The organism is Ruegeria sp. AB6 (assembly GCF_056542685.1).
Window position 1 is genome coordinate 169,564 of the sequence record NZ_JBQGAD010000007.1, and the last position, 57,671, is coordinate 227,234.

51 protein-coding genes and 3 tRNA genes (2 of these 54 only partly in view) are annotated in these 57,671 nt (G+C 58.4%); 21 read left to right on the forward strand and 33 right to left on the reverse strand.

What is annotated here, in order from left to right; translation table 11 throughout:
* Positions 1–258: the 5' portion of a LysR family transcriptional regulator gene (locus tag ACR0DB_RS15450; protein WP_480505091.1), read on the reverse strand. Its footprint begins 627 nt before the window's first position; the window shows 258 of its 885 coding nt (coding positions 1–258); its start codon is at positions 256–258; its stop codon lies off the left edge, out of view.
* A 235-nt stretch (positions 259–493) separates the two neighbouring features.
* Here ACR0DB_RS15450 and ACR0DB_RS15455 point away from each other — a divergent pair, with 235 nt between their 5' ends.
* The 3 genes from ACR0DB_RS15455 to ACR0DB_RS15465 are packed head-to-tail and all read left to right on the forward strand — an operon-like array spanning position 494 to position 5,028.
* A complete protein-coding gene (locus ACR0DB_RS15455) occupies positions 494–2,686 on the forward strand; it encodes a dehydrogenase E1 component subunit alpha/beta (protein WP_480552018.1) in 2,193 nt (730 codons plus the stop codon).
* A complete protein-coding gene (locus tag ACR0DB_RS15460; protein ID WP_480552019.1) occupies positions 2,683–3,717 on the forward strand; it encodes an ACP S-malonyltransferase in 1,035 nt (344 codons plus the stop codon). The genes ACR0DB_RS15455 and ACR0DB_RS15460 overlap by 4 nt, the downstream gene beginning before the upstream one ends.
* A gap of 39 nt (positions 3,718–3,756) precedes the next feature.
* Positions 3,757–5,028 carry an NAD(P)/FAD-dependent oxidoreductase gene (locus ACR0DB_RS15465; RefSeq protein WP_480552020.1) on the forward strand — a complete coding sequence of 424 codons (1,272 nt, stop codon included), beginning with the start codon at positions 3,757–3,759 and terminating at the stop codon, positions 5,026–5,028.
* A 10-nt stretch (positions 5,029–5,038) separates the two neighbouring features.
* Here ACR0DB_RS15465 and ACR0DB_RS15470 read toward each other — a convergent pair whose 3' ends face one another.
* Positions 5,039–5,935: a LysR family transcriptional regulator gene (locus ACR0DB_RS15470; protein WP_480552021.1), complete on the reverse strand. Its 897-nt coding sequence runs from the start codon at positions 5,933–5,935 to the stop codon at positions 5,039–5,041.
* A gap of 77 nt (positions 5,936–6,012) precedes the next feature.
* On the opposite strand from ACR0DB_RS15470, the gene ACR0DB_RS15475 reads away from it, so the two are divergent.
* The 5 genes from ACR0DB_RS15475 (at position 6,013) to ACR0DB_RS15495 (ending at position 13,190) form a co-directional block, all read left to right on the forward strand.
* The gene (locus ACR0DB_RS15475) at positions 6,013–9,225 is read left to right on the forward strand and encodes a reductive dehalogenase (protein ID WP_480552022.1); all 3,213 of its coding nucleotides are present in this window, start codon (positions 6,013–6,015) and stop codon (positions 9,223–9,225) included.
* Between the two features lie 129 nt (positions 9,226–9,354).
* Complete coding sequence (locus ACR0DB_RS15480; protein ID WP_480552023.1) at positions 9,355–10,221, forward strand: FAD binding domain-containing protein; 867 nt, start codon at positions 9,355–9,357, stop codon at positions 10,219–10,221.
* Complete coding sequence (locus ACR0DB_RS15485) at positions 10,218–10,697, forward strand: (2Fe-2S)-binding protein (protein WP_480552024.1); 480 nt, start codon at positions 10,218–10,220, stop codon at positions 10,695–10,697. The genes ACR0DB_RS15480 and ACR0DB_RS15485 overlap by 4 nt, the downstream gene beginning before the upstream one ends.
* Positions 10,697–12,952: a xanthine dehydrogenase family protein molybdopterin-binding subunit gene (locus ACR0DB_RS15490; RefSeq protein WP_480552025.1), complete on the forward strand. Its 2,256-nt coding sequence runs from the start codon at positions 10,697–10,699 to the stop codon at positions 12,950–12,952. The genes ACR0DB_RS15485 and ACR0DB_RS15490 overlap by 1 nt, the downstream gene beginning before the upstream one ends.
* Entirely contained in the window at positions 12,945–13,190 is a 246-nt protein-coding gene (locus tag ACR0DB_RS15495) for a MoaD/ThiS family protein (protein WP_170786891.1), read from the forward strand. Before ACR0DB_RS15490 ends, ACR0DB_RS15495 begins: the two co-directional genes overlap by 8 nt.
* On the opposite strand, the gene ACR0DB_RS15500 is transcribed toward ACR0DB_RS15495, so the two are convergent.
* Positions 13,187–13,891: a lysophospholipid acyltransferase family protein gene (locus ACR0DB_RS15500; RefSeq protein ID WP_480505104.1), complete on the reverse strand. Its 705-nt coding sequence runs from the start codon at positions 13,889–13,891 to the stop codon at positions 13,187–13,189. The genes ACR0DB_RS15495 and ACR0DB_RS15500 overlap by 4 nt on opposite strands.
* 143 nt (positions 13,892–14,034) lie before the next feature.
* Between ACR0DB_RS15500 and ACR0DB_RS15505 the strand changes: the two genes are divergently transcribed.
* A tRNA-Trp gene (locus ACR0DB_RS15505) sits at positions 14,035–14,110 on the forward strand.
* Between the two features lie 118 nt (positions 14,111–14,228).
* Positions 14,229–15,368 carry an LPS export ABC transporter permease LptF gene (gene lptF, locus ACR0DB_RS15510; protein WP_480552026.1) on the forward strand — a complete coding sequence of 380 codons (1,140 nt, stop codon included), beginning with the start codon at positions 14,229–14,231 and terminating at the stop codon, positions 15,366–15,368.
* On the opposite strand, the gene ACR0DB_RS15515 is transcribed toward lptF, so the two are convergent.
* Positions 15,365–16,192: a LysR family transcriptional regulator gene (locus ACR0DB_RS15515; RefSeq protein WP_480552027.1), complete on the reverse strand. Its 828-nt coding sequence runs from the start codon at positions 16,190–16,192 to the stop codon at positions 15,365–15,367. The genes lptF and ACR0DB_RS15515 overlap by 4 nt on opposite strands.
* A 102-nt stretch (positions 16,193–16,294) precedes the next feature.
* Here ACR0DB_RS15515 and ACR0DB_RS15520 point away from each other — a divergent pair, with 102 nt between their 5' ends.
* Positions 16,295–16,885 carry an HD domain-containing protein gene (locus ACR0DB_RS15520; protein ID WP_480552028.1) on the forward strand — a complete coding sequence of 197 codons (591 nt, stop codon included), beginning with the start codon at positions 16,295–16,297 and terminating at the stop codon, positions 16,883–16,885.
* Here ACR0DB_RS15520 and speB read toward each other — a convergent pair.
* The 19 genes from speB to ACR0DB_RS15615 all read right to left on the reverse strand — a co-directional run bounded on the left by speB (position 16,882) and on the right by ACR0DB_RS15615 (position 35,309).
* Complete coding sequence (speB, locus tag ACR0DB_RS15525) at positions 16,882–17,724, reverse strand: agmatinase (RefSeq protein ID WP_480552029.1); 843 nt, start codon at positions 17,722–17,724, stop codon at positions 16,882–16,884. The two genes, ACR0DB_RS15520 and speB, sit on opposite strands and share 4 nt — an antisense overlap.
* A complete protein-coding gene (nspC, locus tag ACR0DB_RS15530; protein ID WP_480552030.1) occupies positions 17,721–18,890 on the reverse strand; it encodes a carboxynorspermidine decarboxylase in 1,170 nt (389 codons plus the stop codon). The genes speB and nspC overlap by 4 nt, the downstream gene beginning before the upstream one ends.
* 118 nt (positions 18,891–19,008) lie before the next feature.
* Positions 19,009–20,220, reverse strand: coding sequence for a saccharopine dehydrogenase family protein (locus ACR0DB_RS15535; protein ID WP_480552031.1), 1,212 nt, complete (start codon positions 20,218–20,220; stop codon positions 19,009–19,011).
* 14 nt (positions 20,221–20,234) lie between these two features.
* Positions 20,235–22,124, reverse strand: coding sequence for a biosynthetic arginine decarboxylase (speA, locus tag ACR0DB_RS15540; RefSeq protein WP_480552032.1), 1,890 nt, complete (start codon positions 22,122–22,124; stop codon positions 20,235–20,237).
* A 100-nt stretch (positions 22,125–22,224) separates the two neighbouring features.
* On the reverse strand, positions 22,225–23,307 hold the full coding sequence (locus ACR0DB_RS15545; RefSeq protein ID WP_480552033.1) for a DUF1513 domain-containing protein: 1,083 nt from the start codon (positions 23,305–23,307) through the stop codon (positions 22,225–22,227).
* A 2-nt stretch (positions 23,308–23,309) separates the two neighbouring features.
* The gene (locus ACR0DB_RS15550) at positions 23,310–24,320 is read right to left on the reverse strand and encodes an imelysin family protein (protein WP_480552034.1); all 1,011 of its coding nucleotides are present in this window, start codon (positions 24,318–24,320) and stop codon (positions 23,310–23,312) included.
* Positions 24,320–25,804, reverse strand: coding sequence for a di-heme oxidoreductase family protein (locus ACR0DB_RS15555; protein WP_480552063.1), 1,485 nt, complete (start codon positions 25,802–25,804; stop codon positions 24,320–24,322). The genes ACR0DB_RS15550 and ACR0DB_RS15555 overlap by 1 nt, the downstream gene beginning before the upstream one ends.
* A gap of 16 nt (positions 25,805–25,820) precedes the next feature.
* On the reverse strand, positions 25,821–26,306 hold the full coding sequence (gene bfr / locus ACR0DB_RS15560) for a bacterioferritin (protein WP_170773884.1): 486 nt from the start codon (positions 26,304–26,306) through the stop codon (positions 25,821–25,823).
* Positions 26,254–26,547 carry a (2Fe-2S)-binding protein gene (locus ACR0DB_RS15565; protein ID WP_170773887.1) on the reverse strand — a complete coding sequence of 98 codons (294 nt, stop codon included), beginning with the start codon at positions 26,545–26,547 and terminating at the stop codon, positions 26,254–26,256. The genes bfr and ACR0DB_RS15565 overlap by 53 nt, the downstream gene beginning before the upstream one ends.
* 130 nt (positions 26,548–26,677) lie before the next feature.
* Positions 26,678–27,949, reverse strand: a complete 1,272-nt coding sequence (locus ACR0DB_RS15570) for an imelysin family protein (RefSeq protein ID WP_480552035.1) — start codon at positions 27,947–27,949, stop codon at positions 26,678–26,680.
* 487 nt (positions 27,950–28,436) lie between these two features.
* Complete coding sequence (locus tag ACR0DB_RS15575; RefSeq protein WP_170790747.1) at positions 28,437–28,892, reverse strand: acyl-CoA thioesterase; 456 nt, start codon at positions 28,890–28,892, stop codon at positions 28,437–28,439.
* A 123-nt stretch (positions 28,893–29,015) separates the two neighbouring features.
* Positions 29,016–29,597, reverse strand: coding sequence for an antibiotic biosynthesis monooxygenase (locus ACR0DB_RS15580; protein ID WP_170786873.1), 582 nt, complete (start codon positions 29,595–29,597; stop codon positions 29,016–29,018).
* Positions 29,598–29,756: 159 nt separating this feature from the next.
* Positions 29,757–30,371: a DsbA family protein gene (locus tag ACR0DB_RS15585; protein ID WP_480552036.1), complete on the reverse strand. Its 615-nt coding sequence runs from the start codon at positions 30,369–30,371 to the stop codon at positions 29,757–29,759.
* 12 nt (positions 30,372–30,383) lie between these two features.
* On the reverse strand, positions 30,384–31,121 hold the full coding sequence (locus ACR0DB_RS15590) for an SDR family oxidoreductase (RefSeq protein WP_170786869.1): 738 nt from the start codon (positions 31,119–31,121) through the stop codon (positions 30,384–30,386).
* A gap of 29 nt (positions 31,122–31,150) precedes the next feature.
* Positions 31,151–31,615 carry a GFA family protein gene (locus tag ACR0DB_RS15595; protein WP_170786867.1) on the reverse strand — a complete coding sequence of 155 codons (465 nt, stop codon included), beginning with the start codon at positions 31,613–31,615 and terminating at the stop codon, positions 31,151–31,153.
* Between the two features lie 36 nt (positions 31,616–31,651).
* Positions 31,652–32,881 (reverse strand): NADH:flavin oxidoreductase/NADH oxidase family protein, encoded by a 1,230-nt coding sequence (locus ACR0DB_RS15600; RefSeq protein WP_480552037.1) that lies wholly within the window; start codon positions 32,879–32,881, stop codon positions 31,652–31,654.
* A 54-nt stretch (positions 32,882–32,935) separates the two neighbouring features.
* The gene (locus tag ACR0DB_RS15605) at positions 32,936–34,399 is read right to left on the reverse strand and encodes a coniferyl aldehyde dehydrogenase (protein ID WP_480552038.1); all 1,464 of its coding nucleotides are present in this window, start codon (positions 34,397–34,399) and stop codon (positions 32,936–32,938) included.
* Between the two features lie 18 nt (positions 34,400–34,417).
* Positions 34,418–34,846 (reverse strand): 4-oxalocrotonate tautomerase, encoded by a 429-nt coding sequence (locus ACR0DB_RS15610; protein WP_170790754.1) that lies wholly within the window; start codon positions 34,844–34,846, stop codon positions 34,418–34,420.
* A gap of 13 nt (positions 34,847–34,859) precedes the next feature.
* A complete protein-coding gene (locus ACR0DB_RS15615; RefSeq protein ID WP_170786859.1) occupies positions 34,860–35,309 on the reverse strand; it encodes a hypothetical protein in 450 nt (149 codons plus the stop codon).
* A gap of 102 nt (positions 35,310–35,411) precedes the next feature.
* On the opposite strand from ACR0DB_RS15615, the gene ACR0DB_RS15620 reads away from it, so the two are divergent.
* Positions 35,412–36,455 carry an AraC family transcriptional regulator gene (locus ACR0DB_RS15620; protein ID WP_480552039.1) on the forward strand — a complete coding sequence of 348 codons (1,044 nt, stop codon included), beginning with the start codon at positions 35,412–35,414 and terminating at the stop codon, positions 36,453–36,455.
* Between the two features lie 11 nt (positions 36,456–36,466).
* Here ACR0DB_RS15620 and ACR0DB_RS15625 read toward each other — a convergent pair whose 3' ends face one another.
* A complete protein-coding gene (locus ACR0DB_RS15625) occupies positions 36,467–37,405 on the reverse strand; it encodes a LysR substrate-binding domain-containing protein (protein ID WP_480552040.1) in 939 nt (312 codons plus the stop codon).
* A 108-nt stretch (positions 37,406–37,513) separates the two neighbouring features.
* Here ACR0DB_RS15625 and ACR0DB_RS15630 point away from each other — a divergent pair, with 108 nt between their 5' ends.
* From ACR0DB_RS15630 to ACR0DB_RS15650, 5 genes are all read left to right on the forward strand, one after another.
* Positions 37,514–38,230: a sterol desaturase family protein gene (locus ACR0DB_RS15630; RefSeq protein ID WP_170786853.1), complete on the forward strand. Its 717-nt coding sequence runs from the start codon at positions 37,514–37,516 to the stop codon at positions 38,228–38,230.
* Between the two features lie 80 nt (positions 38,231–38,310).
* Entirely contained in the window at positions 38,311–39,255 is a 945-nt protein-coding gene (locus tag ACR0DB_RS15635; protein WP_480552041.1) for an alpha/beta hydrolase, read from the forward strand.
* Between the two features lie 124 nt (positions 39,256–39,379).
* Entirely contained in the window at positions 39,380–41,002 is a 1,623-nt protein-coding gene (locus ACR0DB_RS15640; RefSeq protein ID WP_480552042.1) for a GMC family oxidoreductase, read from the forward strand.
* 48 nt (positions 41,003–41,050) lie between these two features.
* On the forward strand, positions 41,051–42,973 hold the full coding sequence (locus ACR0DB_RS15645; RefSeq protein ID WP_480552043.1) for an acyl-CoA synthetase: 1,923 nt from the start codon (positions 41,051–41,053) through the stop codon (positions 42,971–42,973).
* An 80-nt stretch (positions 42,974–43,053) separates the two neighbouring features.
* A complete protein-coding gene (locus ACR0DB_RS15650; RefSeq protein ID WP_170786845.1) occupies positions 43,054–43,953 on the forward strand; it encodes a bile acid:sodium symporter family protein in 900 nt (299 codons plus the stop codon).
* Positions 43,954–44,502: 549 nt separating this feature from the next.
* On the opposite strand, the gene ACR0DB_RS15655 is transcribed toward ACR0DB_RS15650, so the two are convergent.
* The 7 genes from ACR0DB_RS15655 to ACR0DB_RS15685 all read right to left on the reverse strand — a co-directional run bounded on the left by ACR0DB_RS15655 (position 44,503) and on the right by ACR0DB_RS15685 (position 52,183).
* Positions 44,503–44,579: transfer RNA gene (locus ACR0DB_RS15655), tRNA-Met, on the reverse strand.
* Positions 44,580–44,663: 84 nt separating this feature from the next.
* Entirely contained in the window at positions 44,664–45,635 is a 972-nt protein-coding gene (locus tag ACR0DB_RS15660; RefSeq protein ID WP_480552044.1) for an alpha/beta fold hydrolase, read from the reverse strand.
* Between the two features lies 1 nt (position 45,636).
* Complete coding sequence (locus ACR0DB_RS15665) at positions 45,637–47,109, reverse strand: flavin-containing monooxygenase (RefSeq protein WP_480552045.1); 1,473 nt, start codon at positions 47,107–47,109, stop codon at positions 45,637–45,639.
* 104 nt (positions 47,110–47,213) lie between these two features.
* Positions 47,214–49,634: a GcvT family protein gene (locus tag ACR0DB_RS15670; protein ID WP_480552046.1), complete on the reverse strand. Its 2,421-nt coding sequence runs from the start codon at positions 49,632–49,634 to the stop codon at positions 47,214–47,216.
* 106 nt (positions 49,635–49,740) lie between these two features.
* Positions 49,741–49,986 (reverse strand): hypothetical protein, encoded by a 246-nt coding sequence (locus ACR0DB_RS15675; protein ID WP_480552047.1) that lies wholly within the window; start codon positions 49,984–49,986, stop codon positions 49,741–49,743.
* A gap of 47 nt (positions 49,987–50,033) precedes the next feature.
* Positions 50,034–51,188 (reverse strand): aromatic ring-hydroxylating oxygenase subunit alpha, encoded by a 1,155-nt coding sequence (locus tag ACR0DB_RS15680; protein ID WP_480552048.1) that lies wholly within the window; start codon positions 51,186–51,188, stop codon positions 50,034–50,036.
* A gap of 89 nt (positions 51,189–51,277) precedes the next feature.
* A complete protein-coding gene (locus tag ACR0DB_RS15685; protein WP_480552049.1) occupies positions 51,278–52,183 on the reverse strand; it encodes a LysR substrate-binding domain-containing protein in 906 nt (301 codons plus the stop codon).
* 545 nt (positions 52,184–52,728) lie between these two features.
* Here ACR0DB_RS15685 and ACR0DB_RS15690 point away from each other — a divergent pair.
* A complete protein-coding gene (locus tag ACR0DB_RS15690; protein ID WP_170773980.1) occupies positions 52,729–54,549 on the forward strand; it encodes a BCCT family transporter in 1,821 nt (606 codons plus the stop codon).
* Between the two features lie 595 nt (positions 54,550–55,144).
* Positions 55,145–55,651 carry a hypothetical protein gene (locus tag ACR0DB_RS15695; protein WP_480552050.1) on the forward strand — a complete coding sequence of 169 codons (507 nt, stop codon included), beginning with the start codon at positions 55,145–55,147 and terminating at the stop codon, positions 55,649–55,651.
* Between the two features lie 9 nt (positions 55,652–55,660).
* Here ACR0DB_RS15695 and ACR0DB_RS15700 read toward each other — a convergent pair whose 3' ends face one another.
* Both ACR0DB_RS15700 and ACR0DB_RS15705 read right to left on the reverse strand, forming a co-directional pair.
* Entirely contained in the window at positions 55,661–56,734 is a 1,074-nt protein-coding gene (locus ACR0DB_RS15700; RefSeq protein WP_480552051.1) for an acyltransferase family protein, read from the reverse strand.
* Between the two features lie 183 nt (positions 56,735–56,917).
* Positions 56,918–56,992: transfer RNA gene (locus ACR0DB_RS15705), tRNA-Thr, on the reverse strand.
* A gap of 83 nt (positions 56,993–57,075) precedes the next feature.
* On the opposite strand from ACR0DB_RS15705, the gene ACR0DB_RS15710 reads away from it, so the two are divergent.
* Positions 57,076–57,231 (forward strand): hypothetical protein, encoded by a 156-nt coding sequence (locus ACR0DB_RS15710; RefSeq protein WP_480552052.1) that lies wholly within the window; start codon positions 57,076–57,078, stop codon positions 57,229–57,231.
* Positions 57,232–57,237: 6 nt separating this feature from the next.
* On the forward strand, positions 57,238–57,671 hold the start of the coding sequence (murA, locus tag ACR0DB_RS15715; protein ID WP_480552053.1) for a UDP-N-acetylglucosamine 1-carboxyvinyltransferase. It continues 835 nt past the right edge of the window; only the first 434 of its 1,269 coding nucleotides appear in the window; its start codon is at positions 57,238–57,240; the stop codon falls past the right edge of the window.

Consider the following 57,671-nt stretch of genomic DNA (forward strand, 5'->3'; position numbering starts at 1 on the left):
AGCCTGTGCCAGTTGATGCAGCACAGTACGCGCGACCTGAACATATTCTTTGGCTGCCGGGGTCAGGTGGAGGCGCATCTGGCTGCGCTGGATCAGATCGACGCCCAGTTGTTCCTCCATTGTTTTGAGTTGGCGACTGATTGCGCTTTGTGTCAGCGAGAGTTCTTCGGCCGCCGCAGAGGCGCTGCCAAGGCGGTCCACAGCTTCGAGCGCCAGCAGGGACGGGATGGAGGGCAGGAAACGTCGGGGGGCGATCATATGATTATTCCTCATACCTTTCGGATGGATTATCACTGGCATTTCGATTGCACCAGCCTGATAGATTGATGCGTTTCAATGCGGTCTTCGGCGGCGATGATCCGGCAGAGGTCTTGCCCGCCAATCGTGGGCGCGATTATTGCTGTAACGGAAGGCCAGGCCGTTCATAGGCCACAACGGGGATCACAGCGCTCGGCAGCGCCCATGATCCGACAACAAAAGGACGGAGGCGCAGATGGATCGCGCTCAGATCGTGCATGAGAACTTCCTCAAACGCGTCACTGCGCGCGATTTTCCCGCAGGCAATGCGCCCCGGCCCGGTCTGAGCAATGCGGATGCCGTGTCGTTGTTTCGCTCGCAAGTGCTGAGCCGGGCGCTGGACCGCACCAGCCGCGCGATGCAGAAGGCGGGGCAGGGGTTCTATACCATCGGCTCATCCGGGCATGAGGGGATGGCGGCCGTGGCCCACGCGCTGCGCCCAACGGATATTGCGTTTCTGCACTATCGCGACGCCGCCTTTCAGATCGCCCGCGCAGAGCAGGTACCGGGCCAGCAGATCGCCTGGGACATGCTGCTGAGTTTTGCCTGTTCTTCCGAAGACCCCACCTCGGGCGGACGGCACAAGGTGCTGGGGTCCAAGGCGCTGACCATCCCACCGCAGACCTCGACCATTGCCAGCCAACTGCCCAAGGCGGTCGGCGCAGCTTATTCTCTGGGCGCGGCGCGGCGGCACGCACCTGAGCACCGTGAGCTGCCCGAGGACGGGATTGCCATGTGTTCTTTCGGGGATGCCTCAGCCAACCACTCGACTGCGCAGGGGGCGATCAACACGGCGGGCTGGACCAGCGTGCAAGCAACGCCGCTGCCCTTATTGTTTGTGTGTGAGGACAATGGAATCGGCATCTCGGTCAAAACGCCAAAGGGCTGGATACAGACGTCGATGGAGCATCGCCCCGGTGTTCGATATTTTCAGGCCAACGGGCTGGATATCTACGAGACCTATGCCGTCGCGCAAGAGGCCGCCGGCTATGTGCGCACCTTCCGCAAACCCGCATTCCTGCACCTGAAAACCGTACGTCTTTACGGTCATGCCGGTGCTGACGTACCGACCACCTATATGCCCAAATCCGAGGTCGAAGCGGATGAGGCCAATGACCCTTTGCTGCATTCTGTGCGCCTATTGGATCAGGCCGGGGCACTGTCTGCGGATCAGGCGCTGAAGATATACCAGGACACCTGCGCCCGCACCGATCGCATCGCAGCCGAGGCTGCCTCGCGCCCGCATCTGAGCAGCGCCGCCGAGGTGATGGCCAGCCTGATCCCGCCCAAGCGCGACTGCAAACCCACCAACGGTCCCAGCGCCGAGGCGCGCGCAGATGCGTTTGGCGGGGATATGCGAGCAATGAATGACCCTCAGCCCATGAGCCGCCTGATCAACTGGGCGCTGACCGATCTGATGCTGGAACATGGCGAAATCGTCTGCATGGGCGAGGATGTGGGCCGTAAAGGGGGCGTCTATGGCGTCACGCAAAAGCTGCAACAAAGGTTCGGGCCGGACCGGGTGATCGACACGCTGCTGGATGAGCAGTCGATTTTTGGGTTGGCAATCGGCATGGGGCACAACGGATTTGTGCCGATCCCTGAGATCCAGTTTCTCGCCTATCTGCATAATGCCGAGGATCAGATCAGGGGCGAGGCCGCAACGCTGCCGTTTTTCTCGAACGGTCAGTTTACCAACCCTATGGTCGTGCGGATTGCTGGCTTGGGCTATCAGAAGGGGTTCGGCGGGCATTTCCACAATGACAACTCGCTGGCCGTGCTGCGCGATATTCCGGGGGTGATCATCGCCTGCCCTTCGACTGGGGAAGATGCCGCGCAGATGCTGCGCGAATGCGTGCGGTTGGCGCGCGAAGAACAGCGGGTGGTGGTGTTTTTGGAACCCATTGCGCTCTATCCCATGCGAGATCTGCATGGGGCGCAGGATGGGGGCTGGATGACGACCTATCCCGCGCCGGATCGGCGGATTGCGCTAGGTGAGGTAGGTGTGCATGGCGACGGTACCGATCTGGCCATCGTGACTTATGGCAACGGGCATTACTTGTCGAAACAGGCGCTGCCCGAGTTGGAAGCGGCGGGGCTGAAGGTGCGGATTGTGGATATGCGCTGGTTGGCCCCGATGCCGATGGATGCACTGCGCGCGGCTACCAAAACATGCGCGCATGTTTTGATCGTCGACGAATGCCGCCGCACCGGCAGTCAGTCCGAGGCGTTGATGACTTTCTTCGTCGAAGAAAGTCCCGCCACCCCAATCGCCCGCGTTGTGGCCGAGGATAGTTTCATCGCCACCGGCCCCGCTTATGCCGCGCCCTTGCCGTCGAAAGACAGGATCGTTGCTGCGGCGTTGAATATGACCGGAGGCCGCGCATGACTCGGACTGCCGTCATCATCTGTCCCGGTCGGGGGACATACAACAAACCCGAATTGGGCTATCTGCATCGCCATCATGCTGACCGGATGCAGTTGTTCGCCCAATTTGATGCAATCCGCGAGGAAGCCAGGCAAGAGGCGGTCACGGCCTTGGATGGTGTAGATCGGTATACGGTCCGCACGTATTCCCGTGGCGATATCGCGTCGCCTTTGATTTACGCAGCCTCGCTGGCAGATGCGCAGGCGCTGGCGGAGGATATCGAGGTCGTTGCCGTCACCGGGAATTCGATGGGGTGGTACATCGCTTTGGCTGTGGGCGGCGCGGTCACGCCAGAAAACGGGTTCCGCGTGGTGAATACCATGGGCACGCTGATGCAGGACCACTTGATCGGTGGGCAGCTAGTGTACCCGTTCGCCCAAGAGGATTGGTCGAACGACGCCGCGCGCAAAGTCGAACTGCTGGCGGATGTCGCGCGGATTGACGCTCTGGACGGGCACGAATTGGCGCTGTCGATTGATCTGGGTGGTATGCTGGTTCTGGCGGGCAATGAGGCCGGTCTAAGCGCGTTTGAAGGCGCGCAGCCAACTGTGCAGGATCGCTTTCCCATGCGTTTAGCGAACCACGCCGCGTTTCACACTGCGCTACAAGCGCCGGTGGCTGCCGAAGGGCGGGCGCGTTTGTCTACGGACATGTTTGACCAGCCTGAACGCCCTCTGATCGATGGGCGTGGAAAAATCTGGTGGCCAGGGGCGACGGACACCCAAGCGCTGTGGGACTACACGCTGGGACATCAAGTCACCGAGACCTTTGATTTCACCCGCGCCATCCAGACAGCCGCGCGCGAGTTTGCGCCTGATCTGTTCATTGTTACCGGACCGGGGGCAACCCTGGGTGGGGCGGTGGCGCAGTCGCTGGTTCTGGCTGATTGGCGCGGGATAGGGGATAAATCCGCGTTTCAGGACAAGCAGGACGCACAGCCCTTTCTGATCGCCATGGGGCGAGAAGATCAGCGCCCGCTTGCAACCGGCTGACGCAGCCCTGATGATCCGCGCATGCGCAAGGAGCCCGATGTGAGCGACCATGACCAGTCCCTCTGGCTGAACACCTGCCGCGAGCATGTGGTCAGCACCCCTCTGACCGACGATATGACGGTTGATCTGGCCGTGGTCGGCGGCGGCTATACGGGCTGCTCTGCGGCTTTGACAGCGGTACAATCGGGGGCGTCGGTGGCTTTGCTAGAGGCGCATGAGATCGGGCATGGTGGATCGGGCCGCAATGTGGGCTTTGCCAATGCGGGGCTGTGGCTGCCACCGGACGATATCCGGGCGCATCTCGGGGCCGAGTCGGGCAACCGATTGATCGACCTTTTGGGCGCCGCGCCGGGGGATGTGTTCGACCTGATCGCGCGGCACGGGATCGATTGCGAGCCTGTCCGCAACGGCACCCTGCATTGCGCGCATTCGCGGGCGGGGTTCAAGGACTTGGAAAACCGCCATGCGCAGCTCAAGGCGGCAGGCGCGCCGGTGGAACTGTTGAGCACCGATCAGGCCGGGCAACGCACCGGCAGCGCAGCATTTCACGGGGCGCTTTTCGATCCGCGGGCGGGAACGATTCAGCCTCTGGCCTATGTGCGCGGGTTGGCCCGCGCCGCGAGTCAGGCCGGGGCGCAGGTTTTTACGGAAAGCCCGGTTTTCTCTCTGTCCCATGATGGCGATGTCTGGACCCTGACAACAGCCCAAGGCTCTGTCCGGGCGAAGGCGTTGATACAGGCCACGAATGCCTATCACCGGGGCATGCCGGATACCGCGCCCACCTATGTGCCGGTTTATTACTTTCAGTTTGCCACGGCCCCTTTGTCGGACAACCTGCGCGCCAGTATTCTGCGCGGGGGCGAAGGGGCGTGGGATACCGGGCTGATCATGACGTCTTTCCGGCTGGATCAGGACGGGCGGTTCATCATCGGCGCGATGGGGGATCTTGGTCATGCTGGAAGCAGTGCCCACACCGCGTGGGCGAAACGCAAGATAGCTGCGCTTTATCCGCAACTGGCTGATCAGCCGTTGGAGCAGGGTTGGCACGGGCGGATCGCAATGACCTCGGACCACATCCCGAAAATCGTGCGGATCGGCCCGAACGCGCTGGCGGCGCACGGGTTTTCAGGGCGCGGGATCGGGCCGGGGACTGTTTTTGGTCGCCAGATGGCCGACAGTTTGCTACGCGATGATCCCGCCCTCCTGCCCGTTCCGCCAGTTGAGGGATACCGCGAAAGCTGGACCGGGCTGCGGCGCGCATATTTTGAGACCGGTGCGGCGCTGACGCATCTCATCAAAGCCCGGTTCTAAACCGCCCCCTTCATAGTGCGGCGGCAATCCGTTCGATCCGGCCGCGCAGCCAGCGATGGGCCGGGTCATTCGCCGATCTCTGGTGCCAGACCATGTAGATCGAGACCTCCTCACACGTGAAAGGCAACGGCGCGCAATCCAGCGCCGCCAACGGCCCGCGTTTCATCAAGGCGGTGTCGGTCGAGATCAGGTCGCTGCCTTTCACAAAGGACGGGATGGCGTTGAAATGGGGCAGGGTGACGGTGGGCGGTCTGATCTGGTTTTGATCCACGCCGCGCATCACCGCGCGCGAGCTTCGACCATCGGCGAACCGCACCTCGACATGTTCGGTGCTGCAATAGACGTCCCAACTGTCCGGCGGTTTGCGCTGTGCGGCGTCATAGAAGATCATCAGCGGGCTGATGAGGATGCGTTTTTGAAAAATGTCCGGCCCGTCGGGCGGAAGCGGTGTCAACATCAACTGGCATCGGTCGCTGCGCAGAAGGTCCGGGTCCGGCACGCCCGATGGGATGAACCCCAGATGCAGGCCAATGCCTTCAGATCGCGCGGCCCGAAGCAGAGTGGGAAAGATCAACTCGCGCGGCATATCGTTGGTGGCGATCTGGATCTGCATCTGTTCGGCTTGCGGATCAAAGGGGCGGTCTTCGGTCAGGGCGCGCATCCCGTCCAGAACATGCTGAACCGGGTCTTTCAGCGCCAAGGCGCGCTCGGTCGGGGTCAGGCCCTGGCCCGAGCGCACGAATAGCGGATCGCCCAGCACCTGCCGCAGCTTAGCCAGCGTATGGCTGATGGCCGATTGCGTGACACCCAACCGGTCGGCCGCTTTCGAGACCGAGCTTTCCTCGAGTATCGTCAGAAAGACACGCAGGACCTTGCCGTCCAGATCGGTAAAATCAATATTGCTCATACTATCTATGATTATTCATGAATGGTTTTGCGGTCCATGGCGGATTAGGGAAAACTGAACCCAACAGGAGGCGCAGGATGACAATCCGCTTTTTCTCGGACAAGAACAGGCCCGTTCACATGGGCGGCTATCCGTCAGAGCGGCTGGCGCGGCAACCGAGGATGCCTGATTTGTCGGCGGTGCCGCCGATGCAGCCGCTCAGCTTTCATCGCCCTGAGCGCCCTGAGAGCATTGTCAATGCGATGGGTGAGTTTCAAGCGATGCTGGATACGATCCGGGATGGGTTCGTGAACCCGGTGGAGTCCGAGGTGCCTGCTGACTTGACCGAGCGCGCGAACCATCTGAAAGCGTTTGGCTATTTCAACGATGCTTCGATGATGGGGTGCGGGCCTCTGCCGCCCGAAGCATTGCTGGCTGAACCGCGTCGCAACCCCGATATCGACCGTCTGGCCCATGCGCTGAAGACACGGCAGACCAAGACGCTGGCCTCAGGCATCGACCTGATCATGGCCGATCTGAAGGAAAGCATGGAGGCCACGCCGCGCCCCATGGACACCCATCGCCACGCGATTGTCTTTCTGTACGAACACAACCGCGACCCGGACCCCAACGAGCCCGGCGCGGTGTGGATCATGGATGCGCAGGATCACCGCGCCTGTCTGCTAGCGACCGAGAATGCGGTGGTCGTGGCCAACTACCTGCGCGTTCTGGGCTTTGATGCGCGGGCGCATACGGTAACCTCCTCTGAGGTTGATCTGGGTAAGCTGGCCGTCGCGGCAGGGTTGTGTTCGGTCGAAGACGGAGAGCTGGTCGCTCCGTGGCTGGGTAAACGGTTCGGACTGGCTGCCGTCACAACCGAGATGGAGATCGCCCACGATCAGCCCTTGCGGTCCATGAAAGATCAGCCATGGTTCCGCACTCAGGGCCCTTCATGGTGGCTGGGCACGGGGTTCGCCAAGAACGCACTGAACCGCGATCCTTACGCCAAGCGGCGCTATGTGGACGGGGCGCATCCGTTCGAAAACCTCAAGCGGGTTGATGCGCCCACCACCTATATTGATGAGGAAAACGTGGCCCGCGTCCCCAAGCGCGCTGACATGTTTGCCCGCGCGCAGTTCGGGGATATGGGCAAGCATCTGCAAGACGGGGCCAAGGGCGGGTATTATGTACGTAAGGCCGCGCCCAGTACCGCGCAACGCCGCGCGCTGGGCGCGTTTGTGCTGTTGCAGGATGGGGAAAGCGCCGATACCGCGCCACCAACCGATGCCGCGCGCAATGCGGCGAATATCAAGGCGGCCACGTATTTTCTGGGGGTCGATGCGGTGGGTCTCAGCCCGTGTCCGGACTGGGTGTGGTATTCCCACGATGCAACGGGCGAAGAGATCACACCGCCGCACGATCAGGCCATCAGCATGATCATCGACCAGGGTTATGAGACGATGGAGGGTGCCAGCGGCGATGACTGGATCAGTGTCGCGCAGTCGATGCGCGCTTATCTGCGGTTTTCGTTACTGGGTGGAGTGATCGCGCAACAGATCCGCAATCTGGGCTATAAGGCCCGCGCGCATACGGTGATGGATGGCGAGGTGTTACAGCCGCCACTGCTGTTGTTGTCTGGGCTGGGTGAGGTCAGCCGGATCGGAGAGGTGATCCTGAACCCCTACCTCGGCCCGCGTCTGAAATCCGGCGCAGTGACGACCGATATGCCGATGGCGCATGACAAGCCGATCGATTTCGGCCTGCAGACCTTCTGCGAAAGCTGCAACAAATGCGCGCGCGAATGCCCCTCGGGTGCGATCACGGCCGGGCCGAAGCTGATGTTCAACGGCTATGAGATCTGGAAATCCGACAGCCAGAAATGCGCCACCTACCGCGTGACCACGCCGGGCGGCGCGATGTGCGGGCGCTGCATGAAAACCTGCCCGTGGAATTTGGAGGGCATCTTTAAAGAACGCCCCTTCCGCTGGGCCGCGATGAATATTCCCAAGGCCGCGCCCGCGCTGGCGCGGTTGGATGATGCCGTGGGCAATGGCGGGCTGAACGACGTCAAGAAATGGTGGTGGGATCTGGAACTGCAACCGGACGGCGCCTATCGCCCGACCGACCACCCGCTGAACCGGCGGGGCCTGCAAACCGATCTGGACCTGAAATACGAAGATCAGACTCTGGCCGTTTACCCCGCCTATCTGGCCCCGCACCCGTGGCCCTATCCGTTCGCCATGGACCGCGAGGCTGGGATCGCAGCCTATCAGGCTATGGTGACGGCCGAGGAATACAAGGCGCGCAAAGCGGCGGGTGATCTGTCGGTGATCCACCGCTATACCATCGCGGGCGATGCCCCGGTTATGCGCGTCGCACTGACCAAGGTCGACAAGATGACTGCGGATGTGACCAAGTACGAATTCTCGACGCTGAACGGTTCACCACTGCCCGAATGGACGGCGGGCGCGCATCTGGACGTGCTGGTCGCGCCGGAATTCCTGCGGCAGTACTCTATGTCCGGCGATCCAGCAGACCGCGCCACCTATCAGATCGGCGTGCTGCGTGAGGATGAGGGACGCGGTGGCTCAGCTCTGCTGCACCGCATTTTCAACGAGGGGCGCAAGGTCTTCATCTCAAAACCCATCAACCATTTCGAACTGGACGAGGGCGCAACGAAGACCTTCCTGATGGGCGGCGGGATCGGCATCACTCCGATGATCGCTTTTGCCCACCGTCTGCATGCCTTGGGCAAACCGTTCGAGTTGCACTATTCGGCCAGTACCCGTGCCGGGGCCGGGTATCTGAAGGATCTGGCAGCGATGCCTTGGGCGGATCGCGTGCACTATCATTTCTCGGACGAAGGCACGCGAGCCGATCTGGAAGCCGTCCTGTCGGGATATCAAGACGGTTGGCTCGTCTATACCTGCGGCCCCGATCGCTTCATGGACAGAGTTATGCAAGCGGCTGAGCGTCAGGGATTTCCCGACGAGGCGCGGCATCTGGAGTATTTCTCGGTCCCCGAACAGCCGGACTATGAGAATCACGCCTTCACCCTGCGGCTGGCAAAATCGGGCCGCGATCTGACTGTACCCGCCGACAAAGACGCCGCGCAGGTGATGAACGAGGCTGGCATTCACGTCGATGTGAAATGCGCCGATGGCATCTGTGGAGTTTGTAAATGCGGCGTGATTTCGGGTGAGGTGGAACACCGCGATTTCGTTTTGTCCAAAAAACAACGTGAGAGCGCTATCATCCTATGTCAAAGCCGGGCGGCACAGCCGGATGGTGTGATCGAGATCGACCTCTGAGCCAAGGTTGGGAAACGAAATTCTGAAACGCAAAAATTGGTCGCTCTGGCCATGGACGTTACGGCACGGCTGCACTAACGTCCCCAGCGAACCCTAGTGAATCCTGATCAACAGGTGCGAGGTATTTTCATGGATTATCACAGCCCCGCCAGTTTTGCCGAGGCGTCGGCTCTGGCTGCAAACGCAACGGGGGTCACCCGCTTTTTGGCCGGAGGCACGGACGTTCTGGTGCAGTTGCGCTCGGAACTGGTCACGCCCGATACGCTGATCGACATCAAAAAGATCGACGGCGTCAGCGATATAACCCGCAACGCGGACGGCAGTTGGACACTGGGTGTTGCTGCCACAGGTGCCGAGATGAGCGAGCACCCTGAGCTGGGCAGCGACTGGCCTGGCGTGGTCGAAGCGATGGACCTGATCGGATCGACCCAGGTTCAGGGTCGCGCAACGCTGACCGGAAACCTGTGCAATGGCTCTCCGGCGGCGGATTCGGTGCCTGCGATGGTTGCCGCTGGTGTGACCGTTTCTGTCACTGGCCCAGATGGAACGCGTGATGTGGCTGTCGAGGAAATCCCAACCGGACCCGGCAAGACCTCGCTGTCCAAGGGTGAGGTGATCTCGGCCGTAAACATCCCTGCGCGCGGGGACAATGCGGGTGACGCGTATCTGCGGTTCATCCCGCGCACCGAGATGGACATCGCCGTTGTTGGCGTGGGTGTCAGCCTGCGTCTGGACGGTGATACCGTGACTGAGGCCCGCGTCTCGCTGGGGGCTGTTGCTCCAACTGTCCTGCTGGTTGAAGACTGTGCCAAGGCCATCATCGGCAGCACTCTGGACGATGCTGCGCTGGACGCGCTGGCCGCTGCGGCATCGGCCGCCTGTAACCCAATCGACGACAAACGCGGCACGATCGCATTCCGCACCGAGGTCGCTGGTGTTCTGGCCAAGCGCGCCGCGAAAATCGCCTATGCCCGCGCTAAGGGAGAGAAAGCATGAGCAAGCTCCACGTAACGACCACCGTGAACGGCGATAAGGTCGATTTTCTGTGCGACCCGCGCGAAACCCTGCTGGATTGTCTGCGCGACAAGCTGAACCTGACCGGCGCGAAAGAGGGCTGCGGTACTGGCGATTGCGGCGCGTGCTCGGTCACGGTTGATGGCCGTCTGGTCTGTTCCTGCCTGATGCTGGGCGCTGAGGCCGAGGGTAAGGCCATCGAAACCGTCGAAGGTATCGCGGATGGCGACGTGCTGCATCCGCTGCAGCAGAAATTCATCGAACATGCAGCCCTGCAATGCGGCATCTGCACGCCGGGCATTCTGGTGGCGGCCAAATCGCTGCTGGAGAAAAACCCCAACCCGACCGAGGAAGAAACCCGGTACTGGCTGGCGGGTAATCTGTGCCGCTGCACCGGCTATGACAAGATCATTCGCGCCGTCATGGAAACGGCAGAAGAATTGCGGGAGGCTTCGTAATGGCTCTGGACGATCGTAAAACGGAATTCACTTTTGTTGGCACCCGTCCGAACCGCCCTGACGGGTTGGACAAGGTGACGGGCCGCGCCAAGTTCGGCGCGGATATGTCTGCGCCCGGCATGCTGCATGGCGCGATCCTGCGCTCACCTCACGCCCATGCGCGGATCGTGAAAATCGACACATCGAAGGCCGAGGCGCTGAAAGACGTCAAAGCCGTGGTGACACGCGCTGATTTCGCCGATGTGCCGTTCAAACCCGGTTTGGCGGGCGAATTCTGGAACGTGCTGGAAAACGTCATGGCGGGCGAGAAAGCTCTCTATGATGGTCATGCGGTGGCTGCGGTGGCGGCGACTTCGGCACTGGCCGCGCGGGATGCGCTGAAGCTGATCGAGGTCGAGTATGAGGTATTGCCTCATGTAACCGACGTGGACAAAGCGATGGCCGCGGATGCGCCGGTCATCCGTGAAGGTGCGGCAGATTATTCCGTGCCCGAAGGGATGCACCCCAACGTCGTGCGGTATCACGAAAGCGGTCATGGCGATGTCGACGCAGGCTTTGCCGAGGCCGATCTGGTCCTCGAAGACAGCTTTGTCACCGAAGCGACCCATCAGGGCTATATTGAGCCGCACGCCTGTCTTGGCCTGCTGGGCAATGACGGCAAAGGTGAACTTTGGTGCACCACCCAAGGCCATTGGATTGCGCAAAAGACATGTGCGGCATTGCTGGGCATCGAAACCTCGCAGCTGCGCGTTACCGCGTCCGAGATTGGCGGCGGTTTTGGCGGCAAGACCACGGTCTTCATCGAACCGGTCGCGCTGGCGCTGAGCCGCAAGGCGAACCGCCCGGTCAAGCTGGTCATGACCCGATCCGAAGTGTTCCGGGCGACGGGGCCGACGGCCTCGGCTTCGATGGACATCAAGATCGGCATGAAGAAGGACGGCACGATCACCGCCGCGCGGGGTGAGTTCCGTTTGCAAGGCGGCGCGTTCCCCGGTGCGCCGGGCGACATGACCGCCATGTGTGCCTTTGCGGCCTATAATCTGACCAACGTCAAACAGATCGGCTATGACGTGATGGCCAACCGTCCCAAGCAAGCCGCTTATCGCGCGCCGGGCGCGCCGATGGGGGCTTTTGCGGTCGAGTCGGTCATTGATGAGATGTGCAACAAGCTGGGTCTCGACCCTATCGAGGTGCGTCTGAAGAACGCCGCGCATGAGGGCACCAAGGCCAGCTATGGCCCGCGCTATGAACGCATCGGTCTGGTCGAAACGCTCGAGGCCGCCAAGGCGCATCCTCATTATTCGGCACCGTTGAAGCCGGGGCAGGGACGCGGCGTCTCCTGTGGCTTCTGGTTCAACCACGGGGGTGAAACCTCGGTAACCTTGGCGTTGTCCGAAGACGGATCAGCCCAGTTGATGGTGGGCACGCCCGACATTGGAGGCTCGCGCGCGTCGATGGCACTGATGGCGGCTGAGGTGCTGGGCATTCCATATGAGAACATCCGTGTCACCGTCGCAGACACCGCAACGCTGGGGTATAATGACGTCAGCCACGGTAGCCGGGTGACCTATGCTTCGGGTCTGGCGACGATCAAGGCGGCGCGCCATGCTGTCGAAAAACTGTGCGAACGTGCAGCGGCCAAATGGGATATCCCGGTTGAAGCCGTGAAGTGGGAAAACGGTTGCGCCGTGCCTTCGGGCCCGAACGCGGGCGACTTTGACCCGATGCCGCTGGCAGATATCACTGCCAAAATGGGACGCACCGGGGGTCCGATCTCGGGCCATTTTGAGGCGACGCCCGAAGGCGCAGGCGTGTCCTTTGGCACCCACATTGTTGACGCCGAGGTCGACCCGGAAACCGGCAAGACCACGATCACCCGCTATACGGTCATTCAGGACGCCGGTAAGGCGATCCATCCGACCTATGTCGAGGGCCAGTTCCAGGGCGGTGCCGCGCAAGGTATCGGCTGGGCGCTGAATGAGGAATATATCTATGGCGAGGATGGACGGTTGCAGAACTCGATCTTCCTTGACTATCGCATTCCGGTCGCCAGCGACCTGCCCATGATCGACACGGTGATCGTCGAAGTGCCCAACCCCGGCCACCCCTTCGGTGTGCGCGGCGTGGGTGAGACGGGCATCGTGCCGCCCTTGGCCGCCATCGCCAATGCTGTGTCCAACGCAGCTGGCGTGCGGATGAAGCAACTGCCGATGTCCCCGCCGCGCATTCTGGCGGCGCTCAAGGACAATGGTTGAGGTCCACCTCTGGTCCGGCCTCCGGTCTTTGACCGGGGGTCAGCAGGTGGTGGAGGTCGAGGCCAAAACCACCGGCGATCTGTTGCAGGAACTGATCCGGGCGCATCCGCAACTGGAAGGCCCAATCGAGGCGGGAGTGTCCATCGCCATCGACGGACGCGTCATCGCAACCGGTCTGACCGAACCGATCCCTGAAGGCAGTGAAGTTTACCTGATGCAGCGTCTGCGCGGCGGTTAGGACGGCGACCAAGGCTCGCGCCCAACCATGCGGTCGGCCTCGGCCGTGATGTCATTCATATGTTGTTCAAGGCTAAGGCGCAGGGCCTCAATCTGCTCGTCCGAGGCTTTGCGCGGCACGGTTTCCGTCCATTCCCGGCACAGAAACACGCCCTTGTTGCGCCAGGGGCGCGGCATCAGCAACCGGTCCCATGTGCCCGCCTCGCGGCCATGTTCCGCGGAAAAAGTAATCCCGAACACCCGCTTGCCTGAGGTCCTCGCCCAGACTAAAGGCACCGTGGACAACACCCTTTCCGGCCCGCGTGGACCGTCGGCGGCGATGCCGATGGAAATGCCTTGCTTCATTTTGCCGATCACTTCGCGCGACACGGCAATGTTGTTCGATTTCTTGCTGGTCATGGCGATCGTGTCCATGCCGAACAGCTTTTGCACGCGACCAACCATGCTGCCGGCTCGAGCAGACGAGGTGATGGAGCAGATGGGCCCCTTGTCCAGCGGGTAGAAATAGGGCGATTGCGCCAGCCTTTGGTGCCACAGCACCACAATGACCGGTTCGCCCTGCTCGGCCAACTGGTCCAGTTCCTCATAGCCAATACGCTGCCATTCGGTGTTGCGATTGACCAGCCGGATATACCACGCAATGCGCCGCGCAGCCCAGTTCAAAAGGGCTTCACTATCAGCGATCTTCTTGCGGATACTCACGAGCGGGGTCCTTCTGCCAAGCAAATTGTGTCTTATAGAACTCAACGCCATGCGCAACTTGTTTGTCGCATGGGTTTAGAGCGACGGAATCTGAAAAAGCCTCTTGAGTCCGCCGCGCGGCTGGCATATCTGATGCCCACCTTAGGGGTATAGCTCAGTTGGTAGAGCGACGGTCTCCAAAACCGTAGGTCGCGGGTTCGAACCCTGCTGCCCCTGCCATTTCCCAATATCGCTGACATCCACGCGCCAATTTGGGCCATTCCTTTGCATTCCGGTTTCCTCGGGCCAGCGATTGGCATAATGTCCGGCGAAACACCCAAGGACCGGATGAGGATACATGTCGCGTTTCGATGGATATTTCCTGCGGCAATTGCTGATTCTGTTCGGCTTTTTCACGCTGGTTCTGGTGGGGGTCTTCTGGATCACCCGTTCGGTCAGCCTGTTTGATCGTGTGATCAGCGGCGGTCAATCGGCGATGGTGTTTCTGGAATTCACCGCGCTGACCCTGCCGACCCTGATCCGAACGGTGATGCCCATGGCTGTGTTTGCCGCCGCCGTTTATGCCACCAACCGCCTGAGCCGCGAAAGCGAGCTGACGGTTATGTTGGCGACGGGCTCCAGCCCATGGCGTCTGGCGCGGGCAGTATTTCTGTTCGGGCTGGTGACAGGTTTGATGATGGCCGCGATCAGCGTGTTTCTGCGCCCGGCCTCGGTCGAGCAGCTTGAACAACGACAGGCCGAGGTCGCAGGCGATGTCACCGCGCAGCTTCTGAACGAGGGTGAGTTTCTACATCCCGCCAGCGGTGTGACGGTCTATATCGGACGGATTGACCTGGATGGCACACTGTACGAGGTTTTTGTCTCGGATCGCCGGGATGAGACGAGCACAGTTACCTATTCCAGCAAAACCGCCTATCTGGTCAACAACGGCAGCGGCATTCATCTGGTTATGGTGGACGGGGTGGCGTTGCGCTTGGATCAGCAGGGCAGGACCTTGTCATCGACCCTGTTCGAGGATGCTTCATACGACATATCCGAACTGGCTCATGGCAACGATATGAGCCAACGAAGTCTTGAGGCGATCCCGACCCTTGAATTGTTGGAAAACCGTCAGGCGTTGACCGCAAACGAAGGGTTCAGCGAAGGAGAGCTGGTGGATGAGCTGCACCAGCGGTTCTCATGGATTGCCATCTGCGTAGCGGTGGCGATGGCGGGATATGCAACCCTGATGCTGGGCAGCTTTTCCCGTTTTGGTTTGTGGCCGCAGATTTTTGGGGCGTTTACTATTCTCGTTTTGCTGGAAGGTGTTCGGGGGTTCGTGTCGCCTATTGTGATCGACGATCCCGCGCTGTGGGCGGTTCTCTACCTGCCCGCCGTGATCGGCATCCTCATATCCTGCCTGTTCTTGCTGATTGCGGGGCGACCACTTTTGCGGAAAAAGCCGCGAGAGAGCGATCTCGCCTGGCCGCAGGCCTAAGCCGTCCGCAATTCCTGCAGGCAATCTAGAACATCGCCAAATGCTGGGCTGTCGCGGCGCGTGACCAGATAGAGCGGCAACATCAGGTCATAGGCATCTGCAACGGGCGCAACCTGCCCAGAATGAAGGTATTCAGCGATGACATAGCGTGGGAAATACCCTAACCCACCGCGCCGCAGGACATAGCGTAGGGCCATCATGCAATTGCCCAGAAACACCGTCTGGCCCGAAGCCCGATGCGCGGTGGATCGAATGTGATTCTGATAGACCTCCCCCAGTTCCAAATTGACGAAAATCGGGTCAGTTCCGGCATCAGGGGTCTGGACCAGCACCAGTCGCTCGGGTGGCAATTCGTGAAACATGACCCGTCTGTCCGACGGTTTCTCATGGGTCAAGGCCGCGTCAAGAACATGGGTGGCTACCGCATCAACCATATTCAAGTCATGATCATAGTTGAGCGTCAACAGCAGCTGCCCCAGGTTGTCCTCATAGCGGATTGCCAGATCGACCAGCAGCGGGTCCCAGATGCTCAGTTGCGCGCCCAGGCGCAGGGCGACCCGGTTCTGCGACTGCGCGGGTAGATCGCGTGAGGCAAAGGACCAGAGCGACAGCATCTGTTCAGCATAGGGCCGGAACTGCCGCCCGAATTCGGTCAGGCCGGTCCCGCCTGCACCACGGGTGAACAGGGCTTTGCCGGTTTCATCCTCGATCAGACGAATGCGGGCGCTTACAGCGGTTTGCGTCACGTTCAGCTTGCGGGCGGCAGCGTGGAAGCCTCCGGTCTCGGCGACGCACAGAAAGGTCTCAAGGGCTTTGATTTGCATGTTGAAAGTATTTTTTGATCGAAGTGATAAAATCAATTCATTTTTTCGCTCAGCTGGAGTGGAGTAAGCTTTCGTAAACGGATCGATGAAAGGACCGCTTCCATGCTGGACAAAAGCCACAAACCCACTTGGACCAGTTTCGAAGAGGCGACAAAGGCCGATTGGGATGCCGTGATGGACTATGAAGAGGCGTACAACGCCGCTTTGCCCGACCGCATTCTGGACGCGATCCGGTCGCTGGACGAAGACTGGACGCCCTATCCGGTGAACCGCTATCAGCACTCTCTGCAGGCCGCGACGCGGGCCTATGAGGATGGGGCGGACGAAGAATTGATTGTAGCGGCCCTGATCCACGATACCGGCGATATCCTGTCGCCCTACAATCACGGTGAGCTGTCAGCGGCGATGATGAAGCCCTATGTCAGCGAGAAGACCTATTGGATTTTGAAACATCACTGTGTGTTTCAGGGCTACTACTATAACCACCACCTTGGCGGCGATCGCAACGCCCGCGACAAGTACCGCGACAGTCCTTATTGGGAGGACTGCCGCTATTTCTGCCATGAATACGATCAGAAGGCGTTCGATCCGGACTACCCGACCAAGCCGCTGGAGTTCTTCGAGCCCATGCTGCGTCGCGTATTGAACAAGGGCGAAGGGCACATGGAGCTGAACGAAACCTCGGAAAGCTAGCAGGCCGCCATCAGGCGATAGACGATCTGAGCTGCAGTGAAGTCCCAGGCGGCATTGCCGTCGGGGGCCAGTTCGACCACGTCAAAGCCCACGCATTTACGGCCTTTGAGGGCGTGTTCGACCAGCCGCAGCGCCTGATAGTATCCCAAACCGCCCGGTACGGGAGTTCCGGTGGCGGGCATCAGCGAGGGGTCTAGACCGTCCACGTCAAAGCTGACATAGACCAACTCGGGGAAGTCTTCGGGCAGGTCGACGGCGTGGATGTTGCCGGTGACCAGTTCCTCGGCGTCGACGTGGAATACGTGGTTTTTCAGACGGCTTTTGGCCTCTTCGGTCGAAAACGCGCGCACACCGAACTGCGCCAGACGGACGCCTTCTTCGGCCAGTAGATGCATGACCGAGGCGTGGGAGTGTTTCTCGCCCTGATACGCATTGCGCAAATCGGCATGGGCGTCGATTTGCACGATCCCGACGGGCTGGTTCAGCGCCCGCGCCACGCCCATCACCGCACCATAGCTGAGCGAATGTTCCCCGCCCAGTGTGACCGGCACCTTGCCAGCGCGCACCGCAGCCTCGGTGCGTTGCGCAAGGCGTTCCATCACTTCGGGCAAGGGGCCGTCGCAATCCAGCGGGTCTTCGGTGAAGATGCCTTCGACGCAGGGTTCCGCGTGGCCTGTGATGCGTTCCAGTTCATTGCTGGCCTCGATGATGGCTGCGGGACCGTTGGCGGTCCCCGATCCGTAAGACACGGTACGCTCCAGTGGCACGGGGATGACGCGGAACCGGGCGTCTTCGCTGCGCTCAGCAGCGGTCAGTTCACTGTCGAGGAAAATGCTCATGAGAGGCGGTCCTTAAAGTCGTCATAGCCGAATTGTTTGATAATCTTCAGCGCGTCCGTTTCGCTGTTCCAAAGGGCGATTGTGGGCAGGGGTACCCCGTTGAACGTGTTAGTCTTGACCATCGAGTAATGCGCCTGATCGAGGAAGGCAAAGCGCTGCCCTATCTCCAGCGGTTTGTCCCATGTGTAGTCGCCAATCACGTCACCAGCCAGACAGGAGGGGCCACCCAGACGGTAGGTATGACCTGCTTCGGCCTCGTCCATCAAGGCGGGGCGATAGGGGGCCTCGATCACGTCGGGCATGTGGCAGGTGGCCGAGATATCGATGATGGCGAGGTTCATACCATTGGTGGGCAGGTCGAGGATTTCGCCGACCAGAATACCCGCGTCCAGCGCAACGGCCTCACCGGGTTCGAGATAGATTTCCACGTTGTAGGTTTCGCGGATGGTCTTGATGAAAGCGACCAGCCCCTCGCGGTCGTAATCATCGCGAGTGATGTGGTGCCCACCGCCGAAGTTCAGCCATTTGAGCTGTTTGATGAACGGTTTGAGCTTGGGCTCGACCGCTTCCCACGTGCGTTGCAAAGGTTCGAACCCCTGTTCGCAAAGCGTGTGCATGTGCAGCCCGTCGACTCCGATCAGTGTGTCTTCGGACAATTGGTTGACGGGTGTCCCGAGGCGCGAGCAGGGCGCGCAGGGATCGTATTTGGGTATCTCGCCTTCGGAATGTTCTGGGTTGATGCGCAGGCCGACCTGAACGTTCGCGGCTTGGGCTGCTGCCAGGAAGCGGTCCTTTTGCGCGGGTGAGTTGAAGATGATGTGATCCGACAGCGATAGGATTTCGTCGATATCAGCGTCCTTGTAACCGGCGCAGAAGGTGGCGACCTCGCCGCCATATTCTTCGCGACCCAGTCGTGCTTCGTAGATGCCACTGGCGCAGGTACCGCCGAGGTGGTGGCGGATCAGAGGGGCCAGTGAGAACATCGAGAACGCCTTGAGCGCGCTGAGGACATGTGCGCCGGACCGGGTGCCGATCTCGGAGAGGATGGTCAGGTTCCGCTCGACCGCTTTTTCGTCGACCACAAAGCAAGGTGTGGGGACGCGGCTGAGGTCGAAATTGCGGAAGGCGCCGGCGTCTCCGGCTTGGGTCGTCATCATGTCGGACATGTCCGGCGTCTCCGATTGTGGTGAGGCCGGGGGCTCTGCCCGTCGCCATTGGTGCTTGAACCAATGGCGCATCAATGGCGACCCCCGAGGTACTTTTGAACAGAAGAAGTTCTGGGGATTAGAATTCGACGGGACCGTCAAGTTCATGAACTTGCCATGGCAGGCCGTGATTGTTCAGCATATCCATGAAGTCATCGGGGTCGAGTTGTTCCATGTTCCAAACGCCCGGCTCGCGCCAGTTGCCTTTCAGGACCTGTGCCGCGCCGATCATCGCGGGAACGCCGGTGGTGTAGCTGACGGCCTGGGAGCCGACCTCAGCGTAGCATTCCTCATGGTCGCAGATGTTGTAGATATAGTAGGTTTTTTCGCCCGAGCCGTCCTTGGCCTGACCTGTGGCGATGTCGCCGATGCAGGCTTTGCCCTTGGTTTCCGCGCCCAGATCGCCGGGATCGGGCAGCAAGGTTTTCAGGAACTGGATCGGGATTATCTCTTTGCCGTCATGCATCACCGGATCGATGCGGGTCATGCCGACGTTTTCCAGCACTTTGGCGTGCATGATGTAGGCGTCGCCGAAGGTCATCCAAAAGCGGGCGCGTTCGATCTCGGGGAAGTGGGTGCTGAGGCTCTCCAGTTCCTCGTGATACATCAAGTACATGTTCTTGGGACCGATGGCGGGGAAGTCGAACTCGACCTTGTGGGTCATGGCGTGGGAGTATTGCCACGCGCCGTTTTCCCAGTGACGCACTTCGGCCAGCACTTCGCGCAGGTTGATTTCCGGGTTGAAGTTGGTGGCGAATTCCTGATCGTTGCTGCCGCCATTGGCGTCTAGCACGTCGATCTGACGGATTGTGTCCAGCTTGTGTTTCTTGAGCCATTTGGCGAACACGCTGGTCACGCCCGGATCGAAGCCAGATCCGAGAATGGCGGTCAAGCCGGCCTCTTTGAAGCGCTCCTGATAGGCCCATTGCCAGTGGTATTCGAACTTGGCCTCATCCTCGGGCTCATAATTCGCGGTGTCGAGATAGTGAATACCGGCCTCAAGGCAGGCGTCCATCAGCACCAGATCCTGATAGGGCAGGGCGAGATTCACCAGAATCTCGGCGTCGGTTTCTTTGATCAGCTTGACCGTGTCTTCGACCTTGTAGGCGTCCAGTTCGGCAGTAGCGATATCTACACCAACGCGGTCTTTTACGGCTGCGGCGATGGCGTCGCATTTCGATTTCGTGCGGCTGGCCAGAGTGATCTCGGTGAAGATGTCCGAGTTCATCGCCATCTTGTGCACGGCTGCGTGGGATACGCCGCCGGCGCCGACAACCAGTGTTTTGCCCATGGTCTGTCTCCTTCTTATTCGTAATAGGTGTAGCCGTTGATGGAGTCGCGATAGGCGCTCATCAGGGTTTTGCGGTCCTTGGCTTGCAGAGTACCGGTAGAGATCGCCTCGTCTACCATTTTGCGGAAGGCGGCAACGCAGTCTTGCGGGTCGAACTCGACATAGGACAGGACCTGGCTGATCGTGTCGCCCTCTTGCTCGTGCAGCAGATCGAACCCGCCATCGGCGCGCAGATCGATGGTGACGACGTTGGTATCGCCGAACAGGTTGTGCAGATCGCCGAGCGTTTCCTGATAGGCACCGACGAAGAAGACGCCCATGAAGTACTCGCCGTCCTTGGGCAGGGAATGCACAGGCAGGCTGGGTGAGACACCGTCGGCCAGAATGAATCGGTCGATCTTACCGTCGCTGTCGCAGGTGATGTCTGACAAGACGGCGCGGCGGTCGGGGGGTTCGTTCAGCCCTTGGAGCGGCACGATCGGGTGTAGCTGGTCTATAGCCCAGACATCGGGCAGGGATTGGAACAGCGAAAAATTGCAATGGTAGATATCGGCCACTTTCTCAAGCTGTTCGTCCACATCCGTGTCCAGATCATCGCTTGCGGCCAGCGCCTTGAGGCGGGCCATCAGCGACAGATAGATACGCTCGGCGCGGGCCATCTGGCGCAGGTCGACATAGCCGCGACGGAACAGGGCACGCAGTTCGTTGCGATAGAAGGTGGCGTCGTTCCAGCATTCTTGCAGACGATCTTGGCTGAGGTATCCGTGAACGGCAGCAAGGTCCGAAACCAGATGGTTGTCGTCAGGTTCCACATCCGGTGCGGTTGGTGCATCGTAAAGTGTGCTTTCCAGCACATTGAACACCAGCATCGAGGATGTCGCCACCACCGCACGGCCGCTTTCGGTGACCAGCGTTGGGTGCGCGATTTCGGCCTCATCCATCGCGTAGGCGACGGTCTCGACGACGTTGGCGCAGTATTCCTCGACCGTGTAGTTGATTGAATTTTCAGCTGCTTTTTTCTCGCCAGTGTAGTCCACACCCATGCCGCCGCCGAGGTCCAGATGGGTCAGCGGCACGCCTTCGCGGGTGAGTTCGGTATAGTAACGGCACGCCTCGCCGACAGCGCGGCGCACATCGTTGACGTCTTGCACCTGGCTTCCCAGATGCGAGTGCTGCAGCTTTAGGCAGTGTAACAGGCCGGCCGCTTTCAGCTTGTCCACCGCGGCGACAAGCTGATCGGTGTTCATGCCAAAGGCAGACCGGTCACCCGAGCTTTCTTCCCATTTGCCGCTGATCTGGTTGGTCAGCTTCACTCGCACCCCGATCAGCGGTTCGATGCCGAGTTCCTTGTAGACCTCGATCACCGTGTCTGCCTCTTTCGGGCTTTCCAGAACGATGACGGTGTTGAAACCGATCTTGCGGCTAAGGATAGCCAGCTGGATGAACTCGGCATCCTTGACGCCGTTGCAGACGATCAGTGCCTCGGGGGCCAGACGATGGGCCAGCGCCACAACCAGTTCGGGCTTGGAGCCCGCTTCCAGCCCATAGTTGTATTTCTTACCGAACTCGACAATCCGATCCACGACCTGCGCCTGTTGATTCACTTTGATCGGGAAAACACCCCGATAGGAACCCTTGTAGTTCACCCGCGCGATGGCATCGCGAAAGCTTTCGTTTAGATGCGCGATCTCATGTTCCAGATAGGACGTCACCCGCAAAAGCATCGGCGATTTGATGCCTCGGTCGTCCAGATCGGACAGAATGCCCGGCAGGCTGATCGCGTCGGCCTCGGGATGCAGCGGATTACGCAGACCGATCTCGCCCTGATCCGTCACCTCGATGAGGTCTTTGCCCCATTTCTCAACCCCATAGATGGAATGCGGTGCGTCGGGCGTGTGTTTCAATCAGTCAGGTCCTTGCAATAGGGATGCCGGTTTCGCGCCCGCCAATACGGCAGCAGTTTGATTCGTCCAAGTGTAAACTATGTATCGCGAATTGCCGAATTTAGGCCAAGGTGCGAATTGGGATCAAGTGGTTGTCCCATTGGCACTTGGGTCGTGCCAAAATGTGGGCACCTGCGGTGATCTCTCCGACGGCGCCTGTACCTGTGGTAAAGACAAATCCCTGCGCGGCGGGACCGATGCCGCAGACATCCGTCAGGGAATAGGCCGCCATCAAATTGCCGGTTTCTACATCGAATTGATGCAGCGCGTTGCCTCGGGGGCAGGTGATGGCGACGGTTTTGCCATCACTGGCGAAAGCGATGCTGCCCGCGTAACCCTGAAGGGTGCTCTGTTCTGTCTCGGGCGCGGTCAGCAGGCGCGGGGCCGTGCCGCGCCGGTGCAGGCCCAGCAACGGCGGGTGCCGTGTTTTGTCCCCTTGCCATTGCAGCGCAAAGGCCACCAGGCCGTCGGGCCGGACAGCCAGATGGCGGATCGAGTTTCTGTGCAGCGCGCGCGGCAGTTCCATTTGTTCTATAACCGCGCCAGAGTGGTCCAGATAGGTCAGGTTGGGGCGCATGACGGGCAGGTTCAGCTTGGTGCGCCCTGTTTCGGGATGGGTTTCGATGCCGCCATTGGCCACAACAAGTGTTTGGCCGTCGGGCATCAGGCGCATGTCATGGGGGCCGATGCCGCCCGAGGGGAACTCACCCAATCGCGCGTAATCTCCGGTATTCCAGACGCCGATCACGCCTTGGCCTGCCTCATAGTCGTTTTCTGTGGTGTAGAGCGTCGCCCCATCTGCCGAAAACACGCCGTGGCCATAGAAATGGCGGTCTTTTGGAGCGTCCAGCCGGGCGGTCTGGGCTCCGGTTGCGCAATCGATCACCAGCGCAAAAGTGCCCGGTCGGCGGGCAAATGCCACCGCCTGCGCGCGCTGAGGGTGCGCGGCTGCCGCGTGACCCCTTGCGGGCAAGGGCAACGTGAACAGGATATCTCCTCCAGCAGTCAGCCCCGCCAGCCGGTAAAAGCCGTCGGGAAACAGGGCCGCCGCCAAGTAGTCGGGCGCGCCAACTTCCGCCCAACCGCCTATGGGCGTCATGCTGGTGGCGGCAAGCCCGACAAGAAAATGGCGACGGCTGGTCATGGTCAGTCACCGTCCAGTGCGTTGAACCCGGCGCTGATGCCCAGGGAAGGGCCTAGATCATTTGCGGCAATCTGGCGGATATCGTTGATTGACTGTTGCAGCGCCTCGATGCGTAAACGGCCCTGCGGGTTGGCCACGCTCGCAAATGCAGGGTCGTCCAAGGCTTGCGCGCGGGCAATCGCATAGTCGAACGCGCCGTCCATGTCTGCCGCTATGGCGGGATGATCAGCCGACAGGCGCATGGCCAGATCACGCAAGGTGATCAGCGACAGTTCCACATGGCGCACGGACCGCGCTGACCGGCGCGCCTCGGCCCGCTTTGGACGGGGGCGGTCGAATGTGCCCAGCGGGCGTCCAAGGCGGGTCTCGGACGTGAATTGAAGGCCGGTGGACAGTGCCTTGTATAGCTCTTGCAGGGCTTCGTTTTCAGACCGATAGGGGCTGTTGCCGCCGGAGTGTGTCACGTGTTCGGCAAAGGGCTGCCAGTCCTCGGCGATGGCCTTTGCGTTGCGGTCGATGTCAGTTGTGATCGCGCGGATCAGGGCGCAGCGATAGGGGGCTTGGCCCTGATCAGCAAAGGCGGGATCAAAGAGCATCATCTCCAGCGCGAAAAACCCGCGCCCGGCGATGGAGGTTTCGGCAAAGGCCTTGGGGCTTTCTACAACGGGGTCGCTGGTCGAGATCAAACCGCTCAGGGCCTTGGGCGTGAATCCCTTGGTGTCGGGCCAAAAGGCCAGCGCAAAGGCGCGGTCGTCCCGTTCAGACGGTCCGAACCGAAGGTGACTGACCAAGATCCAATCGTCGAATGCGCCATGGAATGCGGCCCGCAGGTCAGGTGATGCAGGATCGCATCCGGCCTGCGCGGTCGCGGCCAAAGTGGCGGTCGTCTCGGTCAGTCTCGCATAACCGGGCAGAACGTGTGCTTCGACCACGTCCGTCAGAATCGCAGCACTGTCCTGCGCTGTGGCGGGCAGGGGCAAAGCCAAAGCAAGGGCAAGAAACAGCGGGCGCATCAGAGGCTCTCCAGAAAGCGGATCAGGGCGTCTCGGTCAAGCTTGGGCATCGACACAACCGTATCGCGCGCCGCTTGCGCCTCGCCCCCGTGCCACAGGACCGCCTCCAGCAGGGATCGCGCCCGCCCGTCATGCAGGAATTGGGTATGACCCGAAACCTGCTGGGTCAGGCCAATACCCCACAGCGGCGGCGTGCGCCATTCCCGGCCCGTTGCGCGCGCCTCGGGGCGATGATCGGCCAGGCCTTCGCCCATGTCGTGCAGCAGCAAGTCGGTATAGGGCCAGATCAGTTGGAAACTGTGTTCAGGCCGGTCCTCCATACGGTGCGTGACATAGGCAGGGGTGTGGCACAACGCACAGCCGGTCTGGTGGAAGACCTGCTTTCCGCGCAGCACTTGCGGGTCGTCTGCATCTCGACGTTCTGGCACCCCAAGATTGCGGCTGTAGAAGGTCACAAGGTCCATACCCTGCTGATCAATCTCGAACACGCGGTCGTCGCCATCGCCATGCGGGGCATTCACGCAGTTCTCCTGCAACTCCGTGCAGTCACCATGGGCCGCAGGGAACAGAGGGCTGGATATCCCGATGTCTCCGGCAAAGGCACCTGCCGATTGCTCCAAGATAGTCGGCATCCCAGCCTTGTAGCCGAACCGCCCCATCATCGGCGTATCGAATTCGGTCGACCACACAATGTTGGGGCGGCCTGAGATACCGTCCCCATCAACGTCTTCTGGGTCGGCCTTGGCCAGTATATCCCCGACCGGGATCGCTTCGAGCAGACCCAGCCCGATCATCTGCGGTGCCACGCGTGGGCTGAGCATCGCCTGCGGGTGCAGCGGCCCATAGCCCAGATCAGCGGCGGTATAGGTCGGTGCGCGCAACGTGACCGTCTCACCATCCAACAGCTCGACAGGGACGTCCGTGTAGGTGATGTCCAGCCGGTATTCTGCCGGGTGGCCGGGCAGGGCGAGGTCCTGCATCTGGCCGCCGTAGTTTGGCTCTGGCTGCGTGGCGATATAGTCCGCGATCTCGGACTGGCCCGCCCCGCCAGGGATTGAGACGCGCAGGAACATCGACACCGCGCTGTCCTGAGGGCCGTTCGGGGTATGGCCGCGCCCGTCCTTGATGTGGCACCGCTGGCACGACCGCGCGTTGTAAAGCGGCCCTAACCCGTCCGAAGCCAGCGTCGAAGCCGGCGACGAGACCCATAGCTTTTTGAACAGCCCGTTGCCGACTTTGAAATCCAACTCCTGCTCAAACTCCAGGTTGCCCGACGGTTGCGAGAACGCATCTGCGTCCGCGCGCAACCGCACGGTGGCCGCCCCTGCCGGCAGGTCCTCGAACCGTTGTGGCACGCTGAAATCCTCGGGCGCGGCGGTGACATCCGCGATCCTGGCGGCCTCGTCTTCGGTTCTGGGCTGGAAGTTGAGGTGCAGGTCCTGCAACTCGGTCGGGAAAGAAGGGGTGGCTGCCAAAGCCGCCACCGCCACGATTGAAAGCTTACTCGCCTTCGTCCATTTTCGATGCGTTGAGATGCGCATAATTGGCTTCGCCAATCCTTTCATACAGATCAAGCTGCGTCTCGAGGAAGTCGATGTGCCCCTCTTCGTCGCTGATCAAACCTTCAAACAGGGACATGGTCACATAGTCCCCCGCCTCGCGGCAGTATTCGCGGGCCTCGACATACAGGGCGCGTGCGTCGTGTTCGGCTGCCAGATCACATTCTAATGTTTCCTTTGGGGTTTGCCCGATCCGAAGCGGGTCCAGCTTTTGCAGGTTGGGGTGGCCTTCCAGAAAGATGATCCGTTCGATCAGCTTGTCCGCGTGGCCCATCTCTTCGATGCTTTCCTCGCGGCTTTTCTTGGCCATATGGCCAAGGCCCCAGTCCTCCTGCAGACGGTAGTGCAGCCAATACTGGCTGACCGCCGTCAGTTCATGCCGCAGGGATTTGTTGAGGTATTCTATGACTTTGGGATCGCCCTTCATGTGCTTTCTCCTGTGATGCTGCGGACCGCAATGTCCGAAGCTGCATGGGGATTTCCAGCTTATCGTTGGACCGCATCGTGTCTAGGAAAAGTGGCATGCATCCGCCACAATCCGCTGATTTTCCAAGGGCATGATAGATCTTGCCGGGAGTGATCACCGCATGGGAATCTGATGCGCGCATCCAGTCGATCGCGGCGCGGATATCTGCGTCCGAGATGTTGGTGCAATGGCAAACGATCATGGCAGAACGCCTTTAGCTGATTATTCTGACTATAATAGTCGGTTAATTGCTGAATGTCCTGCGGCAAACCGTCTGCCAGCCCTCAAAAACCTGCGAGGCGGCGGTGAGATGCCGCCCCGCAGGTGCGGGATCACTGGAAGACTGCGTTGGGGTTGTCCAAACTGTCCGAGCCTTCAAAATCGATCTGATCCAGCTCCAGCTTGGTGACGATGCGTTCGATGGTCTTGGTCTGATCGATCAGGCCGTTCACGCCGCCCATGATCAAGGCTTCGCCACCTGCATTGCCGCGTTCCAACATCTGGTCATAGGCGAACCCAGCCTCGGCCGTCGACTTGATCCGGCCCAGCGCCTGCATCGTGTTGGCCAGCTTCACCTTCATCTCGGCATCCAGCGCCGGGTCGGTCGCGGTGACAAGGTCGGACAACGACGCGCCCGAGATCGGGGTCCCGTCGATCCGGGTGTAGCTGCCCAGATAGACATTCTGGATGCCCAGACCGTCATAGTAGTGGCTGTTATGGGTGTTGTCCGAGAAGCAATCATGTTCCTCTTCCGGATCATTCAGCATCAGACCGAGGCGCATCCGCTCACCGGCCTGTTCTCCATAAGAAAGCGAGCCCATGCCGGTCAGAATTGCGCTGACGCCTGCGGCCTCGTTCTCGGTCAGTGCCAAGCGCGCATCACCGCCTTCAACCCATTGTGCAGCCATCCAGTCTAGATCGCTGACCAACAAATCGGTCACAGCGCGCAGATATTCTCCGCGACGGTCACAATTCCCGCCGGTGCAGTCTGCGCCTTGGGCAAAATCTGTCCACGGGCGGTTTCCGGCCCCGGCGCCGTGGCCGTTCAGGTCCTGCCCCCAAAGCAGAAACTCGATTGCATGATAACCGGTGGCTACGTTCGCTTCGATTCCATCAGCCTCATGCAGGGTTTCGGCCAGCAGTTCGGGGGTGATGTGGCTGGCATCGATGGTTTGGCCCGACAGGGTAAAGCTGGGGTTCGCGATGACGTTCAGCGCGGCGAATTCGTTCTCGTCCGATGGGCCGCCATAAGTGGCATCCACATAGTCGATCAACCCTTCATCCAACGGCCACGCGTTCACTTTGCCTTCCCATTCGTCGACAATTGGGTTTCCGAACCGGTAAACCTCGGTCTGCTGATAGGGCACGCGCGCGGAAATCCACGCCGCCTTGGCCGCCGCCAACGTCGCGTCCGAAGGGTTCGCGATCAGGGCATGCACCGCCGTCTGTAGCATTTTGGCGGCGATCAGGCTGTCATCGTATTTCGCTTGGGCGATATTGGCGTAGGTGGCGAGGATGTCGGCTTTCGAGGGGGTCTCGGCCGCGGACGCATTGGTTGCAACGCACAGTGCCAGCGCGCTGGCAGCAGCATGGAATCTGGTCATGGGATCAGGTCTTTTTTGTTAATTCAGAGTGGTCGGCGCACCTGATTGGTGCTGGCTGACAAATAACTGAGTGAATTAGTCGCCTATGTCAACCTGAGCTTTTTAATCAGGTATAAATTTCGCGCAAATACCCAAGACAGATGATGCACAGATACTGGTCGGTCGAACCGAACCCAGTGAGCCTGTGGTCTAAAACTGTTTGGGGAAGGTGAAGGCTGAGGAGGGGCTTGAACCCCGTTGCGCGGATCATGGCCGAGTTCTGGTACGGTCCGAGAGTTCGCAGGCCGCTACATCCGACATCGTCAACTTATTGGCGACGGTGAGTTTCTGGCGGGCAAACCACCACAAAGCGCCACACCCAACCACACGGGATTTGTCACGCAAACGCTACCCAATCCCCAAAAGCGGACAACTATATTCCGCATTGCGAAATCAAACTTTCAAGGGGTCTTGGGTGATGCTGCGCAATGTTTGCAGCGGATCGCTGTCAGCCGCTTCGAGGGATTGTGACTTTATATCCGGTCTTGAATTCATTCGGCATACGTGTCGGACGTCCAGTTGTCAGATTGGTACACACATAGTCTGATCTGGCGCGCAATATCGTTTTGCTGTCACCCAATCGGATCATCTGAAACAGGCGACTGCAACGCAAACGCTCATCATTCACCGAGAGCCAGTTGTACACGACGATCTCATCATCCAAAAAAGCGGAGGACAGATAATCGATCTCGTGGCGCACTGCGGCCATACCGCGATTCAGGTCGAGGCAGGCTTGCTCGGTCAAACCGACATGCCGCGTATGTTCCCAAACGGTAGCATCCATCCATTTCAAATAGACAGCGTTGTTTACGTGGTGGAAGCCGTCCAGATCGCCCGCCGTGACCTTGAACCGTTTCCAGAAGGAGTTTGGATAATCTGCAAGTGAGGATATGTCTTCGTTCATTGCGCGAAATACACCATTGTGAGTCTAAAATGGAGAACGTGAAGAGGCCTTTGACGAGCCTACTCTGACAACCATAAGGAACGTCCTATTGTCCATTGATCCCTTCAAAGAACGGCAAGACATCTATTTGATTGCCTGAGTTTGGTTGCGAAACAACCACGGCTTTAGCAGCAGAGTTATGATTGGCATTATCAGATATGTCATCGACACAACCTGAATTGTGACGATGCTGAGCGTCTGTGCCCAACGTGGCCAACCAGTCATGAAAGGAACGAGGAAAACCTGAAGCGCAAAGACAAGGGCAAAGATCACAACGATCAATACAACAGCCATTTTATGGCGTGGTGGTGGAACGGCTGCAGGGATCTCGGGCATATCGAACCACACTTCGAGACCGGTCTCGCTTTTGCGATCTGCATCGCCATCGGATATCCCTTCCAGCTTGGCAATCCACTCGGATCGCTCGGGCGAGGTTTCCCAGGCGGCAGCATGTTCGTAATTATCGAAACGATAAATCATGACGTAGCGTCCGCCAGTCTTTTCGGAAGGGCGCAAAATGCTTAAACCTTGTTGCCCCTCGAAATGCGATGCAGCCTCGGCTATGCCTCGGATCCAATCCTCGAATTCGGCCTCGCGCCCCGGTACGACGCGACGTGAAACAGAGATCGTTACGGGGTTGTTGTCCGTGTCTCGGTGATGTGTCATGTGATCAGTCATTGTGAGCCAAGTTTCCTGCTATGAGGCGCGTGAACGACCTTTGATCAGCCGAAACGCAGCGCCTCTGCGGTTTTCCTAAACCAACATCAATCTGTGTAATTGCAAAGTGGACCCTCGCATCGCTGAAGATCCCTGATGTCTTGGTTTTCAAGAGCTCGAGATGCTTTCAAGCTCTCGTTCCACGAGATCCAATCGGTCCTTGCCGAAAAACATTTCTTCTCCGACAAAGAAGGTGGGGATGCCGAAGACACCACGCTCGACAGCTGCGCTGGTGTTGTTTTTCAAGCGCTCTTTGACCGCATCTTCATTGGCACGCTCCAACAGATTTTGACCGTCGAGTCCTGCATCGTTCATCGCCGAGACAAACACGTCCGGATCATCCATTTTGAGCCCCTTTTCCCACATTGCGGCCATCCCTGCCGTGATGTAGTTGCCTTGGAATCCGTCAACCTCAGCGGCTGCCGCCGCCCGCATCATAAGCAACGTGTTAACCGGGAAATGGGGGTTCATTCGGAACTTCGACAGCTTATGCCGGCGAATAAACCGTTCGAACTCCACGCGGTCGTAATCCAGCTTACCTTTGACGTCCCGGAACATGAGAAACGGAGACTGATTGCCTGTCGCTTTGAATATCCCGCCCAAAAGACAAGGAATGTAGTTGAACGACGCGCCGGTTCGGGTCTCGATGTCATTGACCAGGCAATGGGCCAGATAGGCGTTGGGGCTGCCGAAATCGTAGATGAAGTCTACCTGAGCTGTCATGGTTCGCTCCAGTTACCAGGTTTCTTTCCAGGGACGCAGGTCCATCTCATGCGTCCAGGCCGTACGGGGTTGTTTGTGCAGCATCACATAATTCTGCGCGATATGCTCGGGATTCAGGATACGGTCTTCATCGCGCATCTGGTCCACATCCGGGAAATGTTCGCGGATAAAATTGCTGTCGATGGCCCCGTCAATCACCGTATGGGCGACGTGGATGTTTTTTGGCCCCAACTCGCGCGCCATGGACTGCGCCAGCGCCCTCAGCGCGTGTTTCGCGCCCGAAAAGGCCGAGAACCCGGCATTGCCACGCATACTGGCCGATGCTCCGGTGAAAATGATCGTCCCGCGTTCGCGCGGTAGCATCCGGGCGGCGACCTCGTGACCCATCAAGAACCCGGCGAAAGCGGCCATCTCCCAGACCTTGCGATAGACGCGCGGGGTGGTCTCGGTGATGCCAAAACGCACATTGGCCCCGATGTTGAAAACGGCGACCTCGATTGGGCCAACCTCCTCCTCGATCTTACCGATCAGATTGTGCATCTCGGTCTCATCCCGTGCATCAGCGGGATAGGCTCGGGCCTGATGACCCTCGTCGCGGATTGATTCCGCCAGCGCCTCAAGAGCATCGGCATGGCGGTCGCGGCGAACGACACAAGCGGTTAACCCCTCGCGGGCAAATGCCCGGGCGATAGCAGAGCCTGTGTCATCGCCAGCTCCGATTATCAAACATGCACCATTGGGGTTCTGCATCTCGTTCTCCTCAGTAGCTCAACATCCGGTCAGCCGTCACCGCGAAACAAACCGCGCAGCAGATGGATCGTAAATCGAGCCTGGCTGGGCAGATAGCCGCTGGATTTCGGCAGATCGTCCTGCGCTTCACGGACCCGGTGATTGTAAAAGATGTGGAAATCGGGTGAAGGTAGGTCTGCCTGTTCGACGATCCGGGCCGAGGGCACCAAAATCAGTTTTGGAAACAGCGGCACGTTCAATTTTTCCAGTGCCGGGTTGCCGCATGCTGTGCATCTGCCACGCGCCAGCAAAGGCGGCTGCTTCAGGCTTTCGTATACAATTTCACCACACCCGGCCTGGTCCACGTCCGCAGCACGAAACAGCAGGATATCGCCATATTCGGCATCGTTGAACCGCTGGCAAATGGTGCAGTGACAGATCGCCCTAAACAGCGGGCGACCTTGTGTTTTGAAGTGAACCTGCCCGCAGCTACAGGTGCCGTTGGAATGCGTCATCTAACTTTTCCTTGTTGCGGGCAGGGTTCCGTGAGATCAGGCGCGGACCTTTTTGACCGCTTTGCCGTTTTTCCAGAACCGGTACATCACGCGCAGCGCCGGCCAGACACCGTCCGCTTTGGTCTGCACCTTCTTACCTTGCGAGATGCGTTCGATCTGCATGGTGTACCAGCTGATCTCCATGATCGCCATTGCGTCGATCTTCTTCAGACCCGAACGGATGGGCGCAACATGCGATACGTGCTTGGGGTTCTGCAGAACATGAGTGCCGAACTTGGGATCGACGGCGAAGGGACGGGCCACACCGGCCATATCCAGAGCGCCGGTTGCCAGAGCTTCGCTCATGCCCTCGGACGAGCGGAAACCGCCGGTCACGACCAGAGGGGTCGAGATCTGGCTTTTGACCTTTTCGGCATATTCCAGGAAATATGCCTCGCGCTTGAGGGTGCTCTCCTTTTTGACTTCCTGCTTGCCCTTGCGGTTGACGGGGTTTTCCCAACTGCCTCCCGAGATTTCGATCAGGTCGATGCCCAGACGGTCCAGACGCTTGGCCACTTCGATCGAGTCTTCCTCGGTGAAACCGCCCTTTTGGAAGTCGGACGAGTTGATCTTGATGCCAACGTTGAAACCGGGGCCGGTACGGGCGCGGACGCGTTTGTAGACCTCTTCGACAAAGCGGAAGCGGTTGTCAAAACTGCCGCCCCATTTGTCTTCGCGGCGGTTGTGATGCGGCGACAGGAACTGGCCGATCAGATAGCCATGCGCGCCGTGCAGCTGAACGCCGGTGAAACCTGCCTCTTCCAGACGGGCGGCGGCTTCGGCGAACCGGTCGATGATGTCCTCGATCTCGGAATCGGACAGCTCGCGCGGGGGGGCGAACATCTCATTCGGGATTGGCACGACCGAAGGTGCAACCGGTGCGTCGTTGACCATTTTGGGCGACTGCTTGCCCGGGTGGTTCAGCTGCGGCCAGATATGGGTGTTGGTCGCCTTGCCGGTGGCCGCCCATTTGCGCAGCAGGTCCATGTTGCTGTCCAGCAGCGCATCCACGACCAGCGGTTCGTTCATGTGCTTGCCGTCAACCATCATGTTGCCGGTGATCAGCAGGCTCGCGCCGCTATGGGCCCATGCCTCGTACAGCGAGACGTGGGCAGGTGTGACTTTACCGTCCGGAGTGGCCAGAGCTTCGTTCATCGAAGCTTTGCAGATCCGGTTGCGCAGAACCGTTCCCGATTTCAGCGTCAGGGAATCCCCAAGCGTTGCCATTTCTGTGTTTCCTTGATTCGTCGTTTCGATTTTCTGAGCAGCAACCATTGGTCTTCACTCCTGAATATTGCGGCGCCGGAAGCGCATCGCCTGAAGCTTTTTCAGGCTGTTGAACATGAAGTTGTCCCAGGGCGGGGCAACAAATGCGGTGGCGTTGATCTTGCCCTTGCGGACAACGCCTTTGGCCTTCGAGAAATTGCGGAAGCCTTCTTCACCGTGATAGTGACCCATGCCCGATGGACCGATGCCGCCGAACGGGATGTCATCGGCCATCACATGAGACATGGTGTCGTTGATGCAGGCACCACCCGCATGGGTGCGGGCCAGAATGTCATTGGCGCGGCTCTTATCCCAATCGAAGTAGTAGAAGGCCAGCGGACGCGGGCGGTCATTGACGTAAGCCACAGCTTCATCAATCGAGTCGTAGGGGATCACCGGCAGGATCGGGCCAAATATCTCTTCGCGCAGCACCAGCATCTCGTCAGTCGCGCCCAGGATCAGGGTCATCGGCATCTTGCGCGTGTCGTTGAAATGCTCACCCTTGGGGTTGATGGTGATCAGCTCGGCACCTTTTGCCTCGGCGTCTTTCAGATAGCCTTCAAGGCGGGTTTTCTGACGGTCGGTGATGATCGCCGTATAGTCCTGATTGTCGCGCAGGGTCGGGTAGGCTTTGCTCATCGAATCCGCAAAGGCTGTGCAAAAGGCGTTCACCTTGTCGCGCGGGCACAGGATGTAATCGGGCGACACGCAGACCTGACCGGCATTGATGCCTTTGCCGAATGCAATCCGGCTGGCGGCTTCATCAATCGGGAAGTCCTTGTGGATGATGACCGGCGATTTGCCACCCAGCTCCAGCGTAACCGGCGTCAGGTTGTCGGCAGCGGCCTTCATCACGATCTTGCCGACCTGAGTCGAACCGGTGAACACCAGATGGTCGAACGGCAACTTGGTGAACTCAGTCGCGACCTCGACACCACCGGTGACAACGGTTACTTCGTCCTCAGAGAAGATATCGGCGATGATTTCTTTCAGCAGATCGCCCGAGGCCGGTGCGAATTCCGACGATTTCAGCATCGCGCGGTTGCCCGCGGCCAGGGCGCCTACCAGCGGCGACAGGGCCAGGAAGATCGGGAAGTTCCACGGCACCACGATGCCAACCACGCCCACGGGCTGATATTGCACCTGAATGCTGGCAGGCATCAGGGTCAGCGGCGCGTGGCGGCGCTGCGGTTTCATGAACTTGCGCAGGCGCTTGCGGTAAAAGGCGATACCGTCCAGCAGCGGCATGATCTCGGCCAGTTCGGTTTCAGCCGCCGAGCGGTTCGAGAAATCCTTGCTGACCGCCGCGATGATGCGCGCCTTGTTGTCGATCAGCGCGTTGTGCAGCTTGTCCAGACGCCGCACCCGAGCCGCCCGGTCGGGCATGGGATCGGCCAGATAGGCCTTTTTCTGAGCCAGAAGCAGAGCCTCGAGATCAGGCGTTTCCGATTTAACGGGTGTCAGGTGCGGTGCGGACATTGTTAAACCCTCCTGGATTTAAATGTAATCAGTTACGGGGCCGATCCCCATTGCGGCATGGGTGGCGTTCTTGCGCTCAAGCCAGTCGGCTTCGTCGCCCGGGAAGGGCAGAACCATACCGCCTTCGACCACCCAGTTAGATTCGATGCCGATCAGCGTGACCAGCACCTTGCTTTTTTCCAGCTGGGCCGCCTCGGAGATACGCGTGTGCATCTGCTCGTTCAGTTTTTCATAGAGACCAGCGGTCCGGTCTCCGCCCATGCGGACGTTGCCGTTCACGCCCAAAACAGTTCCGCGTCGCATGCTGTAGCCGGTCATGAAAACGACGTTCACGAACTCGGACGGCGCGCCAGTTAGGCCGCAATGCACATCGGTGATGACCTGCGCGATGTCAAATCGGATCTGCTCGGGGAAAGGTTTCTTGGATGCAAGAGTATAGAGCGGCATATCAATTCCTCTCCTATTGATTGAACTGCGTGATCAGCACGCCGTGGCGCATTTTTGAGATCATCGCGCGCGAAAACAGCTTGAACAGATAGGTAAAGCGTCCCCAAGGCGACAAGCGTGTCAGGTTGCCTTTCAGAATGTCGCCATAACGGGACTGGTCGAATGCACCCACAGACACCTGATCCGGGTGCTGACCGGTGATTTTGCGCCAGCATCTATCGACCTCCAGCATGAAGGCTTCGCGGCGTTGCGTTTCAAACCCGTCCGGCACTTCCATCGAGACAGTCGACGAGCGTGACCAACGGCGATCTGTGATCGTGTGCTGTTTGGCAGCGACGTTCCAGATGATCGTCAGTTTGTCGTCGCATACGTGCTCGACATAAAGCTTGCGCACGACTTCCTCGAGCGCTTTGATCTGCTCGAGTGAGATCTGACCTTCCTGAATGGCAATGAGTGATCGCATAACATCCTCCTGCCCGGTAATTTCGGTTTTTGGGGATCAATTTTCGATGATGACAGCGGACATCTTTTTGACATTATCGGCCACAGTGTTTAGGTTCAAAACATGCAAAACGCGTCCCTGAAACGATCACCGGGCAGCATCCGCATCCTGTGCGAGGAAGCAGCAAAATATGGTGTAACTCCCGAACAATGCCTGGAGGATACCGGGCTGGTTACTTTCGATCTCTACCAGAACGAGGCGACTGTGACGCTTGGGCAAGAAGTTGCGGCGATAGAAAATTTCATCAAGTACGCGCCTGACCGCCCTGGAATGGGAATTGAAATTGGTCGCCGCTACAGACCCGAAGTCTTTGGCATTTGGGGATATGCTATTTTGAGCAGCCCAACTCTTCGTGCTGGACTAAAAACAGCTATAGATTTCGCGAACCTGTCATTCGTGATCGCCCGATTGCGTCTAAACGAGTTCGAAGACCCACCTGCCTTGAATTTGGATATCAGCGGTCTGCCAAAGGCAGTCGAGAGTTTTGTGCTGGAAAGGCACCTGACGGTTGTTAGCAACTTCACCTCGCAGTTTCTGCCCAGGTTTTCTATGTCGCGCGTGGTCTTTGAAACCACGCTGGATAATCCGGCGGTCGCGTCCGCAATAAAAACTGAACTCGGAATCAGCGTCACGCTGAACTGTCAGAGAAACTCGATCATCCTCCCCCAAAAGCTTCTTGATATGCCCTTGCCGCAGCACAACCCAGCAACGATGGAGAATTGCCTGAGGCAATGCCGAAGCCTACTAAACCTGGAAAACTCCGATATTCCGGAAATGACGGCGCAAGTCCGCGAAGCCACTTTGTTGGAAATCAACAACGATCCAACAATCGTTTCAATCGCTTCAAAGCTAGGGACAAGTGAACGCACGTTGCGCCGTCGTCTTGCCAAGGAGGGGACAAGTTTCAGAAAGATCCAGACAGAGGCGAAACTGGCAATTGGGCATGAGTTGCTGAGCACGGCCGGCCTGGATGTATCAACCGTCGCTTGGAGAACCGGCTATTCGGAGCCATCCAGCTTCGTAAGAGCCTTTACCAAAAAATACGGCTACTCGCCCGGCAGTTTGAAACATTCATCCCGATATGGAGACAACAAACTGACGTGCTAACAGTGGCAACGTCAATTGTTGGTTTCGGCAAGCGTTGCCGCTGATCGCGCCAGTAAGTCTACAAGCCACCCGTGACCCGGATCAGTGTTTCGGCTTTTGTGCCAGTATAGGCGCACCTCGATTTCTGGATAGTCGAACGGAAGGTTGTGCGAAACCAGCGAACCGACGTCGACCAAGGGTCGGGCCAAACGGGTGGGGACTACTGCAATAAGGTCGGTTGCGGCAACGACTTCAGGGATGGAAACAAAACTCGACATTTGCAGAGCGATATTGCGAGCCGGAAGCGAGTTTCCCAACAAAAACTCCAAAGGGGTAGTTCGTCGACTGTTCTGGCTGCGAACAATACCAAACCTTCGCACCAGCGAAACATGTGCCAGCGTTTGAAACTCTTCCAGCGACACTCCTGTTTTTGCGCATGGATGATCGGCGGCACTGATAAGCGTAAGCGACTCACGCAATATCAGCAGCGAGTCAAAGTGGTCTTCCGGCATAGGCGTGTAGTCAACCGCGTATCCCAATCTTCCATCCTTGAGACGCACAGGAATTTCATCCAGGTAATCTGGATGTACCCTCCACTTTAGATTTGGCGCCTGCTTTCGGGCTTCCCTCATCAATACGGGCCCCCAGATGTGTTCGACTGCATGATTCATCGAGACATCGATGGTTCGGGAAAACGTCTCTGCAGAAAACTCCTGGTCTTCGAAACTGCTTCTGATCTGTACGAGCGCAGGGGCAACCTTGGCATGCAGATCAAGTGCGCGTTGCGTCGGCTTTAGACCTCGACCGGTGCGTACAAACAACTCGTCATCGAATCCCTGTCTCAGTCGTTTGAGCGCGTTGCTGACAGCAGGTTGACTCATGTTCAGACGCTCTGCTGCCTTGGACAAGTGCTGTTCTCGCATCAATATATCGAAGACTGGAAGCAGATTCAGGTCGTGATTTCTTAGCATTAGCTTAGTTATTTTCCAGAGTGATAATATCCTTAAGTAATATAAATTAGAAGCTATATCAAATCTGCATATTCTGACTGGCAACTTTTGGTTAGGGAGGACCCAGTTATGAATGATGAAGCAAGAGAGAAGTTTCGAGCCAAGTACCGCGCAGGCGTAAGCCCAAACTACAGCGGTCTGCTGCACCTGTCTGTCGTTGTGATCGGTGCAGGATCTTTGATCTGGTGGGGTACGACCAAACTGGTAGATTTTAAGCTCTACCAACTCTGGTTCGTTGTCGCGACCTATGTCGCCTATAATCTGGGTGAGTGGGCATCTCATAACTATTGGGGGCATCACAAAACAAAGCTTTTCAAGCTGTTTTATCAGCGTCACACAGGCGACCATCACACCTTTTTCGTGGATACGGACATGGAATATCAGATGGTCCTGGATTGGCGCGTCGTGATCTTCCCGATCTATCTGCTCGTTCTGACCACGGTGGCAATTTCAATCCCCGGAGGTCTGGTGTCCTACTTCCTCTTTGGGGGTAACTACGGCTATCTGTTCTTCATCACGATGACGTCTTGCTATCTGCTGTATGAAGTCCTGCATTTCAGCTACCACCTGCAGCGTGGTTCGGTCACCGAACGCATTTTCCGACTTATCCCCGGCTGGACGTACCTGCGTTTGTTTCACACTGTGCATCACAATCGCGACGTGATGGTTGAGGGCAACTTCAACATCACTCTGCCTTTGTTCGATTGGATTTTCGGCACGCTCTATTTCGACGCAAATGACCAGCAGAAACCATCGGATAGTGGTGCGAACCCGCAGCCTCAGTAACCGAGCAGTCGCAGTTTAAGGCGGCGGGGAATTGCCCGTCGCCTAAGTATTGCTGAGCGTTTGAAAATTCAGGATCTCCTATGCCTAAATCAGACCCGCGCCCTTTTGGTCAACGGGTGGCCATGTGGCTCATCAAAAGTCCAACGGGGCTCAAAATCTCAGCCCGCGGCAGAAAGAAAGCAGCGGAAAAACAGCTTGAAAACGCGGTCAACGAAACGGTCATGATTCCGCGCCGGGATGGAACCGGTGAAGTTCGTGTACGTATCTACAAGCCCACCAATTGCAAGGGTCCGCTGCCCATTGTGGTGTTCTTCCATGGTGGTGGATACGCGACAGGCTGGCCGGAACGCCATCATGCACTATTTCAACGCCTGATGGCGTCGCGCCCCTGCATAATCGTAGCACCAGCATTCCGGCTATCGATTGAGGCACCTTACCCAGCAGGGCATGACGATTGCTATGATACGCTGCTCTGGGTGCGTGATCATGCCAAGCAATTGGGCGGCGATGCGGACAACCTCATCCTGGCCGGGAACAGTTCGGGCGGTGGGCTGGTCCTGTCGACGGCGTTGCGCGCGCGGGGTTCCGGAGACGCAAAGATCGCGTTCATGATGCCTTTTTATCCAATGATCGATGACCGAGCATCCAACTGGACAAAGCTGCCAAAGAACAAGATCACATGGACGCGCGAACACGGGGTGCTCGCCTGGCATTTGTTGCTACGAGAACTACGAACGCAGAAGCGGTACGATATCTCGCCCTACGCTGTTCCGGCGCGCGCCAAAGATGTGTCCGGTCTGCCACCTAGCCTTGGTTACGTGGGTGATCTGGACATCTTGCAGGCCGAAGCCGAGGAGATGGCCGATCGCATGAAGCGAGCGGCTTGCAGCGTAACTTTCCGCACATTCCACGGTGTTTTTCACGCCATGGAAGACAGCGCTCCGCAAACGCCCCAAGCTCTCGAACTCAACGATTGGGTTTCCACTGAATTCGCTCGCATGGTGGATAGCTACTGCTCGGAATAACCAGCAAATCAAACGCCGATTGTTCATCAGGGCGCATCTTTGGCCGAAAGTGTCAAGCAATTGACCGATGCGACGCTATTGCGAAGCGAGCCCTTTGGCCATTTTGGTGACAGGGAGGAATGCGATGCAGTTTGACTACGTGATTGTTGGTGGGGGATCAGCAGGGTGTGTGCTGGCCAACCGTCTGTCGGAAGATCCGAATGTAAGCGTGTGCCTGCTTGAGGCGGGCGGCGGCAACGGAGACAGCATATTGGTTCGCATGCCGGCCGCTGTTGTGGCCATGCTTCCGGGTAAGCCATTCAAGATCAACAACTGGACTTTTGAAACCGTCGAGCAGCCGGGGCTGAATGGCCGTAAGGGGTATCAGCCGCGCGGTAAGGTTCTGGGCGGGTCCAGCGCGATCAACGCCATGTTGTACGTGCGCGGTCAGCGCGAGGATTATGACGAATGGGCGAATCTGGGCTGCGAAGGCTGGGATTGGGACAGTGTTCTTCCCTATTTCAAACGATCAGAAAATAACGAGCGTGGCGGCGACGATATGCATGGTGGGGCTGGTCCGCTGCAGGTTTCGGACCAGAAAGAATCTCGCCCGGTGACGCGGGACTTTATCGAAGCCGCTAAGCAATTGCAGATTCGCGAGCGCGAGGACTTCAACACCGGCGACAATGAGGGCGTTGGCTATTATCAGGTCACGCAGTTCCACGACAAAGCCAAGAATGGCGAGCGGTGCTCGGCCGCGGCGGCCTATCTGTTCCCGATCATGGGCAGGCCGAACCTGACTGTGATCACCAAGGCGCATGCCAAAGGTCTGACCTTTGACGGCAAACGCGCGACAGGTGTGGTTTACAAGGAAAATGGCAAGGGCCGCGATATCGAGGTCAAAGCCACGCGCGAGGTCTTGCTGTGCAGCGGTGCGCTGAAGACACCTCAGTTGCTGCAACTGTCCGGCATTGGTGACCCGGCAGATCTCGAAAAGCACGGGATCGAGGTGCGACACAACCTTCCCGGTGTGGGCAAAAACCTGCAGGATCACATGGACTTCACGCTGGCCTACAAATCGGCTGATACCGACAATTTCGGCATTGGCCTTTTGGGCGGCATGAAGCTGATGGGTCACATAAACCGCTGGCGCAAAACCGGCGTGTCGATGGCAGCCACCTGCTTTGCCGAAGGCGCGGCTTTTCTGAAAACCTCGCCTGATCTGGATCGCCCCGACGTGCAGCTTCATTTCACAATTGCGCTGGTCGATGATCACTCGCGCAAGCTGCACTATGGCTACGGCTTCAGCTGCCATGTCTGCAAACTGCGCCCCGAAAGCCGGGGCTCGGTCACGCTGAACAGCGCCGATCCTTTCGCCATGCCCGCCATTGATCCGGCCTTTTTGGCCGATGACCGTGATCTCGAAACGATGATCAAAGGCGCGAAACTGACGCGCGAGATTCTTGAGGCTCCGGCGCTGGCGAAATACCGCAAGAAAGAGATGTTCGGCACCGAAAACGCAAAGACAGACGCGGATTGGGAACAGCACATCCGATCGCGCGCAGACACGATCTATCACCCGGTTGGCACCTGCAAAATGGGCACCGATGACATGGCCGTGGTTGATCCGCAGCTGCGGGTACGTGGGCTTGAGGGGCTGCGCGTAGTCGATGCGTCGATCATGCCGAACCTGATCTCGGGCAATACCAATGCGCCCACCATGATGATCGCCGAAAAAGCCGCCGACATGATTAAGGCTGCAAGCTAACGCAAAACTGCGCGCCGATCGCGGTGCGCAGGAACAAGAGGAAAGAAGATGAGCACCAACGTTGTTCTGAAAAACATGGATGAGATTCTGGCGTTCGAACAGACACCTCTGCAGGATCGCACTCTGCCGCAGACCACCTATGAGGCGCTGCAAAAAGGGGCGGCCATCAACCCTGACGCGCCTGCGCTCAGTTTTTTCCTGAGCGCGGCCGCGATGCGCACGCCCTATACGCTGACCCACGGGCAGCTGCTGGCGCGTATCACTCAAACCGCCAACGCGCTGCGTCGGATGGGCCTGGGTCGTGACGATGTAGCGGCCTATATCCTGCCCAACATGCCAGAGACGCATTTCGCTATCTGGGGTGGCAGTGCGGCTGGTGGCATTCTGGCGATCAACCCGTTGATGGAAGCCGATCAGATGGCCGATCTGCTGAAAGGCGCGGGCGTCAAGATTCTGATCACGCTGGAGCAAACACCCGGCGTCGATATCTGGGAAAAAGCCAGCGCTGCGGCCAAGGATGTGCCCTCGCTGGAGCATATCCTGCTGGTCAACTTCGCCACCTATATGAAAGGCGATGGCGTGTGGCCCGATACACTGCCGCTGCCGCCCGTCTCGGCCACCATCGAAGGCCGCGACGATGTCACCCTGACCCGTCTGCTGGACGAGATCGCAGGTGAAAATGCCGATGGTCTGGATTTCGAAGGCCCCGGACCCGATGACACCTCGACCATGCTGTGTACCGGTGGCACCACCGGCCTGCCCAAGATCGTGCGTCGGACCCATTTCGGCGAGGTTTATAACTCGTGGTGCCCCAGCCTGTACGTTGGTGCCGAGAATGTTGGCCCCGGCACCGCTGCGCTGTGTGGTCTTCCGCTGTTTCACACCAACGCTATGCTGGTGACAGGTCTGTTGCCCTGGATGCATGGCGGCCACGTCGTGCTGGCCTCTCCCTCAGGCTATCGCGGCGATGGTGTGATCGCCGGGTTCTGGGACATGGTCGAACATTACGGCATCAGCTCCTATTCTGGCGTGCCGACAATCTATGGCGCTCTGCTGCAAGTGCCACATAAGGACAAAGACCTCAGTTCGTTGCGCTTTGGGGCCTGTGGTGCCGCACCGATGCCGGTTGAGCTGTTCAACACCTTCGTCAATGAAACCGGCGTCAAGATCATTGAAGCCTATGGCATGACCGAGGGCGTTCTGGCCTCGTCCATGAACCCGATCATCACGGATAATCCGCGTATCGGCTCGATCGGTCTGCGCTTCCCTTATCAGGACATGAAGATCGGCATCCTGAACGACAATGACGAATTCGTTCGCTGGGCCGATGTGGATGAGGCCGGGGTGATCTTTATCACCGGACCGAACGTGTTCGACGGCTATCTGATCGAAAGCCAGAACAAAGGTATCTGGCTGGAGCAGGACGGCAAGCGCTGGTTTAACACCGGCGATCTGGCCCGCTGCGACGCCGAAGGGTACTTCTGGATGACCGGCCGGAAGAAAGAGCTGATCATCCGCGGCGGCCACAATATCGACCCCAAGATCGTCGAAGAGGCGATGCACAAGCACCCTGCAGTGGCCATGGCTGCCGTAATCGGCCGTCCCGACGCCAAGGTGGGAGAGGTTCCAGTGATGTACTTCCAGAAGTCCGCGGGGATCGATGTGGATGTGTCCGATCTTGCCGCCTTTGCGCAAGAGCATGTCTCGGAACGTGCGGCGGTGCCGAAAGACTTTATCAGCCTCGACGCCCTGCCAGTGACTGCTGTTGGTAAAATCCACAAGGTCACGCTGAACATGATGGAAATCGAACGCACCATCCGTGAACTGGCGGGTCAACACGCAGCCGAAATCGGATCACTTGAGGTGGTGCAGGATTCGAGCCGCGGCATTGTTGCAAAACTGGCCCTTTCCAGCGGTGAAGACGCCATGCGTCACGCTTTGGGGCAGTTCACTTTCACCGTGGATATGTAAACCACTCACCCAACGGGTCCGTCATAGCGTCGTGGGAGGCGAAACAGGCGGGCCCGTTTTCCTAAAGAGGGAGGAAAACAATGGATTTCGCAATCAACGTGGTGGTGCCTGCGGCGCAGGCTTTCATCATGTTCTCACTGGGGCTTGGTCTGGAGATCGACGACTTCCGCCGTGTGTTCCGTCGCCGCACCGCTTTCGCCATCGGTGCCATTTCGCAAATCGTCCTGCTGCCAATCGCGGCGTTTTGCGTCATCATGGCGTTTAGCCTGCCGCCTGTCATGGCGGCTGGTCTGATGTTGCTCAGCTTCTGCCCCGGCGGCGTCAGCAGCAACGTGATCACCAAGCTTTCACGCGGCGATCTGGCCCTGTCGGTGTCGATGACCGCTGTCACCAGCGTTATGGCCTTCCTTACCGTACCGCCGCTGGCCACCTGGTCGGTGCTGTATTTCATGGGGGAAAGCGCGCCTGACTTCTCGTTCTTCGAGATCGCGATCTTTACCTTCCTGGTGACAACGCTGCCTGTTCTGACCGGTATTATCGTGCGCCACTTCTTCAACGGTTTGGCCCGTCGCCTTGAAAACCCTCTGCAGAACGTCGCCGTCATCTTTTGGGCCGTTCTAATTCTGGCGCTGTTCGCAGCCAACCGCGAGCTGATCATCACCTACATGCCGACGCTGGGCTATTCGACAATGACGCTGCCGCTGGTGCTGATGTTGCTTGGTCTGGCCTTTGGTAAAATCCTTGGCCTCAGCAAGACCGAAGGCAAAACGGTTGGCATTGAAACCAGCGTTCAGAACTCGCCCTTGGGCATTACGCTGGCGATTGTGATCACCGGTACCAGCACATCGCTGAGTGACGTGCCGATGGCGCTGCCATCCGCGCTGTATTCGATCACAATGTACCTCGTAGTTTTGCCGTTCATGTTCTACTTCCGCTGGAGAAGTCGCGGAGATGTACGTCAAAGCGTGGCTGCAGAGTAAGCCTCTGACCAAATATCAGAGTATGCACACGCAAATTCTGATCACGAAAACCTGCCCCTTTTGGGCAGGTTTTTTTGACGCTGCCTTTCCAATGGGCGAGATTTCAACGAGTGTTTTCTGCGGCTTGGATCGAGAAGTAATTGCCAGGCTGAGGTGCCCGGGAGTTCTGATATGAGAACAGCAAACACTGAAATGTTCGGCAGCGGACGTCCCACCATTCAGGGCGGATTGCACCATGTTGGGTTGGCTGAATTGATTGCTGCTGTGTCGAACGCGAGTCGGTGGGCACAATCACTGGTCTAGCCTAGCAGGTGCCCGCCGACCGCGCCAATGAACTCGCAAGGTGCAAGGACATGACTGGCAAACAAATCGCGGTTAACGCCAAAAAAGCGCTCGCTGCGAAATACAGAACGCGTTCCGCCTGACGCAATGGTTTCGCGGGTCCTGGTCACAGAGAAAAGAAACGCGGTCCAGTTCGCCAACATCATCGATGCTGTCATTGGCGTGTAAGCGCCTTCATTCCAAACAGAGAATCTAGAGTGGGGATTTTGGTAGCGGAGGAGGGACTTGAACCCCCGACACGCGGATTATGATTCCGCTGCTCTAACCAACTGAGCTACTCCGCCATGGGTGAGAGGCGATTTAAGGGAGGGGCCCGAGAGGGTCAAGAGGGAAATCTCCCTGAAACCGGATTCTTTTTGTGCCGGGCCTCAACCGTTTTCGGATGCGGATTGTTTCGGGTTGACAGAGCCTTCTGCGATGCTGCGGATAAAGGTGGCGCATGCATCGGGCGCGGTGATCAGGATCATGTGGCCCAACCCTTCGATCTGTTCGTTGGTCAGACCATATTGCGTCATCGGCGCGCCGTGGGCAGTGGGGGACAGGATGGCGTCCTGTGCGCCGTAAAGAATGCCTCCGGGTACTTTGAGGTCTGGATAACGGGCCACTTGTGCCTCAAGGCTATCGTCTATGCCGACAACGTCCTGAGAGGCGGTGATGAAGGCTGATGGTCGCAGACCCAATGCGCCGCCGGCGCGGTCCAGGAAATCATCCGGTGCGGGTTCGGGATCGAAGACGGCGCTGAGAGCATGAGGGGCGGTCTTGGCGGCCATGGGGACGGCAATCGTATTGCCGATGAAATTGCGCAACCATTCGGTCCTAATTTCGAGCGGTTTGAACACGGGCGGCGGGCCGGACATCACCTGTGTCAGCGGAGCCAGAAGCGCCAGTGCCTTGACCTTGTCAGGATAGTCCAGCGCCATCGCCAGCGAAACTGCGCCGCCCAGCGAATGGCCGACCAGAACGGGGTCGGACACGCCTTTGATATCGAGAAACTCCTGGATCATCCGGCCCTGCTCGGGCAGACGCCCCAAATCGGCGGACTCGCGGGTTGAATACCCGCATCCGGGCCGATCGACAGCGATGACATGGTAGTCATCCGCGAGCATATCCACCAACGCATAGGTATAGTGCTGAAGCTGCCCGGTGAGGCCGTGGATCAGGACAAGGCTCTGATTGGATGGATCGCCTTTTTCGACATAGTGGATGCTGCCGCCGCGCACAGGCTGGATCTGCCCCAGTTGCGGGACACGTCTGCCGCCGTCTTGAGTCAGCTTACGGGTCCACAGGTTCATCGCGCAAAAAAATACAGCGACGAAAAGAACGATAATCAGAAAGGTCATCTCAATGGTCTCCGCTTTGGGATGGGAGGGGTTGGTAATGCTCCAGACCTGATTGGGCCATACGCTTTTCAAATTCAGACACGGTGCCGGGCCAGAGGGTTGTGTTGCGCCCCTCGGCATCCTGATACCACGAAGCGCAGCCGCCCGTCTGCCAGACACTGCCTGTGTGTCGGTCCTGCATCTCTTGTTCAAAGGCGGCCTGTCTGGAAGCGTCAGTAGTGATAGCATGCAAGCCATCGCGCTGCATCTCGTCCAGAACGCGGCCAATATGGCGGACTTGCGCTTCGATCATCAGAACGACCGAGTTATGCCCCAGCCCGGTATGCGGCCCAAGCAGGATGAAGAAGTTCGGGAAACCGGCAATCGCTGTCCCCAGATTAGCCTGCATCCCGTCAGCCCAAGCGTCGCGCAGGCTCAGCCCATCCGCGCCGGTGATGTTTAGGTAATCGACCATGTCGGTCACGTGAAACCCCGTGCCCCAGATGAGAATATCAGCCTGCGCCTGTGACCCACCGGCGGCGGTAATCTGGTCGCCCTCGATTTTGGTCACGCGATGCGGCACCACCGTAACGTTGTCGCGCGCAAGGGTGGGGTACCAATCGTTCGAGCTGAGGATGCGCTTGCAGCCGATCTGATAGGCGGGGGTCAGCTTTTCGCGCTCGGCCGGGTCAGTGATGGCTTTTTCAAGCGCGGTGCGCCACATCTTCATGGCGAAATTGACGGCTCCCTTTTCGCGGCGAAAAACACGGTGGCGGTATTCGAACACCATGTAGATCAGCTTGCGCCGCAGTTTCGGCAACAAGGGCATGCGCTGGTACAACCTGCGCACCCATGGCGCGATGGGGCCGTCTGGTCGGGGCAGAACATAAGGCGCGCTGCGCTGGTAGATGGTGACCTGCCCGGCCATTTTCGCAATCTCGGGCACGAATTGAACCGCCGAGGCCCCGGTACCAATCACCGCGATCCGTTTACCCGACAAAGGTACTTCGTGATTCCATTGGGCAGAATGAAAGCTGGGGCCAGGAAAACTGTCTGCGCCGGGAATATCGGGGATGCTGGGCACATGAAGCGCGCCGATGGCCGAGACCAAAATGCGCGCGGACCAGATGTCCCCGCCTTCGGTTTCAACCTGCCAATGGCTGCCATCCCACCGGGCGGTTTTCAGTTTCTGCTGGAACTGGCAAAGGTCGTACAAACCTTCATTCTGCGCGACCTTGCGCAAATAGGCTTGAATTTCGGCCCCACCCGCATAGGCGCGGCTCCAGTCCGGATTCAGGTGCGTGGCCATGGAATAAAGATGCGAAGGCACATCGCACGCGACGCCGGGATAGGTGTTTTCCCGCCATGTGCCGCCGATATCGCTCGCTTTTTCAAGGATCGTGATATCGGTGATCCCGCGCTTGCGGGCCTCAATCGCCATAATCAGCCCCGAGAACCCGGCGCCGACGATCAGCATATCGGTTTTATGTTCCACGCGCCCCGCCCCTCCCAAAACGATCCAAATGGTTGTTTCAGGATATAGGCAGGGTGGGGCGCGTGGATAGGGTCTCGTTAGGTCAGGGGCCGATCACGGTTTGATCAGGCGCGCAGTTTCTCACCTTTTGCGTCGAACGGGGGCTCTTGCAGGATGGTGGCCTTATGCGGCTGGCCCAGCACCATCACCTCGACCTCATCGCCGGGCTGGGCGTTTTTGACATACCCAAGCGCTAGCGACATGTCGACCGTGTAGCCATAGGTACCGGACGTTACACGACCGATGCCTTCACCGTCTTTGAAGATCGGCTCACCGCCGGTCGCGTCGGCGTTGGACGCGGTCACGTCGGCCTCATCCAGATGCATAAGAACCAGCTGTTCGCGAGCGGGGTTTTCAAGCACCTTTTGCGCGGCCCCTTTGTTCAGGAAATCCTTGTCGAACTTGCACAGACGGTCCAGCCCAACCTCGTGCGGCCAGTATTCGGGGCTGTATTCGCGGCTCCACGAGCCATAGCCCTTTTCCACCCGCAGCGACATCAGCGCGCGGCTGCCAACGGGACCTGCGCCGAAGTCTTTGCCCGCTTCCAGCAGCGCCTCATAAAGCTGCGCCTGATCTTCGGTCTTGCAATGTAACTCCCACCCCAGGTCACCGGTGAAGGACACGCGCAGGGCCAGAACTTCGACGCCTGCAAGCTCGATCATCGCCGAACGCATGAACGGGAAATCCTCGGTTGCCAGCGAGGTGTTGGTCAGGCGGTGCAGGATATCACGTGATTTCGGACCGGCGACGTTAAAGCCGCACATCGCTTCGGTGTGGCTTTCGAATGTGGTGCCTTCGGGCAGTGGAACCTGCTTGAAAAAGCGTTTGTGATACCGCTCGGCCATACCCGAGCCGATGATCCAGAATTCGTCCTGGGCCACGCGGGTGACAGTAAAGTCGCCTGCAATCCCACCGCGTTTCGAGATCAGAGGCGTCAGGCAAGAGCGGCCAACCGCCTTTGGCATAGTGTTGGCAAAGACTGCGTTCAGCCAATCCGCCGCGCCGGGGCCTTTGCAGATGTATTTGGCAAAGTTCGAGATATCGATGATGCCCGCACGCTCGCGCAGCATCTTGCATTCTTCGCCCACAGGGGCCCACCAGTTCTGGCGGGTAAAGCCGTTGGTATCCACCGTGCCCGACTCATCCGCGAACCAAAGCGGATGCTCCCAGCCGACATTCAGGCCAAAGACCGCACCCATGGCCTTTTGGGTTTCGTAGATCGGGCGCACGCGGGCAGGGCGGCCTGCGCTGCGCTCCTCGTTCGGGAAGTGAATCGCAAAACGGTGGGCGTATTGGTCGCGCACCTTGGCTTTGGTGAATTCCTTTGTCGCCCAAGTGTCAAAGCGGGCCATGTCCCAGGCGAACATGTCGTATTGGGTTTCGCCTTCGATGATCCACTGCGCGGCCATAAGGCCCATGCCACCGGATTGCGAAAAGCCGGGGATGATGCCGTTGCAGCAGAAATAGCCATCAACCTCGGGCACCGGCCCCATCAAGACATTCGAATCCGGAGACCAGATCATCGGGCCGTTGATGACGCGCTTGATCCCGGCTTCGCCCACGGCGGGAAGGCGCTCGATGGCGTTCATCATGTTCTCTTCGATCCGCTCCAGATCATCGGGGAACAGGTCATGGGCGAAGTCCAGCGGCGTGCCGTCCTCGGCCCAGAACTTCATGTTTTTCTCATAGGCCCCGACCAGCAAACCGTTGCCTTCCTGACGCAAATAGTACTCGCCATCCCGGTCCGAGACCGAGGGCAGGCGGGCGCCATGCGCCTGCACATCCCGCATAGCTTCGGTGACGAAATACTGGTGCTCGGTTGGTTGCAGCGGCAGTTCGATCCCGGCGAGTTTCGCAACTTCCCGACCCCACAGACCCGCAGCATTCACAACCCATGGCGTGTGGATATCGCCCTTGGGGGTGCGCACGATCCAAGTGTCATCTTCCTGGTGTTTGGTCGCGGTGACGGGGGTAAAGCGGTGGATCTCGGCACCGCGCTGACGCGCACCCACCGCATAAGCATTGGTTACGCCCGACGGGTCCACATTGCCACCATCAGGTTCGAACATTACGCAGCGGATACCATCGTAATTGACCAGCGGGTTCAGGCGTTGGGCCTCTTCAATGCTGATCTCATAGAAGTTCATGCCATAGAGCTTGGCTTTTGCGGCCTGCAGGCGAAGTTGATGTTCGCGCTCTTCGGTCTGCGCCAGATACAGCGAGCCGGGCTGGAACACGCCGCAGCTTTGGCCCGTTTCGGCTTCCAATGCGTTATAAAGGTTCATTGTATAGTGCTGAATGCGGCTGATATTTGTGCTGTCATGCAGCCCGTGGATGTTCGCCGCCGCGTGCCACGTTGAGCCCGAGGTCAACTCATCCCGTTCCAACAGGACGACATCCGACCATCCGAGTTTGGTCAGATGATAGAGGATCGAGCACCCGATCACCCCGCCACCAATCACCACTGCCTGTGCATTCGTTCTCATGTGCCTGCCATATCCAAGTTGGGTTCTTTGCGCTTTCTGTCACCAAGGACGTCGCGCGGACAACGGAGAATAATTTCAATCTGGGTTGAGCAGGTTTAACCTGAGGCTAATCCGAAAAATCCAACTGATGCGCGCGCCCATGGGCGGCCAGTCTTGCGTTCAGGGTATCTGCCTCGGGTGCGCCAGATTCCAGCGCAAAAACAAACGCATGGGTCAGATAGAAACAGGCCGCGTCGGTATCCCGCGCGGCCTCGCGTTCGTCTGCAGCCAAGGTGTAATAGCGGATCAGCGCGTCGTGATCATCGCGAGCATGGGCCTCGAGCAGCAGGTGATCCAGCTTGGACTTGTCCATCGAACCTCCGTCGGGACCGGCCATTGAAAACCGACCGGTCCGCAGTTTCAATCCGCACGACCGTTTTCGATCTGCGTTGCGACCCAATGGTGGAAATTATGCGTCGGCCCGTCCATCGCGGGCGAGAACCGTCCGCCGTCAAACAGAACACCATGGCGGCCCTTTTGCATGCCTTCTACAACAAAGACATCCTCTTCGAATACCGTCTTCCAAAGCTGCGCGTTCGAGGCGCGCAACCCGTCATGCTGCGGCGTATCTTCAATGCTTTTTGCGTAGTACAGTTCAATGTGTTCGACGGTGTTTTCCTGATCGACAGGTTCTAACACGATGGCAAAAGCGTGGTCGCGCTGCACGCCCAGCAGAACATTGGGATAAAGAGCGATATATTCGGCACCCTCGTCCCATTTGTCGCTGAGGCCCGGAAAATCTTCGAAGGTTGCCCCATCCTGATCGGTGAGTTGGCGATAAACCAACGTGCCCTGACCGGAATAGTGCCCGCGTGCTTCGATGTTGTAGTGATCTTCCAACCGGGAATAGCTGTTCAGACCGGGATGAACCCACGGCAGGTGATAGCTTTCGCAATAGTTCTCGACCGCCAGCTTCCAGTTTGTCTTGACCTCTAGCTTGAACGAGGACGTCTCGCCGCCGTGATGCACGGGCTGATCGAACTCCTTCCAGCGCTCAAGAAGAGCGGCGTGGGCGTCTTCGAACGCTGGGGCGTTGCCGTCGACGTTCACAAAGATGACATCGCGCCAGACATAGGACCGCACGCGGACCAGTCCCAGATCACTGCGGTCAACGTCTTCATGGGTGTTGTGACCGGGTCCGCCCACATGAGGGGTTGCGCGCAGCTCACCCTTCAGGCTGTAGCACCAGCTGTGATAGGGGCAGCGGATCGCGCCTCCGATCTTGCGAGGAGTGTCCACCAGGATCATGCCGCGGTGACGGCAGGTGTTCTGAAATACGCCGATTTCGCCGTCGCGATCGCGTACGATCAGCAGGGGCATGCCCAGAAAGTCCACAGGTTTGGCATCACCCTCCTCGGGTACGTCCTTACCGAAGCCAACCCCGGACCAATTCGCATAAAGAACCGATTTCCGTTCCTCGGCAAAAACTGCAGGGTCGACATAGTGTTCATTCGGCAGACCGTTGGCGATATTCACGTCGGCCAGAACGGAGGACAGAGGGCTATGCTTGTTCATCGGGCTCTCCTAAGGTTGGTTTTTAACCGTATTGGGGAAGGCGTGCGGGCGTCTCAATATCAGAAAACCTCATCAGAGAGTTATCTGATCTAAACCGAGCCGTCCTCTACCTCTTGTAAGATCCAGTTCTTCAGGGCGCGAGCGCTCTCGGACAACTCGTTTTCGGGGCGCCCAACAAGGTAGAATTGGTTGGGTGCGGTCAACCGATGAGGGTCGATGATGACCAATTTGCCCGATTGCAGCATCGGTTGGATCAGCCGCTGCCATCCCAGCGCCAGACCAGCCCCCTTGCGGGCCAATTGCAACGCAACCGAATAGCTGTTCACGCGCGAGTCGATTGGGATCGCGCCATTGTGACCCATTTGATGGAACCATTCCGGCCATGTGGTCCAACTGCGATCATCTGAGTCCAAATGGATCAAGCGCTCGGCGGCGAGGTCTTCCAGTGATGCGTCAACCAGGCGTTCGGCTATGTCCGGGCTGGCTACGGGCACAAGGTGGTCGCGAAACAAGGGGGTGTGTGAGAGGCTTTGATCGCTGTCACGACCATAACGGATGAAGAAATCAATATCGGGCCTGTCGCGAAAAGGCCGGTCCTGCGATAGTTGGTCGACATTTATCTCAGGCTTTTCGCGCCAAAACCGGATCACTGCTGGAGAAAGCCATAATGCAGCAACGGCCGTTGTTGATCCCACTGTCACCTTGCCGATTGCGGCCTGGTCCCGGATTGCCGCCAGTGTCTTGGAGATTTTGGTAAAGGACGACGACAGAGTCTCAAACAGGGCTTTTCCGTCTTCTGTCAGATCCACACCCCGATGCTTGCGTTGGAAAAGGACGGCGTTCAAGTCCCCCTCGAGCGCTTTGATCTGATGGCTGACCGCCCCTGGGGTGACAGACAATTCTTCAGCTGCGTTTTTGAAGCTGAGATGCCGTGCGGCGGCTTCGAAGGCGGATAAGGTGGTAAGGGGCGGAAGGTTATAGTGGCGTCTGGACATGTTGGCTTAAGAATCAGCTTTCGTGGTCGCGTTAGATCATTTCAATCGAGTATTAGTTTATTTGGGGTTGAATGCCAGATTGCCTCGCCAATTAGATGAATTTTACGGTCACGATTTCGGTGGATGTCGCCAAAAACGACAAAAATGTCGGTTCTGTCTAATGTCCCGCAGGGGGCACGCTATAGTCGCATTCACCAAATTTATTGGGTCATGCACGCGGTTTCGAGTGTTCTTCAACGGGGCTCAGACAGGCGGGCGAAAAAACAACCGCGAATGCTGACATTCGGAAAATGGCCGAAAGGGAAATTGATGGATTGGCATAGCCTCACCCCCGATTGCCAGATTAAACCACAGGTCAATAGCGATCTGCGACTTGTTCCACACAACGCAGATCGAATTGTCAGATCAACAGGTGGCGATTGGTGGAAAGCGTGCGGCACGTCTGATCTGGAAAGTTCATTTATCACATAATTTGGAATCTCTGGGTGAAGCGCGCCGGTCGCGGTAGCTTTCCCCAAAAACGAACGACAACACGGAGGAAGTAGATGTCGATAAAGGACCCGTTTACGGACTTGGACATAAAAACGGCGGATAGCGGTTTTTATGAAAACAACAGCGTACCGATTGCGCTAATCAGTAAAGGCATCATGGTTGCGCTGGTGCTGTGGGCTTTGGTGTTCCCGGCCAATGCCAACAGCACTCTGGGCAGCTGGAACTCTCAAATCTTGGAAGTGTTCAACAGCTTCTACATCATCATCGTTGGCTTGTTTTTCTTCTTCCTGGCGGTTGTTGCGATTCTTCCTTCGACGGGCAAGCGCGTAATGGGTCAGCCAGGCGAAAAGCCCGAGTTCTCGAATTTCTCGTGGTTCTCGATGATGTTTGGCGCCGGTCTGGGTGTGGGTCTGATGGTGTTCGCCACAGCCGAGCCTCTGGGCCTGTGGGGTTCGAACCCCGTTGTGGTTGCGGGCGACGTCCCGGGTAACGTGCCAGATGCTGTGCAGTCGGCTTATCGCTACACCTATCTGCATTATGGTTTCCACGCCTGGGCAATCTATGTGGTGACCGGCCTATCGTTGGCCTACTACGCGTATACACGCAACATGCCATTGACCATCCGCGCGGCGCTGACGCCGCTGTTCGGTAAGCTGATGAACGGCTTCCTGGGTCACGTGGTTGACGTGCTGGGCGTCGTTGCCACCATTCTGGGTGTGTCGGTGACTATCGGGTTCGGCGTAAGCCAGTTCATCGATGGCCTGTACGCAATTACCGGCATGGAATGGATCATGGATTTGGGCGGCGAGGTTCCGACACCATCGAAAGTGGGTCTGATCTCGGGTCTGGCTGTCATCATGGGGCTGTCGATCATCTCGGCGGTGTCGGGTGTCGGCCGGGGCGTTAAATATCTGTCGAACCTGAACCTTGTTCTGTCGATCATCCTGCTGGGTACGTTCGTTGTGTTTGGCTCGTTTGTCTTCGCGATGACCACCTATGGTACGGCAATGGTCGACTATATCCTGCACTTCGTATCGCTGAGCTTTGGTGCCTATGGCCCGCTTTCAGCTGAAGCTTTTGCAGCGGCCTTGCCGGCCGAGGCGCAGGCCCATGCGGATGCGCTGATGGGTGGTGCGACGAATGCTTGGGGCAGCTTTGACGGCTTCAAGAGCGGTCTGGAAGGCGCAGCGGCTGAGCTGGACGAAGCGACGCTGGCCGCAGCCTATGCTGCAGGTGAGCAGGGCCGTCAGTTCGGCTGGCAAGCCGGCTGGACCACGTTCTACTGGGCTTGGTGGATCGCCTTCTCGCCCTTCGTGGGCCTGTTCCTGGCGCGTATCTCCAAGGGTCGCTCGGTGCGTGAGTTCATCCTGGGCTGTGTGTTCGCACCGGCGCTGGTGTGCTTTGCATGGATGACCGTTCTGGGTGGTACCGCGATTGATCTGGAATTGGCTGGTGCAGCGGAAGGCGCGATCATCGGTGCGTCGAATACCAACAAGCTGTTCGTGACCCTGTCCTACATGATTGACGGCGGTCTGCTGTCGATGCTGAACGTGATGTGCGTAATCCTGATCATGACCTTCCTGGTGACCTCTGCGGACTCGGGTATTCTGGTTATGAACACGATCATGTCGGGCGGCAGCCAAGAGACTGGCATTAAGCACCGTATTATCTGGGGTCTGATCCTGACGGCTGTGATCGGTACGCTGATCCTGGCGGCTGGTGACAACAACCCGCTGGATGCGCTGCGCAACGCAATGATCATCGGCGCGTTGCCCTTCACCATGGTGATGGGGCTGATGATGGTGGCGCTGGCCAAGGCATTGTTCCGCGACGGTCTACGCGACAAGAGCGAAGTGGCGCAGGCGGCTGAATAAGCCTCCATTGCTCAAGGTAAGACGCGCCGCCCCAAATTGGGGCGGCGTTTTTCATGTCACGACCTCACTCAAGGCCGTGAAAAAGTGGAACGAAACAGGCGGATGTGCCTGTCGTTGACAGGCGATCTGGCAAAGCAGCGACCTCTGTGGTGCAGCTTTTCAGACGGTTTCTGAAACTGATGAAAGATCTGCATGCGGGGGGAGCTGGCCTGCCCTTGGGCGAGTCGGGCTTGGCGGGCGCTCACCCCCTATTCCCGCTCGTACCCCCTCGTTACAACAAAACTGGTCAACTGAATTGCGGGATTGATTATCAGTATCCGGCGAAATGGGCAGAACTATTGTCAGAACATGTCCATTCTAAGAGCCAATTTGGAAACAAATTGCAGATTTGCCTTAATTTGTTGTGCGACATGAAATCTACTTGGTGGGAATTGACCGACGTCTGATGCAGCTAATGTTTGCGTTAAATGCCTTTCTGTGACATTTTCGTGAAGACAGTCATTTAACACTTTAGGGAATTTTTGGCGAAAAATCACAATCGAATGTTTTTGGATGTACCCATGTCTTCAGCAGGAGTTAGAGCTGGAGGACGATTATGAACTTAGGAACCGCTGGTACCGCTGTCCCGTCTGCTTTTATCGCTGCGTCTGTGACGTCGCGCGAGGCACAGATTTGCCGAGCCTCTCAGGCGGCTGAGGCAGCTTTCGAACGGATTGCACAGACAGCGAGGGTCACCCAAGAGCACCCGACCGAGTTCCAGGATCGGGTGTTTTCGATCTTTCGTTGGTATTTCCTATCGGCCTTTTGTACCCGGCTTTTGTCGGGCGCGGCGCACAGGATGGAACATCAGACTCTTCAGATGTCGATGGATATCATCAGCGCTGTCAAAATGGTTTTGTCCGATCACGAGGTCGAAAAAGCGATGACCCTGGTTCAGAAGGAACAGACCTGCCCGACCGAAGTGCGCGCAAATGGCATTGGTGCACGAGGCCATATGGTGGGCTGGGTCGCGGCAGGATTGCATAAGAAAGGCCGTGACTTTCCCAAAGAGATCGAGAGCGCTCTGGCCGGTGCTTTGGCCGCATCCGGGCGCCTGAACTAGACTGGTTCTTCAGGTCCGGGTTGCGGTTCCGAACGGCAGAGAAAGCGTGCGGTTCAACACTCGATCGGGCACTTTGATCAGCCATTGGAGTCTTGATCCTGTCAGCACTTTACAGAAGACGATTCCGAACACTAGCGCCCCCAGAACCGAAAGCGGGATCACCACCAGCGGCTCGGTAATACCCAAAATTTTGGATAGAATGATGCGCGTCCCTGCCACGGGAAGGAAATGGGTGAGGTAGATATACAGGCTGAAACTTCCGATTGTAACCAACCACTTGGCCTTACCCGCGTTCGAGGCCAGAACTACCGTTCCAATGATTGCCGAGGCGGACAGGGCCGATAGGGAAAAGTAGACCAGAGGAAGTTTCTCGAATCCTCCCGACAGCGCAGCGATGCTGAGCCCGAGGAACCCGATCCACAATGCGATCACCGGTAGCGCGCGCGCCTTGACCGCCGAAGATCTGATCCATTCAGACGCATATACTCCGATCGCGAAATAGACGAACAGCTTGGCCAGTTTATCGGCGATGACGACCACGCCTTCGGGCCAGACATTCAGCAGGAACTGCGCCTGTATGATGGCCGCAAACCCGACAATATAGACCGGGGGAACGCCGCGCAGCAGGCGCAATATTACGAAAGACAGCATGAGGGCGTAGAGAAACCAGATCGTCGGCAGCGGGTCCCAGGGGATTATCAGGATTTCCCACCAATAGGTGGTCGAATTGGTAATAGCGTTCAGTCCAAACCGAAAGGTGAAGATGATCATGGACCACAGAAGGTAGAAATAGAGGAAATAGATCACCTTGCCGCGGATGAACTTGTCTGCGGGGCCGTCGATAGCCTTTTTGGCAAACAGCCCGGCTACCAGAAAGAACAGGGGCATGCGCACGGGATCGAGGCTGTAGTTGAAGGTTCTGATCCATTCGGGGAAGGTCGGGTCGAACCGGAACCCGGCGATAGAATGGTGTAGAACCACGAAAATGATCGTCAGGCCTTTTACCGCATCAATCCAGCCCAAGCGCCCTGCCAAGGGTTGCGTTGGGGCCGCGTTGCTATTGTCGGAACGAATATCAGTCACTCTTTAACTCCCGAACCTGCACACAAGGTTACAGAGAAATGCCACCTGAAATGGGAAGCTTATGAACACAATGGCGAAGGGTCCCATGCCGCGTTGGGCCGAGTCAACACTGTTGGTGCCGAGGGCAATTGGCCAGCGGTGCCGCAGCAGCGAGACGAGTATTGAAAATCAGTAATTTGGGAATGGTGCTGCTGGAGAGAATTGAACTCTCGACCTCTCCCTTACCAAGGGAGTGCTCTACCTCTGAGCTACAGCAGCGCTGTGGGCGGGTGATTAGACTCAAACGAAACGCGGCGCAAGGGTGTCTGGACGGTTTTTTTCGCCTCCTGTAGAGAAAGATCATGACGGAAAAAAATTCACCAAAAAAACAAGGCAAACCCGGTGACGCGCGCGAAGAGCGGCTGAAGGCGGCGCTGAAGGCGAACATGGCGCGGCGCAAGGCGCAGGCCAAGGCGCGGGCGGTCGCTGGGGACAAGGCTGATAAGGACGAGGGATAAGAGCAAATGGATTCGATTCTGGTAACGGGTAATGGGCCGCTAAACGGCCAGATCCCGATTGCAGGGGCTAAAAACGCGTGTTTGACGCTGATGCCCGCAACGCTGCTCAGCGATGAGCCTCTGACGCTGACCAACGCGCCGCGTCTGAGCGATATCAAGACTATGACCGCCCTACTGCAATCGCTGGGGGCCGAGGTGTCGTCGTTGCAGGACGGGCAGGTGATTGCCATGTCCAGCCATGATCTGACCAGTCAGACGGCGGATTATGACATCGTGCGCAAGATGCGGGCCTCGAACCTGGTGCTGGGGCCTTTGCTGGCGCGGTTTGGGCAGGCAGTCGTGTCGTTGCCCGGTGGCTGTGCAATCGGGGCGCGCCCGATGGATCTGCATGTGGAAGGGCTTGAAGCGCTGGGCGCCGAGATCGAGCTTAAAGACGGATA

Excerpts from the sequence above, each read along its gene's own strand:
- ACR0DB_RS15580 (WP_170786873.1), bottom strand. The coding sequence starts at position 29,597 with ATGACACATCACCGAGACACGGACAACAACCCCGTAACGATCTCTGTT.
- ACR0DB_RS15590 (WP_170786869.1), bottom strand. The coding sequence starts at position 31,121 with ATGCAGAACCCCAATGGTGCATGTTTGATAATCGGAGCTGGCGATGAC.
- lptF (WP_480552026.1), top strand. The coding sequence starts at position 14,229 with ATGTCGCGTTTCGATGGATATTTCCTGCGGCAATTGCTGATTCTGTTC.
- ACR0DB_RS15650 (WP_170786845.1), top strand. The coding sequence starts at position 43,054 with ATGGATTTCGCAATCAACGTGGTGGTGCCTGCGGCGCAGGCTTTCATC.
- ACR0DB_RS15625 (WP_480552040.1), bottom strand. The coding sequence starts at position 37,405 with ATGCTAAGAAATCACGACCTGAATCTGCTTCCAGTCTTCGATATATTG.
- ACR0DB_RS15710 (WP_480552052.1), top strand. The coding sequence starts at position 57,076 with ATGACGGAAAAAAATTCACCAAAAAAACAAGGCAAACCCGGTGACGCG.
- ACR0DB_RS15670 (WP_480552046.1), bottom strand. The coding sequence starts at position 49,634 with ATGAGAACGAATGCACAGGCAGTGGTGATTGGTGGCGGGGTGATCGGG.
- ACR0DB_RS15520 (WP_480552028.1), top strand. The coding sequence starts at position 16,295 with ATGCTGGACAAAAGCCACAAACCCACTTGGACCAGTTTCGAAGAGGCG.
- ACR0DB_RS15585 (WP_480552036.1), bottom strand. The coding sequence starts at position 30,371 with ATGACAGCTCAGGTAGACTTCATCTACGATTTCGGCAGCCCCAACGCC.
- ACR0DB_RS15575 (WP_170790747.1), bottom strand. The coding sequence starts at position 28,892 with ATGAACGAAGACATATCCTCACTTGCAGATTATCCAAACTCCTTCTGG.
- ACR0DB_RS15455 (WP_480552018.1), top strand. The coding sequence starts at position 494 with ATGGATCGCGCTCAGATCGTGCATGAGAACTTCCTCAAACGCGTCACT.
- ACR0DB_RS15615 (WP_170786859.1), bottom strand. The coding sequence starts at position 35,309 with ATGCGATCACTCATTGCCATTCAGGAAGGTCAGATCTCACTCGAGCAG.
- ACR0DB_RS15490 (WP_480552025.1), top strand. The coding sequence starts at position 10,697 with ATGGCTCTGGACGATCGTAAAACGGAATTCACTTTTGTTGGCACCCGT.
- ACR0DB_RS15485 (WP_480552024.1), top strand. The coding sequence starts at position 10,218 with ATGAGCAAGCTCCACGTAACGACCACCGTGAACGGCGATAAGGTCGAT.
- ACR0DB_RS15675 (WP_480552047.1), bottom strand. The coding sequence starts at position 49,986 with ATGGACAAGTCCAAGCTGGATCACCTGCTGCTCGAGGCCCATGCTCGC.
- ACR0DB_RS15495 (WP_170786891.1), top strand. The coding sequence starts at position 12,945 with ATGGTTGAGGTCCACCTCTGGTCCGGCCTCCGGTCTTTGACCGGGGGT.
- ACR0DB_RS15480 (WP_480552023.1), top strand. The coding sequence starts at position 9,355 with ATGGATTATCACAGCCCCGCCAGTTTTGCCGAGGCGTCGGCTCTGGCT.
- ACR0DB_RS15660 (WP_480552044.1), bottom strand. The coding sequence starts at position 45,635 with ATGACCTTTCTGATTATCGTTCTTTTCGTCGCTGTATTTTTTTGCGCG.
- ACR0DB_RS15475 (WP_480552022.1), top strand. The coding sequence starts at position 6,013 with ATGACAATCCGCTTTTTCTCGGACAAGAACAGGCCCGTTCACATGGGC.
- ACR0DB_RS15545 (WP_480552033.1), bottom strand. The coding sequence starts at position 23,307 with ATGACCAGCCGTCGCCATTTTCTTGTCGGGCTTGCCGCCACCAGCATG.
- ACR0DB_RS15690 (WP_170773980.1), top strand. The coding sequence starts at position 52,729 with ATGTCGATAAAGGACCCGTTTACGGACTTGGACATAAAAACGGCGGAT.
- ACR0DB_RS15620 (WP_480552039.1), top strand. The coding sequence starts at position 35,412 with ATGCAAAACGCGTCCCTGAAACGATCACCGGGCAGCATCCGCATCCTG.
- ACR0DB_RS15610 (WP_170790754.1), bottom strand. The coding sequence starts at position 34,846 with ATGCCGCTCTATACTCTTGCATCCAAGAAACCTTTCCCCGAGCAGATC.
- ACR0DB_RS15645 (WP_480552043.1), top strand. The coding sequence starts at position 41,051 with ATGAGCACCAACGTTGTTCTGAAAAACATGGATGAGATTCTGGCGTTC.
- ACR0DB_RS15640 (WP_480552042.1), top strand. The coding sequence starts at position 39,380 with ATGCAGTTTGACTACGTGATTGTTGGTGGGGGATCAGCAGGGTGTGTG.
- ACR0DB_RS15570 (WP_480552035.1), bottom strand. The coding sequence starts at position 27,949 with ATGACCAGATTCCATGCTGCTGCCAGCGCGCTGGCACTGTGCGTTGCA.
- ACR0DB_RS15685 (WP_480552049.1), bottom strand. The coding sequence starts at position 52,183 with ATGTCCAGACGCCACTATAACCTTCCGCCCCTTACCACCTTATCCGCC.
- ACR0DB_RS15550 (WP_480552034.1), bottom strand. The coding sequence starts at position 24,320 with ATGCGCCCGCTGTTTCTTGCCCTTGCTTTGGCTTTGCCCCTGCCCGCC.
- ACR0DB_RS15630 (WP_170786853.1), top strand. The coding sequence starts at position 37,514 with ATGAATGATGAAGCAAGAGAGAAGTTTCGAGCCAAGTACCGCGCAGGC.
- bfr (WP_170773884.1), bottom strand. The coding sequence starts at position 26,306 with ATGAAGGGCGATCCCAAAGTCATAGAATACCTCAACAAATCCCTGCGG.
- ACR0DB_RS15680 (WP_480552048.1), bottom strand. The coding sequence starts at position 51,188 with ATGAACAAGCATAGCCCTCTGTCCTCCGTTCTGGCCGACGTGAATATC.
- ACR0DB_RS15605 (WP_480552038.1), bottom strand. The coding sequence starts at position 34,399 with ATGTCCGCACCGCACCTGACACCCGTTAAATCGGAAACGCCTGATCTC.
- ACR0DB_RS15595 (WP_170786867.1), bottom strand. The coding sequence starts at position 31,615 with ATGACGCATTCCAACGGCACCTGTAGCTGCGGGCAGGTTCACTTCAAA.
- ACR0DB_RS15695 (WP_480552050.1), top strand. The coding sequence starts at position 55,145 with ATGAACTTAGGAACCGCTGGTACCGCTGTCCCGTCTGCTTTTATCGCT.
- ACR0DB_RS15460 (WP_480552019.1), top strand. The coding sequence starts at position 2,683 with ATGACTCGGACTGCCGTCATCATCTGTCCCGGTCGGGGGACATACAAC.
- speB (WP_480552029.1), bottom strand. The coding sequence starts at position 17,724 with ATGAGCATTTTCCTCGACAGTGAACTGACCGCTGCTGAGCGCAGCGAA.
- ACR0DB_RS15535 (WP_480552031.1), bottom strand. The coding sequence starts at position 20,220 with ATGGGCAAAACACTGGTTGTCGGCGCCGGCGGCGTATCCCACGCAGCC.
- ACR0DB_RS15600 (WP_480552037.1), bottom strand. The coding sequence starts at position 32,881 with ATGGCAACGCTTGGGGATTCCCTGACGCTGAAATCGGGAACGGTTCTG.
- nspC (WP_480552030.1), bottom strand. The coding sequence starts at position 18,890 with ATGTCCGACATGATGACGACCCAAGCCGGAGACGCCGGCGCCTTCCGC.
- ACR0DB_RS15515 (WP_480552027.1), bottom strand. The coding sequence starts at position 16,192 with ATGCAAATCAAAGCCCTTGAGACCTTTCTGTGCGTCGCCGAGACCGGA.
- ACR0DB_RS15635 (WP_480552041.1), top strand. The coding sequence starts at position 38,311 with ATGCCTAAATCAGACCCGCGCCCTTTTGGTCAACGGGTGGCCATGTGG.
- ACR0DB_RS15470 (WP_480552021.1), bottom strand. The coding sequence starts at position 5,935 with ATGAGCAATATTGATTTTACCGATCTGGACGGCAAGGTCCTGCGTGTC.
- ACR0DB_RS15565 (WP_170773887.1), bottom strand. The coding sequence starts at position 26,547 with ATGATCGTTTGCCATTGCACCAACATCTCGGACGCAGATATCCGCGCC.